Origin of the sequence: Streptomyces sp. NPDC006458 (genome assembly GCF_040612135.1) — a bacterium.
Classification (GTDB): Bacteria; Actinomycetota; Actinomycetes; order Streptomycetales; family Streptomycetaceae; genus Streptomyces.
Genome location: NZ_JBEXPR010000032.1, coordinates 1 through 55,987 on the forward strand (window position 1 = coordinate 1; position 55,987 = coordinate 55,987).

At 72.7% G+C, this 55,987-nt stretch carries 53 protein-coding genes, 3 pseudogenes and 1 riboswitch (1 of these 57 cut by a window edge); of the genes and pseudogenes, 26 read left to right on the top strand and 30 right to left on the bottom strand.

The window, feature by feature from the left end:
• The first annotated feature begins 221 nt into the window (after positions 1-221).
• A complete protein-coding gene (locus tag ABZZ79_RS32645; RefSeq protein WP_356694985.1) occupies positions 222-938 on the top strand; it encodes a DsbA family oxidoreductase in 717 nt (238 codons plus the stop codon).
• Between the two features lie 96 nt (positions 939-1,034).
• Positions 1,035-2,087 (top strand): aminotransferase class V-fold PLP-dependent enzyme, encoded by a 1,053-nt coding sequence (locus ABZZ79_RS32650; RefSeq protein ID WP_356694987.1) that lies wholly within the window; start codon positions 1,035-1,037, stop codon positions 2,085-2,087.
• Between the two features lie 65 nt (positions 2,088-2,152).
• On the opposite strand, the gene thpD is transcribed toward ABZZ79_RS32650, so the two are convergent.
• From thpD to ABZZ79_RS32675, 5 genes and pseudogenes are all read right to left on the bottom strand, one after another.
• Positions 2,153-3,040 carry an ectoine hydroxylase gene (gene thpD, locus ABZZ79_RS32655; RefSeq protein WP_356694989.1) on the bottom strand — a complete coding sequence of 296 codons (888 nt, stop codon included), beginning with the start codon at positions 3,038-3,040 and terminating at the stop codon, positions 2,153-2,155.
• 4 nt (positions 3,041-3,044) lie between these two features.
• On the bottom strand, positions 3,045-3,449 hold the full coding sequence (locus ABZZ79_RS32660) for an ectoine synthase (RefSeq protein WP_356694991.1): 405 nt from the start codon (positions 3,447-3,449) through the stop codon (positions 3,045-3,047).
• A gap of 21 nt (positions 3,450-3,470) precedes the next feature.
• Positions 3,471-4,757, bottom strand: coding sequence for a diaminobutyrate--2-oxoglutarate transaminase (gene ectB, locus ABZZ79_RS32665; RefSeq protein WP_356694993.1), 1,287 nt, complete (start codon positions 4,755-4,757; stop codon positions 3,471-3,473).
• 30 nt (positions 4,758-4,787) lie between these two features.
• Entirely contained in the window at positions 4,788-5,318 is a 531-nt protein-coding gene (gene ectA / locus ABZZ79_RS32670) for a diaminobutyrate acetyltransferase (protein ID WP_356694995.1), read from the bottom strand.
• Positions 5,319-5,666: 348 nt separating this feature from the next.
• Positions 5,667-6,230: pseudogene (locus ABZZ79_RS32675) on the bottom strand (hypothetical protein).
• Between the two features lie 223 nt (positions 6,231-6,453).
• On the opposite strand from ABZZ79_RS32675, the gene ABZZ79_RS32680 reads away from it, so the two are divergent.
• The 5 genes from ABZZ79_RS32680 (at position 6,454) to ABZZ79_RS32700 (ending at position 11,197) form a co-directional block, all read left to right on the top strand.
• A complete protein-coding gene (locus tag ABZZ79_RS32680; protein ID WP_356694997.1) occupies positions 6,454-7,299 on the top strand; it encodes a transporter substrate-binding domain-containing protein in 846 nt (281 codons plus the stop codon).
• Entirely contained in the window at positions 7,299-8,132 is an 834-nt protein-coding gene (locus ABZZ79_RS32685) for an amino acid ABC transporter permease (protein WP_356695142.1), read from the top strand. Before ABZZ79_RS32680 ends, ABZZ79_RS32685 begins: the two co-directional genes overlap by 1 nt.
• Positions 8,129-8,920 carry an amino acid ABC transporter ATP-binding protein gene (locus tag ABZZ79_RS32690; protein WP_356694999.1) on the top strand — a complete coding sequence of 264 codons (792 nt, stop codon included), beginning with the start codon at positions 8,129-8,131 and terminating at the stop codon, positions 8,918-8,920. The genes ABZZ79_RS32685 and ABZZ79_RS32690 overlap by 4 nt, the downstream gene beginning before the upstream one ends.
• A gap of 21 nt (positions 8,921-8,941) precedes the next feature.
• Positions 8,942-10,033 carry an amidohydrolase family protein gene (locus tag ABZZ79_RS32695; RefSeq protein ID WP_356695001.1) on the top strand — a complete coding sequence of 364 codons (1,092 nt, stop codon included), beginning with the start codon at positions 8,942-8,944 and terminating at the stop codon, positions 10,031-10,033.
• A 267-nt stretch (positions 10,034-10,300) separates the two neighbouring features.
• Positions 10,301-11,197 carry an SCO1860 family LAETG-anchored protein gene (locus ABZZ79_RS32700; protein WP_356695003.1) on the top strand — a complete coding sequence of 299 codons (897 nt, stop codon included), beginning with the start codon at positions 10,301-10,303 and terminating at the stop codon, positions 11,195-11,197.
• 293 nt (positions 11,198-11,490) lie between these two features.
• On the opposite strand, the gene cobC is transcribed toward ABZZ79_RS32700, so the two are convergent.
• The 6 genes from cobC to cobM are packed head-to-tail and all read right to left on the bottom strand — an operon-like array spanning position 11,491 to position 17,772.
• Entirely contained in the window at positions 11,491-12,549 is a 1,059-nt protein-coding gene (cobC, locus tag ABZZ79_RS32705; protein ID WP_356695005.1) for an Rv2231c family pyridoxal phosphate-dependent protein CobC, read from the bottom strand.
• Positions 12,539-13,462, bottom strand: a complete 924-nt coding sequence (locus ABZZ79_RS32710; protein ID WP_356695007.1) for a sirohydrochlorin chelatase — start codon at positions 13,460-13,462, stop codon at positions 12,539-12,541. Before ABZZ79_RS32710 ends, cobC begins: the two co-directional genes overlap by 11 nt.
• Complete coding sequence (locus ABZZ79_RS32715) at positions 13,459-14,049, bottom strand: precorrin-8X methylmutase (RefSeq protein ID WP_356695009.1); 591 nt, start codon at positions 14,047-14,049, stop codon at positions 13,459-13,461. The genes ABZZ79_RS32710 and ABZZ79_RS32715 overlap by 4 nt, the downstream gene beginning before the upstream one ends.
• Positions 14,046-15,728: a precorrin-3B C(17)-methyltransferase gene (gene cobJ / locus ABZZ79_RS32720; protein WP_356695011.1), complete on the bottom strand. Its 1,683-nt coding sequence runs from the start codon at positions 15,726-15,728 to the stop codon at positions 14,046-14,048. The genes ABZZ79_RS32715 and cobJ overlap by 4 nt, the downstream gene beginning before the upstream one ends.
• Positions 15,725-16,957, bottom strand: coding sequence for a precorrin-6y C5,15-methyltransferase (decarboxylating) subunit CbiE (gene cbiE / locus ABZZ79_RS32725; RefSeq protein WP_356695013.1), 1,233 nt, complete (start codon positions 16,955-16,957; stop codon positions 15,725-15,727). Before cbiE ends, cobJ begins: the two co-directional genes overlap by 4 nt.
• A complete protein-coding gene (gene cobM, locus ABZZ79_RS32730; RefSeq protein ID WP_356695015.1) occupies positions 16,954-17,772 on the bottom strand; it encodes a precorrin-4 C(11)-methyltransferase in 819 nt (272 codons plus the stop codon). The genes cbiE and cobM overlap by 4 nt, the downstream gene beginning before the upstream one ends.
• Positions 17,773-17,863: 91 nt before the next feature.
• Between cobM and ABZZ79_RS32735 the strand changes: the two genes are divergently transcribed.
• On the top strand, positions 17,864-18,592 hold the full coding sequence (locus ABZZ79_RS32735; protein ID WP_356695017.1) for a ZIP family metal transporter: 729 nt from the start codon (positions 17,864-17,866) through the stop codon (positions 18,590-18,592).
• A gap of 23 nt (positions 18,593-18,615) precedes the next feature.
• Here ABZZ79_RS32735 and cobI read toward each other — a convergent pair whose 3' ends face one another.
• From cobI to ABZZ79_RS32780, 9 genes are all read right to left on the bottom strand, one after another.
• The gene (gene cobI, locus ABZZ79_RS32740) at positions 18,616-19,365 is read right to left on the bottom strand and encodes a precorrin-2 C(20)-methyltransferase (RefSeq protein WP_356695019.1); all 750 of its coding nucleotides are present in this window, start codon (positions 19,363-19,365) and stop codon (positions 18,616-18,618) included.
• Positions 19,362-20,888, bottom strand: a complete 1,527-nt coding sequence (locus ABZZ79_RS32745) for a cobyrinate a,c-diamide synthase (RefSeq protein ID WP_356695021.1) — start codon at positions 20,886-20,888, stop codon at positions 19,362-19,364. The genes cobI and ABZZ79_RS32745 overlap by 4 nt, the downstream gene beginning before the upstream one ends.
• Positions 20,888-21,496, bottom strand: coding sequence for a cob(I)yrinic acid a,c-diamide adenosyltransferase (gene cobO, locus ABZZ79_RS32750; RefSeq protein ID WP_356695023.1), 609 nt, complete (start codon positions 21,494-21,496; stop codon positions 20,888-20,890). The genes ABZZ79_RS32745 and cobO overlap by 1 nt, the downstream gene beginning before the upstream one ends.
• Entirely contained in the window at positions 21,496-23,484 is a 1,989-nt protein-coding gene (locus tag ABZZ79_RS32755; protein ID WP_356695025.1) for a putative cobaltochelatase, read from the bottom strand. The genes cobO and ABZZ79_RS32755 overlap by 1 nt, the downstream gene beginning before the upstream one ends.
• Positions 23,485-23,653: 169 nt before the next feature.
• Positions 23,654-27,313 carry a cobaltochelatase subunit CobN gene (cobN, locus tag ABZZ79_RS32760; protein ID WP_356695027.1) on the bottom strand — a complete coding sequence of 1,220 codons (3,660 nt, stop codon included), beginning with the start codon at positions 27,311-27,313 and terminating at the stop codon, positions 23,654-23,656.
• Positions 27,310-28,857, bottom strand: a complete 1,548-nt coding sequence (locus ABZZ79_RS32765) for a cobyric acid synthase (RefSeq protein WP_356695029.1) — start codon at positions 28,855-28,857, stop codon at positions 27,310-27,312. The genes cobN and ABZZ79_RS32765 overlap by 4 nt, the downstream gene beginning before the upstream one ends.
• The gene (locus ABZZ79_RS32770) at positions 28,854-29,798 is read right to left on the bottom strand and encodes a cobalamin biosynthesis protein (RefSeq protein ID WP_356695031.1); all 945 of its coding nucleotides are present in this window, start codon (positions 29,796-29,798) and stop codon (positions 28,854-28,856) included. The genes ABZZ79_RS32765 and ABZZ79_RS32770 overlap by 4 nt, the downstream gene beginning before the upstream one ends.
• A gap of 100 nt (positions 29,799-29,898) precedes the next feature.
• Positions 29,899-30,041: riboswitch (cobalamin riboswitch) on the bottom strand.
• Positions 30,042-30,393: 352 nt separating this feature from the next.
• A complete protein-coding gene (locus ABZZ79_RS32775; RefSeq protein WP_356695033.1) occupies positions 30,394-30,615 on the bottom strand; it encodes a hypothetical protein in 222 nt (73 codons plus the stop codon).
• Positions 30,616-30,649: 34 nt separating this feature from the next.
• Positions 30,650-31,894 (bottom strand): inorganic phosphate transporter, encoded by a 1,245-nt coding sequence (locus ABZZ79_RS32780; protein ID WP_356695035.1) that lies wholly within the window; start codon positions 31,892-31,894, stop codon positions 30,650-30,652.
• Positions 31,895-32,157: 263 nt separating this feature from the next.
• On the opposite strand from ABZZ79_RS32780, the gene ABZZ79_RS32785 reads away from it, so the two are divergent.
• The 3 genes from ABZZ79_RS32785 to ABZZ79_RS32795 all read left to right on the top strand — a co-directional run bounded on the left by ABZZ79_RS32785 (position 32,158) and on the right by ABZZ79_RS32795 (position 35,672).
• Positions 32,158-32,883, top strand: coding sequence for a class II aldolase/adducin family protein (locus ABZZ79_RS32785; RefSeq protein WP_356695037.1), 726 nt, complete (start codon positions 32,158-32,160; stop codon positions 32,881-32,883).
• Between the two features lie 90 nt (positions 32,884-32,973).
• Positions 32,974-34,101, top strand: a complete 1,128-nt coding sequence (locus tag ABZZ79_RS32790; protein WP_356695039.1) for an alpha/beta fold hydrolase — start codon at positions 32,974-32,976, stop codon at positions 34,099-34,101.
• A gap of 179 nt (positions 34,102-34,280) precedes the next feature.
• Positions 34,281-35,672, top strand: coding sequence for a hypothetical protein (locus tag ABZZ79_RS32795; RefSeq protein ID WP_356695041.1), 1,392 nt, complete (start codon positions 34,281-34,283; stop codon positions 35,670-35,672).
• Between the two features lie 6 nt (positions 35,673-35,678).
• Here the strand turns inward: ABZZ79_RS32795 and ABZZ79_RS32800 are convergent, their stop codons facing one another.
• Together ABZZ79_RS32800 and ABZZ79_RS32805 are read right to left on the bottom strand one after the other, a co-directional pair.
• Positions 35,679-36,092: a VOC family protein gene (locus tag ABZZ79_RS32800; protein ID WP_356695144.1), complete on the bottom strand. Its 414-nt coding sequence runs from the start codon at positions 36,090-36,092 to the stop codon at positions 35,679-35,681.
• 201 nt (positions 36,093-36,293) lie between these two features.
• A pseudogene (locus ABZZ79_RS32805) lies at positions 36,294-36,470 on the bottom strand (neutral zinc metallopeptidase); the annotation flags it as partial.
• Between the two features lie 507 nt (positions 36,471-36,977).
• Here ABZZ79_RS32805 and ABZZ79_RS32810 point away from each other — a divergent pair.
• From ABZZ79_RS32810 to ABZZ79_RS32820, 3 genes are all read left to right on the top strand, one after another.
• Positions 36,978-38,576, top strand: coding sequence for an ABC-F family ATP-binding cassette domain-containing protein (locus ABZZ79_RS32810; protein ID WP_356695043.1), 1,599 nt, complete (start codon positions 36,978-36,980; stop codon positions 38,574-38,576).
• Between the two features lie 336 nt (positions 38,577-38,912).
• The gene (locus ABZZ79_RS32815; RefSeq protein ID WP_018567695.1) at positions 38,913-39,134 is read left to right on the top strand and encodes a helix-turn-helix domain-containing protein; all 222 of its coding nucleotides are present in this window, start codon (positions 38,913-38,915) and stop codon (positions 39,132-39,134) included.
• 133 nt (positions 39,135-39,267) lie between these two features.
• Positions 39,268-40,059 carry an enoyl-CoA hydratase/isomerase family protein gene (locus ABZZ79_RS32820; RefSeq protein WP_356695046.1) on the top strand — a complete coding sequence of 264 codons (792 nt, stop codon included), beginning with the start codon at positions 39,268-39,270 and terminating at the stop codon, positions 40,057-40,059.
• A gap of 235 nt (positions 40,060-40,294) precedes the next feature.
• Here the strand turns inward: ABZZ79_RS32820 and ABZZ79_RS32825 are convergent, their stop codons facing one another.
• The gene (locus tag ABZZ79_RS32825; RefSeq protein WP_356695048.1) at positions 40,295-41,029 is read right to left on the bottom strand and encodes a nucleopolyhedrovirus P10 family protein; all 735 of its coding nucleotides are present in this window, start codon (positions 41,027-41,029) and stop codon (positions 40,295-40,297) included.
• An 87-nt stretch (positions 41,030-41,116) separates the two neighbouring features.
• Here ABZZ79_RS32825 and ABZZ79_RS32830 point away from each other — a divergent pair, with 87 nt between their 5' ends.
• Genes ABZZ79_RS32830 through amaP form a run of 5 tightly spaced genes read left to right on the top strand, consistent with a single transcriptional unit; the run spans position 41,117 to position 43,471 of the window.
• Positions 41,117-41,602: an Asp23/Gls24 family envelope stress response protein gene (locus ABZZ79_RS32830; protein ID WP_356695050.1), complete on the top strand. Its 486-nt coding sequence runs from the start codon at positions 41,117-41,119 to the stop codon at positions 41,600-41,602.
• Between the two features lie 43 nt (positions 41,603-41,645).
• A complete protein-coding gene (locus ABZZ79_RS32835) occupies positions 41,646-41,831 on the top strand; it encodes a hypothetical protein (RefSeq protein WP_356695052.1) in 186 nt (61 codons plus the stop codon).
• Positions 41,828-42,238: an Asp23/Gls24 family envelope stress response protein gene (locus ABZZ79_RS32840; RefSeq protein WP_356695054.1), complete on the top strand. Its 411-nt coding sequence runs from the start codon at positions 41,828-41,830 to the stop codon at positions 42,236-42,238. The genes ABZZ79_RS32835 and ABZZ79_RS32840 overlap by 4 nt, the downstream gene beginning before the upstream one ends.
• Entirely contained in the window at positions 42,235-42,885 is a 651-nt protein-coding gene (locus ABZZ79_RS32845) for a DUF6286 domain-containing protein (protein WP_356695056.1), read from the top strand. The genes ABZZ79_RS32840 and ABZZ79_RS32845 overlap by 4 nt, the downstream gene beginning before the upstream one ends.
• 7 nt (positions 42,886-42,892) lie before the next feature.
• Positions 42,893-43,471: an alkaline shock response membrane anchor protein AmaP gene (gene amaP / locus ABZZ79_RS32850; protein WP_356695058.1), complete on the top strand. Its 579-nt coding sequence runs from the start codon at positions 42,893-42,895 to the stop codon at positions 43,469-43,471.
• A 34-nt stretch (positions 43,472-43,505) separates the two neighbouring features.
• On the opposite strand, the gene ABZZ79_RS32855 is transcribed toward amaP, so the two are convergent.
• From ABZZ79_RS32855 to ABZZ79_RS32875, 5 genes are all read right to left on the bottom strand, one after another.
• A complete protein-coding gene (locus ABZZ79_RS32855; protein WP_356695060.1) occupies positions 43,506-44,261 on the bottom strand; it encodes an SDR family oxidoreductase in 756 nt (251 codons plus the stop codon).
• A 4-nt stretch (positions 44,262-44,265) separates the two neighbouring features.
• Positions 44,266-46,050, bottom strand: coding sequence for a glycoside hydrolase family 15 protein (locus ABZZ79_RS32860; protein ID WP_356695062.1), 1,785 nt, complete (start codon positions 46,048-46,050; stop codon positions 44,266-44,268).
• Positions 46,051-46,193: 143 nt separating this feature from the next.
• Positions 46,194-46,982 carry an SURF1 family protein gene (locus tag ABZZ79_RS32865; RefSeq protein WP_356695064.1) on the bottom strand — a complete coding sequence of 263 codons (789 nt, stop codon included), beginning with the start codon at positions 46,980-46,982 and terminating at the stop codon, positions 46,194-46,196.
• A gap of 71 nt (positions 46,983-47,053) precedes the next feature.
• On the bottom strand, positions 47,054-47,287 hold the full coding sequence (locus ABZZ79_RS32870) for a hypothetical protein (RefSeq protein WP_307041597.1): 234 nt from the start codon (positions 47,285-47,287) through the stop codon (positions 47,054-47,056).
• Between the two features lie 79 nt (positions 47,288-47,366).
• Positions 47,367-48,371, bottom strand: coding sequence for a DEDDh family exonuclease (locus tag ABZZ79_RS32875; RefSeq protein ID WP_356695066.1), 1,005 nt, complete (start codon positions 48,369-48,371; stop codon positions 47,367-47,369).
• A gap of 20 nt (positions 48,372-48,391) precedes the next feature.
• Here ABZZ79_RS32875 and ABZZ79_RS32880 point away from each other — a divergent pair, with 20 nt between their 5' ends.
• The 4 genes and pseudogenes from ABZZ79_RS32880 (at position 48,392) to ABZZ79_RS32895 (ending at position 50,654) form a co-directional block, all read left to right on the top strand.
• Complete coding sequence (locus ABZZ79_RS32880) at positions 48,392-48,517, top strand: hypothetical protein (protein ID WP_356695068.1); 126 nt, start codon at positions 48,392-48,394, stop codon at positions 48,515-48,517.
• A complete protein-coding gene (locus ABZZ79_RS32885) occupies positions 48,514-49,224 on the top strand; it encodes a VIT family protein (protein WP_356695070.1) in 711 nt (236 codons plus the stop codon). Before ABZZ79_RS32880 ends, ABZZ79_RS32885 begins: the two co-directional genes overlap by 4 nt.
• Before the next feature lie 91 nt (positions 49,225-49,315).
• Positions 49,316-49,576, top strand: a pseudogene (locus ABZZ79_RS32890) (lysoplasmalogenase family protein); the annotation flags it as partial.
• A gap of 34 nt (positions 49,577-49,610) precedes the next feature.
• The gene (locus ABZZ79_RS32895) at positions 49,611-50,654 is read left to right on the top strand and encodes a zinc-dependent alcohol dehydrogenase family protein (protein ID WP_356695072.1); all 1,044 of its coding nucleotides are present in this window, start codon (positions 49,611-49,613) and stop codon (positions 50,652-50,654) included.
• 3 nt (positions 50,655-50,657) lie between these two features.
• On the opposite strand, the gene ABZZ79_RS32900 is transcribed toward ABZZ79_RS32895, so the two are convergent.
• Together ABZZ79_RS32900 and ABZZ79_RS32905 are read right to left on the bottom strand one after the other, a co-directional pair.
• Positions 50,658-51,668, bottom strand: a complete 1,011-nt coding sequence (locus ABZZ79_RS32900) for a CopD family protein (protein WP_356695074.1) — start codon at positions 51,666-51,668, stop codon at positions 50,658-50,660.
• A gap of 114 nt (positions 51,669-51,782) precedes the next feature.
• A complete protein-coding gene (locus ABZZ79_RS32905) occupies positions 51,783-53,309 on the bottom strand; it encodes a S8 family serine peptidase (RefSeq protein ID WP_356695076.1) in 1,527 nt (508 codons plus the stop codon).
• Between the two features lie 449 nt (positions 53,310-53,758).
• Between ABZZ79_RS32905 and ABZZ79_RS32910 the strand changes: the two genes are divergently transcribed.
• From ABZZ79_RS32910 to moaA, 3 genes are all read left to right on the top strand, one after another.
• Entirely contained in the window at positions 53,759-54,115 is a 357-nt protein-coding gene (locus ABZZ79_RS32910; RefSeq protein ID WP_356695078.1) for a DUF485 domain-containing protein, read from the top strand.
• A complete protein-coding gene (locus ABZZ79_RS32915; RefSeq protein ID WP_356695080.1) occupies positions 54,112-55,731 on the top strand; it encodes a cation acetate symporter in 1,620 nt (539 codons plus the stop codon). Before ABZZ79_RS32910 ends, ABZZ79_RS32915 begins: the two co-directional genes overlap by 4 nt.
• Positions 55,732-55,889: 158 nt before the next feature.
• Positions 55,890-55,987, top strand: partial view of a GTP 3',8-cyclase MoaA gene (gene moaA, locus ABZZ79_RS32920; protein WP_356695082.1) — the 5' end (the start) only. Its footprint extends 892 nt past the window's final position; only the first 98 of its 990 coding nucleotides appear in the window; its start codon is at positions 55,890-55,892; its stop codon lies off the right edge, out of view.

Here is a 55,987-nt window from a genome sequence, read left to right on the forward strand (position 1 = left end):
CACGGGGCCCGAGAAATCCCGTGTTAATCTGGCGGGACCACCCGCTAAGCCTAAATATTCCCTGGTGACCGATAGCGGCATTGGCCCCCCGGCCCTCCCGGGTCTCCCGGGTCTCCCGGCCCTCCCGCCCCCCCAGGGAATGGAACCGGCTGGTTGAAGGTTCACGTACTGCCCGCGGAGGCAGTCTCCGTATCCGTACGACCCGAAGGAAGCCGAGAAACATGCGCGTCGAGATCTGGAGCGACATCGCCTGCCCCTGGTGCTACGTGGGCAAGGCCCGCTTCGAGAAGGCGCTGGAGGCCTTCCCGCACCGGGAGCAGGTCGAGGTCGTGCACCGCTCCTTCGAGCTCGACCCCGACCGCGCCAAGGCCGACGCAGGCCCGGTGATCCCGATGCTCGCCCAGAAGTACGGCCTCAGCGAGGCCCAGGCCGAGGCCGCCGAGGACAACGTCGGCGCGCAGGCCGCCGCCGAGGGCCTGGAGTACCGCACCCGCGGCCGCGACCACGGCAACACCTTCGACATGCACCGCCTGCTGCACTTCGCCAAGGAGCAGGGCCGCCAGGACGAGCTGGTCCAGATCCTGTACCGGGCCAACTTCGCCGAGGAGCGGTCCGTCTTCACCGAGGGCGACGAGCGGCTGGTGGAGCTCGCCGTCGAGGCCGGGCTGGACGCCGGCTCCGCCCGCGAGGTGCTCGCCGACCCGGCCGCCTACGCCGACGAGGTCCGTGCCGACGAGCGCGAGGCCGCCCAGCTCGGCGCGAACGGCGTGCCCTTCTTCGTCCTCGACCGCCAGTACGGCGTCTCCGGCGCCCAGCCCGCCGAGGTGTTCACCCAGGCCCTCACCCAGGCCTGGGGCGAGCGCTCCCCGCTCACCCTGATCCAGGACGACACCGCCGAAGCCTGCGGGCCCGACGGATGCGCGGTGCCGCAGACCTGAAACCCGCAGGTCGGGGCCCATCCATAAGCGTCGCTTCGCGGAACCACGCAAAGAATCGCAATGGACTGACAGGTCTCCACGATCCAGAGTGGTCCCATGGAGACCTTCGAGAGCCTCGTCCGTGCCGAGTTCGCCCCGGAGAACACCTACCTCAACACCGCGAGCAACGGCCTGTTGCCGGCCCGCACCGTCACCGCCCTGCACGACGCGGTGCGCATGCGGGCCGAGGGCCTGCCGCTGGGCCCGCTGTACGAGGACGTGGAGGCCGTGCGCGCCTCGTTCGCCCGGCTGGCCGCGGTCCCCGTCGAGCGCGTCGCGACCGGCGCTTCGGTCGCCGAGTACGGCGGGCTGATCGCCGCCGCGCTGCCCGTCGGTGCCGAGGTGCTCACCGCGGAGGCCGACTTCGCCTCCCTGGTCAATCCGTTCCATATGCGCGGCGACCTCAAGGTGCGGGCCGTGCCGCTGGAGCGGCTCGCCGAGTCCGTCCGCCCGCAGACCGCGCTCGTCGCGGTCAGCGCCGCCCAGTCCGCCGACGGCCGCGTCGCCGACCTGGCCGCGGTGCGCGAGGCGGCCGTGGCGCACGGGGCGCGCACCTACGTCGACGCCTCCCAGTCCGTGGGCTGGCTGCCGCTGGACGCCGGTGCGCACGATTTCGTCGCCGCCGTCGGCTTCAAGTGGCTCCTCGGCCCGCACGGGGCCGCGTTCTGCACCGTGCCGGAGGACTTCGGCGGACTCACCCCGCTGCTCGCCGGCTGGGTGGCCGGTGAACTGCCCTGGGAGAGCTGCTACGGGCCCGTCATCGAACTCGCCCACTCCGCCAGGCGGTTCGACGTCAGCCCCGGCCTGTTCAGCTACGCCGGACTGCGCGCCTCCCTCGAACTGATCGAGGAACTCGGCGTCGACGCCGTCCACTCCCACGACCTCGCCCTGGCCGACCGGTTCCGGGCCGGTCTCACCGCCCTCGGCCACGAGCCGCTGCCCTCGCCCGGCTCGGCCATCGTCTCCGTCCCCGGCCTCGGCCACCGCCAGCCCGGCCTCGACGCGGCGGGCCTCCAGCTCTCGGACCGCGCGGGCAATCTGCGGGCGTCCTTCCACCTCTACAACACCGAAGCGGACGTGGACCGCCTGCTGGACGCGCTGTCCGGCTGACGCGGAAGGGGCCCCGCCGACCACGCCGGCCGGGGCCCCTTCCCTTCATACGACTCGTACGACGCTCAGCGCACGGGCATGAAGTCCCGGGCCCCGATGTACTCCGGCCGCCGCACAGGAGCGGCGAACGGCTCCACCGCCTTGTTCTCCACGCTGTTGAACACGATGAAGACGTTGCTGCGCGGGAACGGCGTGATGTTGTCGCCCGAGCCGTGCATGCAGTTGCAGTCGAACCAGGTCGCCGAACCGGCCCGGCCCGTGAACAGCTGGATGCCGTACGCGCCCGCCATCGCGGTCAGCGCCTCGTCGGACGGGGTCCCGGCGTCCTGCATCTGGAGGGACTTCTTGTAGTTGTCCTCGGGCGTGGCCCCGGCGCAGCCGAGAAACGTCCGGTGCGAGCCCGGCATGATCATCAGGCCGCCGTTGGTGGCGTGGTTCTCGGTCAGGGCGATCGAGACGGAAACGGTCCGCATGTTCGGCAGGCCGTCCTCGGCGTGCCAGGTCTCGAAGTCGGAGTGCCAGTAGAAGCCGCTGGCCCCGAAGCCGGGCTTGACGTTGATCCGCGACTGGTGGACGTAGACGTCGGAGTCGAGGATCTGCCGGGCCCGGCCGACCACCCGCTCGTCGCGCACCAGCGCCGCGAACACCTCGCTGATCCGGTGCACCTCGAAGACCGAGCGGATCTCCTTCGAGCGCGGCTCCACGATCGAGCGCGCGTCCGCGCGGATCGCCGGGTCGGCCACCAGTCGCTCCAGCTCCGCGTGGTAGACGGCGACCTCGTCGTCGGTGATGAGCTGCTCGCAGGTCAGGAAGCCGTCGCGCTCGTAGGCCTGGAGCTCGGCCGCCGCGACGGGGCCGGGCGTGTCGGGGCCGCCCCAGACCACGGGGTCCTGGCGTGGCACGGTCACCTCGGTGGTGCCGCGGGTGGGGTACAGGTCGGTGACGGTGGTCATGCGGTCACACCTCCTCGGGCTCGGTGAGCAGGGGGTAGACGCCGTTCTCGTCGTGGTCCTCCCGGCCGGTGACGGGCGGGTTGAACACGCAGATGCAGCGGAAGTCCTGAAGGACACGCAGCGAGTGCCGCTCGTGCCCGTCCAGCAGGTACATGGTCCCGGGAGTGATCGAGTACGTCGTCCCGGTCTCGTGGTCGGTGAGTTCGGCGGCGCCCTCCACGCACACGACGGCCTCGACGTGGTTGGCGTACCACATCGACGTCTCCGTCCCGGCGTACAGGACGGTCTCGTGCAGGGAGAACCCGACCCTTTCCCTGGCGAGGACGATGCGTTTGCTCTCCCAGGTCCCGGACGCGGCCTTCACATGGCGGTCGGTTCCCTCGATGTCCTTGAACGAACGGACGATCACGGTGGTGCGGTCCCTCCTGCGTCAGACGGTGATGGCGGGTGCGGTCTCCCGGACGGCGCGGGCGAGCACCCGAAGGCCCTCGTCCAGCTCGTCCGGGGTGATGGTCAGTGCGGGCAGCAGCTTCACGACCTCACTCTCGGGGCCGGAGGTCTCGATCAGCAGTCCCAGTTCGAAGGCCCGCCGGGCGACCCGCTCGGCGCGCGACCTGTCGCGGAACTCCAGGCCCCACACCAGGCCGCGACCGCGGTACTCGCGTACGTCGGCGAGGTTCTCCTCGGTGATCTCGATGAGGGCCTGCTCGATCTGCTCGCCGCGGGTGCGGGTCTGCTTCTCCATGGCGGCGCCGTCGGCCCAGTAGCTCTCCAGTGCCGCGGTGGCGGTGACGAAGGCCGGGTTGTTCCCGCGGAAGGTGCCGTTGTGCTCGCCCGGCTCCCACACGTCCAGTTCCGGCTTGAACAGGCACAGCGACATCGGCAGGCCGTAGCCGCTGATGGACTTGGACACGGTGACGATGTCCGGCACGATGCCGGCCTCCTCGAAGGAGAAGAAGGCCCCCGTGCGGCCGCAGCCCATCTGGATGTCGTCGACGATCAGCAGCATGTCCTGCCGCTCGCACAGCTCGGCCAGCGCTCGCAGCCACTGCGGGCGGGCGACGTTGATGCCGCCCTCCCCCTGCACGGTCTCCACGATCACGGCGGCGGGCTTGTTCAGCCCGGACCCCTGGTCCTCCAGCAGCCGCTCGAACCACAGGAAGTCGGGGACCGTGCCGTCGAAGTAGTTGTCGAACGGCATCGGCGTGCCGTGCACCAGTGGGACTCCGGCCCCGGCCCGCTTGAACGCGTTGCCGGTCACGGCCAGCGAGCCCAGCGACATGCCGTGGAAGGCGTTGGTGAACGACACGATCGCCTCGCGCCCCTTCACCTTGCGGGCCAGCTTCAGCGCGGACTCCACCGCGTTGGTGCCGGTCGGGCCCGGGAACATCACCTTGTACGGCAGGTCCCGCGGCCGCAGCACCAGGTCCTGGAAGGTCTGCAGGAACGCGCGTTTGGCCGTGGTGGACATGTCGAGGCCGTGGGTGACGCCGTCGCGCTCCAGATAGTCGAGCAGCGCCCGTTTCAGAACGGGGTTGTTGTGCCCGTAGTTCAGCGAGCCCGCGCCGGCGAAGAAGTCGAGGTACGCGTGGCCGTCCTCGTCGTACATACGGCTGCCGCGCGCACGGTCGAAGACGGTGGGCCAGCCGCGGCAGTAGCTGCGCACCTCGGACTCAAGGGTCTCGAAGACGCTGAGGTCGGGCTGGGTGATGGTCACGGCGATTCGCTCCTCAATGCGACGGAAGGGTCAACGGGAATGCGACGTAGCGGCCAACGGGCCGATGCGGTAAAGGACTTCGGGGTCGTGCGGGCCGTCCGGGAACTGCTCCCGGTCGAACAGCACCTCTCTCTCGACCCGGGCGCCGTGCCGCTCGGCGAACGAGGCGAACAGCCGCTCGGAGGCGGTGTTGCCCGGGGTGATGGTGGTCTCGACGCACAGGACGGTCCGCTCGTCCGCGATCCGCTCGACCAGGGCGTCGAGCAGTCGCGCGGCCAGTCCCCGGCCCCGGTGCCCGGCGTCGACGGCCACCTGCCACACGAGCAGCGTCCCGGGCCGGTCCGGCCGCAGATACCCGGTCACGAAGCCCACGGGCTCCCCGTCCTCGTCCCGTGCCACCGCCGACGTGGCGGCGAAGTCACGGCACCACAGCAGATAGCTGTACGACGAGTTCAGATCGAGGTTCCCGGATTCCTTGGCGAGCCGCCAGAGAGCGGCCCCGTCGGAAACGTCCGGGCGGTCGACAATCAGGTCTGCGAGGTCTGCGGGTGCGGCGGTCATGCGGATTGAATTTAGCGAGGCAAATTGAAAATTGCATCGCCGGACGCCCTTGGGTCGCGCCGGGGTTCGTGTTATCACGCGGGCGCGAGTGTTGGGGTCATTTGGGGCGATATGCGCCCGGTGAAAAGGCGCATACGGGACTCCATGTGGAGCGTGTCACACCCGTCACACGTTCACAGAATCTTGGCGTTTACGTCAATCGAAAGCGGGCAGGAGATTATGGGCGGCTAAGCTCGACGGAATTCTGTTGTTCATTTGGAATTCGACCGGAGGGGAATTCCGGAAAACGTGCCGAGAATCCCGCGCACCGTCCCGTGGCCACCGGGCCCTTGGTTACCGGGCCCTTGGTTACCGGGCCGCGCCCAGCGCCGCGAGGCTCCTGCGGGCGACCTCCACCGACGCGTCGGCCCCGGTGTGGTTGACCCGGATCATCTCCCCGGCCGGCGCGCCCCCGCCCGCCGCCAGCGGCACGCCCGGGTCGGCCGCCACCGCGCGGGCGACCAGTTCGGCGGCGTCGCGCCCGGCCGGCACCCGCAGAGTCGTCGCCACCGGCGCCGAGTCGCGGACCTCGTACATGTACGGCTCCAGGCCGACGGCGGACGCGCCCTCCCGCACCGCCGACGCCTGCCGCCCGGTGACGGGCCATCACCGTCTCCAGACCGTGCGCCTCGATCCGCTCCCAACACGCCTCCAGCGCGAGCATCTCCAACTGCGCGGGCGCGTGCGGCAGGGCCTTGCGGCCGGCGTCGAGCCGGCGCTCCTTCCAGTCCAGGAGGGAGAGAGCGGCAGCAGCGCCTCGCCCTGCATGATCACGACGTCCTGCCTGGTGCCCAGCAGCCGTGCCACCCGGTCCTCGATCGCGGCGAAGCGGGCGGTGGTCAGCGGGGCGAGGTCCAGGAGGGGGTGGGTCACGGCGGCGCTCTCTTCACTCACGGGACGGCTCGGCTGCGGCCGAACCCACGGCCCGGCCCGGCCCCGAGCCCAGTAGTCGCCGCAGACTCTCATCCGTGCCCGTCACGCCCCGCTCGCCGTCGACTTCTTAGGTCGGACGGCCATCAGACCATCGGATTGATTTGAGGAACCCAAACATCTCCTTATAATCGGGACGCACAGTTTCCTAACAGGAGGTCCACCCGTGAACACCGTCATGGGCCGCCGGGCCCGCGCCCTGGCCGCCATCACCGCGACGGCCGGGCTGGTCCTCGTGGCCGGCTGCTCCTCCGACGACGACGGCGGCAGCGGTGCGAAGACCGCCGCCGGTGGCGTCGAGCTCGTCAAGGCCGGTCAGCTCACCACCTGCACCCACCTGCCCTATCCGCCCTTCCAGTCGGAGATCGACGGCAAGGTGCAGGGCTTCGACGTCGCGCTGATCGACCTCGTCGCCGAGGACCTCGGCGTGCAGCAGGAGATCCTCGACACACCGTTCGAGAACTTCAAGACCGGTGCCTTCCTGAACTCCGGCGAGTGCGACCTGGCCGCGGCCGGCATGACGATCACCGACGAGCGCAAGAAGAACGTCGACTTCTCCGACCCGTACTTCGACGCCACCCAGGCGGTCCTCGTCGACAAGGAGAGCGGTATCTCCTCCTTCGCCGACATCAAGGACCAGAAGGTCGGCACCCAGGCGCAGACCACCGGCGAGGACTACGCCAAGAGCAAGGGCCTCGACCCGGTCTCCTTCGAGTCCTCCGACGCCGTCCTCAACGGCCTGCGCACCGGCCAGGTCAAGGCCGTGATCATCGACTACCCGGTCGTCCAGGGCTGGCTGAAGGACAAGGCCAACGCCGACGCCTTCCAGGTCGCCGAGCAGCTCAACACCGGTGAGCAGTACGGCTTCACGGTGCAGAAGGGCAACGCCAAGCTCCAGCAGGCCATCGACAAGGCCCTCGCGGACGCCAAGGCCGACGGCACGTACAAGAAGCTGTACGAGCAGTGGATCGGCCCCTACGACGAGTCCGCCGCCTCCCCGGCCGCTTCCTGATGGCCGACGCGGACGTACAGCTCCAGCCGAGGAAGAAGGGCCTGACCCGGCGGCAGAAGCAGCGGCTGTCACGCGGCACCCAGTACGTGGTGTTCGTGGCGGCCGTGCTCGCCGTCGTGCTCGCGGCCGACTGGGACCGGCTGAAGAACCAGTTCGCGCAGGGGGACATCGCCCGGGAGATGTTCCCGGACGTCATCACCACGGCCCTGAAGAACACGGTCCTGTACACACTGTCCGGCTTCGCCGTCGGCATCGTCCTCGGGCTGGTCGTCGCGCTGATGCGGCTGTCCCCGGTGCGGCCCTACCGCTGGGTCGCCGGCGTCTACATCGAGATCTTCCGTGGTCTGCCCGCCCTGCTGATCTTCGTCTTCATCGGCGTCGCCGTGCCGCTGGCCTTCCCGGGCACGGAGATCCCCGGCGGGACGTACGGCAAGGTCGCGCTCGCGCTCGGCCTGGTGGCGGGCGCCTACATGGCCGAGACCTTCCGCGCGGGCATCCAGGCCGTGCCCAAGGGGCAGATGGAGGCGGCCCGTTCGCTGGGCTTCTCGCCCGCCCGGGCCATGGTCTCGATCATCCTGCCGCAGGCCTTCCGGATCATCCTGCCGCCGCTGACGAACGAACTGGTCCTGCTGTTCAAGGACTCCTCGCTCGTGCTGTTCCTCGGCGTCACGCTGGAGGAGCGCGAACTGACCAAGTTCGGCCGCGACCTGGCCAGCACCACCGCCAACTCCACACCGATCCTCGTCGCCGGCCTGTGCTACCTGCTGGTCACGATCCCGCTCGGTTTCGTCGTACGCCACATGGAGGCGAAGGCACAGGAGGCCGTCAAGTGAGCCGACCCGAGATCGAGATCCGCGGCCTGCACAAGTCCTTCGGCGGCAACGAGGTGCTGCGCGGCATCGACCTGGAGATCGGCCAGGGCGAGGTCGTCTGTGTCATCGGCCCCTCCGGCTCCGGCAAGTCGACGCTGCTGCGCTGCGTGAACCTGCTGGAGGAGCCCTCCAAGGGGCAGGTGTTCGTCGGCGGCACCGAGGTCACCGACCCGGACGTCGACATCGACGCCGTGCGCCGCCGCATCGGCATGGTCTTCCAGCAGTTCAACCTCTTCCCCCATCTCACGGTGACCGAGAACCTCACGCTGCCGCAGCGCCGGGTCCTGCGGCGGGGCAAGGCGGAGGCCGCCCGGGTCGCCGCCGAGAACCTGGAGCGGGTCGGCCTCGCCGAGAAGGCGGACGCCTACCCGTCCTCCCTCTCCGGAGGCCAGCAGCAGCGCGTCGCCATCGCCCGCGCGCTGGCGATGGGCCCCGAGGTGATGCTGTTCGACGAGCCGACGTCGGCGCTGGACCCGGAGCTGGTCGGGGACGTGCTCGCGGTCATGCGGATGCTGGCCGACGAGGGCATGACCATGATGGTCGTCACCCATGAGATGACCTTCGCCCGCGAGGTCGCCGACCGGGTGGTCTTCATGGACGGCGGCGTGGTCGTCGAGGACGGCCGCCCCGACCAGGTCATCGCCCGCCCCCGCCACGAACGCACCCGGCACTTCCTCTCCCGCCTCCTGGACCCGGCCATGGCCGAGGTGGAGGAGGGTACGGGCGACCAGGTGGGCAAGAGCGACTGACGCCTCACTATCGTGCGGTACATGAGCGAACGCGCGGTGCTGCACGTGAAGGGCCGGATCCTGGTCGGCCCCGACGAGGTCCGGGACGAACTGTGGGTCGTCGACGGACGGATCTCCTACGACCGTCCCGTCGACGCCCGTGACGTGACCACGGTCGAGGGCTGGGCCCTGCCCGGCCTGGTCGACGCGCACTGCCATGTCGGCCTGGACGCGCACGGCGCGGTCCCGCAGGACGTGGCCGAGAAGCAGGCGCTGACCGACCGCGAGGCGGGCACGCTGCTGATCCGCGACGCGGGCTCGCCCTCCGACACCCGCTGGGTCGACGACCGTGAGGACCTGCCGAAGATCATCAGGGCGGGCCGGCACATCGCCCGCACCCGCCGCTACATCCGCAACTACGCCTGGGAGATCGAACCGGAGGACCTCGTCGCGTACGTCGCCCAGGAGGCCCGGCGCGGCGACGGCTGGGTCAAGCTGGTCGGCGACTGGATCGACCGCGACCTCGGCGACCTGTCCGCGTGCTGGCCGCGCGAGGCGGCCCGGGCGGGCATCGCGGAGGCCCACCGCCTGGGCGCCCGGGTGACCGCCCACTGCTTCGCCGAGGACTCGCTGAGGGATCTGGTCGAGGCGGGCATCGACTGCGTCGAGCACGCCACCGGCCTGACCGACGAGCTGATCCCCCTCTTCGCCTCCCGCGGGGTCGCCATCGTCCCGACCCTGGTCAACATCGCGACCTTCCCGGGCCTCGCCGACGGCGGCGAGAGCAGGTTCCCGCGCTGGTCGGCCCATATGCGCCGGCTCCACGAACGGCGCTACGACACCGTCCGCAACGCCTACGACGCCGGTATCCCCGTCTACGTCGGCACCGACGCCGGAGGCAGCCTCCCGCACGGCCTCGTGGCGGCCGAGGTCGCCGAACTGGTGACCGCCGGCCTGCCCCCGGTCGACGCCCTCGCCGCGACGACCTGGTCGGCCCGCACCTGGCTGGGCCGCCCCGGCCTCACCGAGGGTGCCCCGGCCGACCTCGTCGTCTACGACACGGACCCCCGCGCGGACGTCCGCGCACTGGCGGCCCCGCGCCGGATCGTCCTGAACGGCCGGGTCACGGCCTGATCCGGGCCCTCGCGCCGAGGCCGGCTGACCGTTACCGGCCCCGGCGGGCCCTCGTTGTGCACTCCCGCCCCCGCGCCTCCCCGTCGGCCTGCCGATTCGCCGCAGGGGGGCATGAGGGTGAGGGCCGGGAACACCCGTGCCGCATAAATCGAAAACGCGGGCGGAAACCCCGCGATGGAGTGAAGTGACGGAGGATCGCCGCCCGTTCACTCTCAGTGCGTAATTCTTGCGTGGTCCCAAGCACGTCTCCTCTGGGGGTCCCACGAAGTGAACGGCACCAATCTCCGCCTGCCCGCACGCAGACTCGCCGCCGCCGCGGCGGCCACGGCCCTGGTCGCGGGTCCCGTGGCCCTGGCCGGTGCGGGCCCCGCCCACGCGACCCCGGACCAGGGCCGCGCGAGCGCCGTCGTCCTGCGCACCGGGCTCGACGTGGCCCTGCTGAACAAGACCGTGAACGTCCCGCTCGCGGTCTCCCTCAACGAGGTCCAGGCCCCGCGAAGCGCCGAGAAGACCGCCCTGACCGCGCGACTGGACGGCGTCGACGGGGGCAAGCCCTTCAGCGTGCTCAGCGCGCGGGTCGCCGAGGCGAAGGCCACGGTCGTCGACGACAGGGCCGAGGCCAGCAGCCGTCTCGCCCACGCCAGGCTGCACGTCCCCGGCCTGCCGCTGCTCTCGGTGATCGAGGTCGAGGAGGTCACGTCGAGCGCGGTCTGCGAGACGGGCGGCACCCCGGCCGCCGAGGCGAACGTCCTCGGCGCGGTGACGGTCCTCGGCAAGCGGGTCACCCTCACCGCGGGCGGCACGACCGACGTCCAGGTGCCCGGGGTCGGCGAGGTGAAGCTCGACCTCTCGAAGCGGGAGACGACCTCCCGCACGGCCGCTGCCACCGCCCTCGAACTCACCGTCTCCATCAACCCGCTGAAGCTCAACGTCGCCGAGGTCGAAGGCGTCCTGACCCTCGCCGAGTCCACCTGCGAGACCCCGCCGGCCGCGCAGACCCCGCCGCCGTCCCCGGCCTCCGAGGTCGAGCCCCAGGGCGCGCCCGAGGAAGCCAACCTGGCGGAGACGGGAGGGAGTTCCACGACGCCCTATGTCGCGGGCGGCGCGGTGGCCCTGCTCGTGCTGGGCGGGGGAGCGGTCGTGCTGGCGAGGAGGAGAGGCTGAGGAGCTGAGGGGGCCCGAGCGGGCGCCGGAGGGCGATCCGGTGCCCACTGCTCGGCGGGCTGCCGGGTCGGTGCCTGCCGTTCGCCCGGCAGGAGACGGGCCCGTCGGTCTCTCACGCGGTGACCGGCTCGCCGGACGCCCGGCTGTCCGGCTGTCCGGTCGGTGTCCGGGCTCGGCCGACTGCACGCTCGCCGTTCGCCCGGCTGCCCTGTCGTCGCCCACCTCCCAGCCGACGGTCACGGGCGGCGGGAGGGTTCAAGGACGGGGGTCCAGGGGGCGGAGCGCCATGGGGTTCAGCCGAGGGCGGCCTTGAGCGCCGTGAGGAAGCCGGTGGTGGTCGCCCGGTCCCGGACGGCGACGCGGAGCCAGTCGGTATCGAGGCCGGGGAAGGTGTCCCCGCGGCGTACCGCGTAGCCGAGCTGACGCAGACGCGCTCGGATCCGCGCCGCGTCCGGCAGCCGGACCAGCACGAAGGGTCCCTCGGCGGGCCCAGCGACCCGCACGCCCGCCCCGGCGAACGCCTCCAGGCCCGCCACCAGATGGGCCCGGTCCGCCGCCACGCGGTGCGCCGCGTGGGCCGCCTCGGCGAGCGCCCGGGGCGCCATGCACGCCTCGGCCGCCGCGAGCGCCGGGGAGGACACCGGCCACAGGGGCTGAGCCCGCTCCAGTTCGCCGACGATCTCCGGCGAGGCCAGCACATAGCCGACCCGCAGCCCCGCCAGCCCCCAGGTCTTCGTCAGACTCCGCAGCACCACGAGCCCCGGTACATCGGTGCGCCCGGCGAGCGCCTCCCGCTCACCCGGCACGGCGTCCAGGAACGCCTCGTCGACCACCAGGGTCCGGCCGGGCCGGGCCAGCGCGGCGATCGCCGCGGCGGGATGCAGCACCGACGTGGGATTCGTCGGATTCCCGATCACCACCAGATCCGCGCCCTCCGGCACCAGCCCGGGATCCAGCCGGAACCCGTCGGCCTCCCGCAGCAGCACCCGGTCCACGGTGTGCCCGGCGTCCCGCAGCGCGGCCTCGGGCTCGGTGAACTGCGGATGCACCACCACCGGCTGCCGCACCTTCAGTGCCCGCGCGAGCAGCACGAACGCCTCCGCGGCACCGGCCGTGAGCAGCACCCGCTCCGGCGGGAGCCCGTGCCGCGCCGCCACCGCCGCCCGCGCCGCCCGACCGTCCGGGTAGGCCGCCAGCCCGGCCAGCGATCCGGCGATCACCTCCCGGAGCCAGACGGGCGGGGTGCCCGTACGGACGTTCACGGCGAGATCCACCAGCCCGCGCCCCTCGTCACGGACCTCCACGTCCCCGTGGTGGCGCAGATCGTGCCCGCCGCCGTCCTCAGTGCGCATGCGCGTGCCCACCGTGATGGTGGTGCCCGTGACCGTGCCCGTGCGGGTGGTGGCCGTCGTCGTCCGGGTGGAAGTGCGGCTGCTGGGGCATCCCCACCTTGTCCTCGAAGCCGGGCAGCGCGATCCGGTACACGCACGAGTCGCAGTTCATCCGCAGATCGCCCTCCAGGGCCTCCCGGTACCGCTCCATCACCAGATCCAGCAGCTCCGGCTCGGGCCCGATGACGTCGGCCGAACGCACCTCGGCCTCAGGGTGCTCCCCGGCCCAGGCCGCCGTCTGCTCGCGCACCCGGTCCGGCAGGATGCCCGTGAACAGGAAGTAGGGCAGCACGACGACCCGCCGGGCACCCAGCTTCACGCACCGGTCCAGCCCGCTCGGCACGTCCGGCGCCGCCAGCGACACGAACGCCGTCTCCACGCCCGCGAACCCGCGCCCCTCCCACAGCAGCCGGGCCGCCTTGTGCACCTCGGCGTTGGCGTCCGGGTCGGTCGAGCCGCGCCCCACCAGCAGTACGGTCACCTCGGCGCGGTCCCAGTCGCCGAGCACCTCCGCCAGCCGCCGCTCCAGCACGTTCAGCAGCGACGGGTGAGGGCCGAGCGGACGGCCATAGGTGTACGAGATCCCGGGGTGCCGCTCCTTCTCGCGGGCCAGCGCCGCCGGGATGTCGCCCTTGGCGTGCCCGGCGGACACCAGCATCAGCGGCACCGCCGCGAACCGCCGTACGCCCCGCTCGACCAGCTCGGTCACCGCCTCGCCCAGCGGCGGCGGCGACAGCTCGATGAAACCGCCCGCGACGGGCAGTTCGGGGTGGCGGCGGCCCAGCTCCCGCACGAAGTCGCGGAAGGCCTCCGCTCCGGCGTCGTCCCGGGTGCCGTGTCCGGCGATCAGCAGGGCGGGCGGCGGGGTGGTCACAGGGTCTCCTCGGTGTGCGGAACAGGGTGGTACAGAAGGGCGTTCAGCGCGGCCGACGCCACCGCCGAACCGCCCTTCTCGGACACGTTGCTGACAGCGGGCAGCCCGCTCTCGCGCAACGCGGCCTTGGACTCGACCGCGCCGACGAACCCGACGGGCAGTCCGATGACAAGGGCCGGGGCGGCGTCCAGCGTCAGCAGCTCCTCCAGCGCGGTCGGCGCGTTGCCGATCACCCAGAGGGCACCCGGGCCGACCTGCTCGTAGGCGAGCCGGATCGCGTGCGCCGAACGGGTCAGCTCCGGGCCGGCCACGGCGTCCCCGAGCCGGCAGACGGTCTCCCGGCGGGTGATGCCGGCCGCCACCATCTCGACGTCCACGACCACGGGAGCCCCGGAGTGCAGCGCCGTGTGCGCCTTCGCCAGCTCGCCCTCGTCCATGACGAGATCGTCCGCGTACTCCAGGTCGGCGGCCGAGTGGACGACCCGCTCCACCACCGCCCGGGTCAGCGGCGGGAAGTGCGAGGTGTCCAGCCGGGCGCGCAGCCGACGGTAGGACTCCACCTCGATCGGGTGGACGACGCGATTCACTTCGGCTCCTCCTGCCAGCGGTAGCCGCGCGGCGTCACCATGCGCCCCGCGATGTTCCTGGTCGCCGTGTTGCCCACGGTCACGACCGTCATCATGTCGACGGTCGCCGGGTCGAGCGTGCCGAGCGAGGTCACCCGGCTCGACTCGTCCGGCCGGGAGGCGTTGCGCACGACACCGACCGGCGTGGCGGGCGTGCGGTGCTCGGCGAGGATGCCCAGCGCCTTCGGCAGCTGCCAGTCACGGCCGCGCGAGCGCGGGTTGTAGAAGGTGACCACGATGTCGGCCTCGGCCGCCGCCCGCACCCGCCGCTCGATGACCTCCCACGGCGTGTGCAGGTCGGACAGACTGATCGACACATGGTCGTGGCCCAGCGGCGCGCCCAGGATCGCCCCGGCCGCGAGCGCCGCCGTCACGCCCGGCACCCCCACCACGTCGATGTCGTCGGAGGCCTCGGCGAGCGCCGGGGACGCCATGGCGTACACGCCCGCGTCACCGCTGCCGATCAGTGCGACCGCCTGCCCCTTGCGGGCCTCGGCCACCGCCGTGCGGGCCCGCTCCTCCTCGGCGCCGAGGCCCGACTCCAGGACCCGGGTGCCCGGCCGCAGCAGATCGCGGATCTGGTCGACGTACTGGTCGAGGCCGACCAGCACCGAGGCGCGGCGCAGCTCCGCCTCGGCGCGCGGGGTGAGCAGGTCCCGGGCGCCCGGCCCGAGCCCGACGACCGCGAGCCGGCCCCGCCCCGGCCGCCGTACGACGGCGCAGGTCGCCATCGCGGGCCGGGCCGTGGACTTCCGCTTGGGCACGAGCAGTTCGCCCCCGCCGATCAGCGCGGCCGCCTCCGCCACGGACGGCGTCCCCACGGCGGCCAGGGGCGCGTCCGAGGGGTTGGGCACCTCGACGCCCGCCAGTTCCTCGGCCGGGTACGTCACCACCGGCACCCCGAGCCGCGCGGCCGCCCCGACGATCCCCGGCTCCCGCGACTTGGCGTCGACGGTGGCCAGTCCGGCGACGCTGTGCACGGACAGCCCCGCCTCGGCCAGGGTCTCCTCGACCAGCCCCAGCACCTCCTCGACGGGTGCCCCCTTCGAGGCGCCGACCCCGACGACCAGCGTCGGCGGGCGCAACAGCACCTCCCCGGCCGCCGGTTCACCGGCACGGTCGCTCACGCGGACCCGCAGCGCCCCCTCGTCCGAGAGCGGCAGCGGCGGCAGCGGCCAGGCCACCTCCGCCTCCAGCGCGACCGGCTCCCCGTCCAGCAGCGCCCGCGTCACCCCGGCGACATCGCCCTCGAAGGGCAGACCGAGGGTGTCCAGACTCGGGATGCCGACCGCGTCCGTGGCCGTGGTCACCACCGGCTCGGCGGCCAGCGACTCGCCCACCTCACGGGCGAGTTCGTTGGCGCCGCCGCCGTGCCCGCCGAGCAGCGCCACGGCGAACCGCCCGCCCTCGTCGACACACACCACACCGGGGTCGCTCGCCTTGTCGCCCAGCAGCGGCGCCACCAGCCGGACCACGGCACCCGTGGCCAGGAAGCACACCAGCTGCTCGCACTCCGCGAACGCCCGCCGTACGGCGTCGGCGACGGGACCGTCGTACACCCGCGTCCGCTCCGGCCACGCCGCGGCCAGCCGGTCGCGCGCCGCCGCCCCCGCCGCGGTAGCGGAAATGAGGCCGATCACAGGGCAACTCCTTCACTACGGGCCGCGGGACGCACGCCCCACAGCAGAAAAACGGGATTGGCCGCCGCCAGCCGGGTCACCTCGCCCGGCAGCGGCGCCAGACGGGAGGACTGCAGCAGCACGCCGTCGCAGCCGAACCCGGCACCGGTGAGCGCCGCACGCACCGCAGGGACCCGGTCGAGCGCCGCCATGGCGACCACCACCGTGCGCCGCGCCCGGCGCGCGCACGCGGTCACGATCGCGGGCAGTTCGCGCCCGCCGCCGCCCACGAACACGGCGTCGGGATCGTCGAGATCCGACAGCACGGTCGGCGCCGCCCCGTGCACCACGTGCACATCGACCGCGTGCGCGGCCGCGTTGGCACGGACGCGCTCCACACCGTCCGGGGTCTTCTCCACCGCGATGACCGCGGCCCCGAGCCGCGCGCACTCCACGGCCACCGACCCCGAGCCCGCGCCGACGTCCCACACCAGGTCGCCGGGGCGCGGCCCCAGCCGGGCGAGCGCCAGCGCCCGCACCTCGAACTTGGTGATCATCGAGTCGCGGTGCTCGAACTCGCTCTCGTCCAGCGCCCATCCGGCGGGCGGCACCGGCAGCCCGGCATGGGCGCGCACCGGGCCGAGCGCCCGCCGCTCGTCCAGGCTGAGGACGACACTGACCGCGGGACCCCAGTCGCGGGCCGCGGCCTCGGCGGGCGTCACCCGCTCCAGCCGTTCCTCGGGCGAGCCCAGCGCGGTGGCGACCACCAGGACCCGGTCGCAGGACCGAAGCGCCGCACCCAGTTCGGCGGGCCCGGCCCCCGGCCCGGTCAGCACCGCCACCTTCGGGTACGCCCGGCACATCTGCACGGCCGTGCGCGGATCGCGCCCGTGCGCGCTGACCACCACGGCGTCCTCCCACGGCAGACCGGCCCGCGCGAACGCGGTCGCCACCGAGGACACCCCCGGCCGCACGTCCAGCAGCTCCCGCCCGAACCGCTCGGCCAGCGCCCGTACGATCCCGAAGAAGCCGGGGTCGCCCGAGGCGAGCACGACGACGGGCCGCTCCTTGGCGACGTACCCCTCGATCGTGTCGAGCGCGGGCGCCAGCGGACCCAGCACCATGTGCTCGGCGGTCCCGGGCAGCCGTACCGCCTCCAGATGCCGCCGCCCGCCCACGACGAGCTCGGCCCCGGTCAGGACGTCCTCGTCGACCGGCGCCCCGGTCCCCGTGCCGACGACCGTGATCATGTCGAGGCACCTCGTTCGCGCAGCGCCCTGCGGGCCTCCGGGTCGGCCTTGCGGTAGCCGTGGAAGTGGCCCGGGTGGTACAGGTGTGAGCGCGTGCCGTGCGCGTCCAGCGCCGGGCCCACCAGGAACAGGGTGTGCTTCCAGAGCTTGTGCTCCTTGACCGTCTCCTCCAGCGTGCCGATCGTGCAGCGCGCGATCAGCTCCTCCGGCCAGGTCGCCTGGTAGGCGACGACGACCGGGGTGTCCGTCGGGTAGCCGCCCTCCAGCAGCTCCCGCACCAGCTGCCCGCTGCGGGCCGCCGACAGGAAGATCGCCATCGTGGTGCCGTGCCGGGCGAACTCGCGGACCTCCTCGCCGGGCGGCATCGGCGTCTTGCCGCCGCCCAGCCGGGTCAGCACCACCGACTGCGCCACCTCCGGGATGGTCAGTTCGCGCTGGGCGAGCGCGGCCACCGCCGAGAAGGAGGACACGCCCGGCACGATCTCGGTGGCGATACCGATCTCGTGGCACCGGTCGAGCTGCTCCTGCGTGCCGCCCCACAGGGCGGGGTCGCCCGAGTGGATACGGGCCACAAGCAGGCCCTCCCGCCGGGCGCGCCGGTACACGTCGACGACGTCCTCCAGCGACATCTGGGCGGAGTCCAGGATCTGCGCGCCCTCGCGCGCGTGGTCGAGGACCTCCGCCTGCACCAGGCTCGCGGCCCAGATCACGACGTCGGCCTCGGCGATGGCGCGCGCGGCCCGGAACGTCAGCAGATCGGCGGCGCCGGGGCCGGCACCGACGAAGGTCACCTTGCCGGTGGGGGCATCGGCCATGGGAATCGGTCCTCTCCTACGGTCCTGCGGGTTACTGCGGTTGCTGATGGCGGATGTGCGTCGGCGCGGATCGATCCGATAGCAAAGGGCCATGGCGGTCCTTGTCGCGCTCGGCGCGTTCCTGATGACGCTGGCCGGCGGCTGGACGGCGGGCCGGGTCACCGACCGCCGTCACCTCGTTCTCGGCCTGGCCGGCGGCCTGATGCTGGGCGTGGTCGGCCTCGACCTGCTGCCCGAGTCCCTGCGGGCCGCGGGCGACGAGGCGTTCGGCGTACCCGTCGCCCTGCTGCTGTTCGTTGCGGGTTTCCTGTTCGCCCATTCGGTGGAACGTCTGCTGGCCACCCGCAAGGCCGCCCACGGCGGCGCCGAGAACGGACAGCGCACCCCCGAGGTGGGCCTGACGGCAGCCGCCGCGATGGTGCTGCACAGCGCGATGGACGGCGTGGCGATCGGCGCGGCCTTCCAGGTCGGCGGCGGCATGGGCGCGGCCGTCGCGCTGGCGGTGATCGCCCACGACTTCGCGGACGGCTTCAACACCTTCACCCTGACGACCCTGTACGGCAACGACCGCCGCCGGGCCGTCGCGATGCTCGTCGCGGACGCGGCGGCACCGATGGTGGGCGCGGCCGCCGCGTCGTTCTTCACCATCCCCGAGCCGGTCCTCGGCTGTTATCTCGGCTTCTTCGGCGGCGCGCTGCTCTATCTCGCCGCCGCCGAGATCCTGCCCGAGGCCCACCACGCGCACTCGGCCCGGTCGACGCTGCTGTGCACGGTCGCGGGCGCGGGGTTCATCTGGCTGGTGGTGGGCCTCGCCGAGTGACCCGGCGCCCGGGGGACGGGGTCTCACAGCTTGCCGCCCCGCCCGCCCGCGCGCCGCGCGGGCGCGATCAGCGTCGACAGATAGGGCAGCGGCTCGTCGCCGAGCCCGGCCGCCGGGCGGACGGTCTCCTCCGGCAGTCCCAGCGAGGCACCCCACACGGCGTCGTCGATCCGCCCGCTCTCCCGCAGCGCCTCGGCGACCTCGGCGGCCTGCCGCCCGAACTTGTACGCGACGACCGTGCCGGGCCCGGCGAGCGCCTCCTTCAGCACCCGCGACCCCGCGGTCACCGGCACCAGCGTCAGCGGCTCGGTGCCCTCGGTCAGCACGGCGCCGGAACGCGACGCGAGATCCTGCATGGCGGTGATACCGGGCACGGTCTCCACCACGACCCCGGGCACGAGAGCCTCGATGGTCTGCGCGAGGTAGGTGAACGTCGAGTACACGTTCGGGTCCCCGATGGTGGCGAAGGCGACGGTCCCGTGCGCCCGCAGCAGGTCGGCGACCGTGCCGCCCGCCGCGTCCCAGGCGGCTTCCCGGCGCGCCCGGTCGCTGCGCTCGTTCAGCGCGAAGACGACCCGGACGACCTTGTCCTCGGACACGTAGTGCAGCACGGTGGCCTCGGCGCGGCCGCGCTCGCCCCCGTCTTTCCCGTCGGGCCCAGCCATCACCGGCACGACGACCACATCGGCGGCCCGCAGCGCGTTGACCCCCTTGACCGTCACCAGCTCCGGGTCGCCCGGGCCCACCCCGACTCCGATCAACGTGCTGCTCATGACGTCCGGCACCTCTCCACGAACCGACGGGCGACACCGGGCTCGGCGGCCCAGTGCGTGTGCAGATAACTCGCGTGCACACCTTGTTGTACGAAACCTTCGACGCGCCGTTGAGGGGCGCGCACCCCCCATGCCGGAGCCGCCCCGGCGCCCGGCTCGACGACCGTGCGATGGAACTCGTGCCCCCGCATCCGGGTCCCGGCCCCCGCGAGCACACTGTCCGACACGGCGACGGCGTCCCGGTAGCCCAGAGTGAGCCGTTCGCTCATCCGGGCCGTGGCGTCGAGCACCCCGCACATGGGCCGCCCGTCCAGCTCCCGGCACAGATAGAGCAGCCCGGCACACTCGGCGGCCACCGGCGCCCCACCGAGAGCGAGTTCGGCGACGGCCTTGCGCAACGGCTCGTTGGCCGACAACTCGGCGGCGTACACCTCGGGAAACCCGCCCCCGATCACCAGCCCGCGCGTCCCCTCGGGAAGCCGCTCGTCCCGCAGCGGATCGAAGACGACCACTTCGGCACCGGCGGCGGCCAGCAACTCGCTGTGCTCGGCGTAGGAAAAGGTGAAAGCGGCCCCACCGGCAACGGCAACCCTCAGCCCGCCCAAGCCGAAGACGGCCCCACAGCCGCCGACGCCCCTCAGCCCGCCCACGCCGAAGTCGGCCCCACGGCCGCCGGTGCCCTCCAGCCCGTCCGGCGTTTGAGGACGAGGCCGTCCAGGCCGAAGCGGGGGTCCGGGGGCGGCAGCCCCCGGGGTCGGGACGGGAAGGGGCGGCGGGGGCGAGGAGACGACAGCCTCAGCCGCATCCCACGCCGCATCCGACAACACCCCGGCGGTGCGCGCCAGCGCGAAAAGCCCGTCCAGGTCGCACGAGTCAGCGACCTGAGAGCCCATCGCCGCCACGGCCTCCACGGCGGCAGCCCCCCGCTCGGCGACCGGCACCAGCCCCAGATGCCGGGACGGCGTATCCACCTGCGCAACCCGCCGCAGCACCCCGAACACCGGCACCCCGACCGACTCCAACGCCTCCCGCAGCAACGCCTCATGCCGATCGGAGGCGACCTTGTTGAGGATCACCCCCGCGACCCGCACCTCCGGATCCCAGGTCGTGAACCCGTGCACCAGCGCCGCCACGGACCGCGACTGCGACGACGCGTCCACGACGAGCACCACCGGCGCCCGCAGCAGCTTGGCGACCTGCGCGGTGGAGGCCAGCTCACCCTCCCCGGCGGCCCCGTCGTACAGCCCCATCACGCCTTCGACGACGGCGATGTCACATCCACGCGACCCGTGCAGGAACAGGGGAGCGACCAGCCCGGCCCCGCACAGGTACGCGTCGAGATTCCGCCCCACGCGCCCGGTCGCGAGCGCGTGGTACCCGGGGTCGATGTAGTCCGGCCCGACCTTGTGCGGGGACACGGCGAGCCCCCGCGCGGCGAACGCGGCCATCAGCCCCGTGGCAACGGTGGTCTTGCCGCTGCCGGAGGACGGCGCGGCGACGACCAGCCGAGGGACGGAGGACATCACCACTCGATGCCCTTCTGGCCCTTCTGCCCGACGTCCATCGGGTGCTTGACCTTGGACATGTCGGTCACGAGGTCGGCGAAGTCCACCAGCTTCTCCGGCGCGTTCCGCCCGGTGATCACCACATGCTGGCTGCCGGGACGGTTGCGCAGCACGTCGACGACCTCGTCCGTGTCGACCCAGCCCCAGTGCATCGGGTACGCGAACTCGTCGAGCACGTACAGCCGGTACGTCTCGGCGGCCAGGTCCCGCTTGACCTGCTCCCAGCCCTCCCGGGCCTTCTCCTCGTTGCTGAGGTTGTCACCCTGAAGATCGCGCTGCACCCACGACCAGCCCTCGCCCATCTTGTGCCAGTCGACGGTGCCGCCCTCGCCGGAGGCGCCGAGCACCCTCAGCGCGTTCTCCTCGCCGACCTTCCACTTCGCCGACTTGACGAACTGGAACACCCCGATCGGCCACCCCTGGTTCCAGGCCCGCAGCGCCAGCCCGAACGCGGCGGTCGACTTGCCCTTCCCGACGCCGGTGTGCACGACCACCAGCGGCCGGTTCCGCCGCTGACGCGTGGTCAGCCCGTCGTCCGGCACCACACTCGGCTGCCCCTGAGGCATTACGCGGCCCTCCTCTGTACGTCCTTCACCAGTCCGGCGATGCTGTCCGCCCGCAGCTCGTCCAGCGTCACGGCGGTCCCGCCCAGCTCACCCGCGAGCTTCCCGGCGAGCCCCAGCCGCACCGGCCCGGACTCGCAGTCCACGACCACCGAGGCGACCTGGCCGGCCGCGAACAGCCCGGCCGCCTTCGAGGCGAGCAGCAGCGGCTCCGGCCCGCCCGTGGCCCGCCCGTCGGTCACCACGACGACCAGCGGCCGCCGCGCCGCATCCCGCAGCCGCTCCACCCGCAGCACCTCGTGCGCCTTGAGCAGCCCGGCCGCCAGCGGCGTACGCCCGCCGGTCGGCAGCGATTCCAGCCGCGCGGCGGCGGCGTCCACGGACGAGGTCGGCGGCAGCGCCACCTCGGCGCCGGCACCCCGGAAGGTCACCAGCCCCACCTTGTCCCGCCGCTGGTAGGCGTCGAGCAGCAGCGACAGCACGGCACCCTTCACCGCGCCCATCCGCTGCCGCGCCGCCATCGACCCGGAGGCGTCGACCACGAACAGCACGAGGTTGCCCTCGCGCCCCTCACGGACCGCCTGCCGCAGATCGTCCCGCCGCACGACCAGCCCCGGCCCTGACCGCCCGCGCGCCCGCTGATGCGGGGCCGCCGCCTGCACGGTCGCCGCGAGATGCAGCTTCGTCAGCGTGCCGCGCGGCCGCCGGGCCCCGGTCGTGCGCCCGTGCTCGGTCCGCGCCCGCGAGCGCCGCCCGGCGGCACCCTGGCCGATCCCGGGCACGCTCAGCACCTTCGTCCGGAACGGCTCCGAGGCCCGTACCGGGGACTGCTCCGCGCTCCCGGAGGGCTGCGGCTCCCCGCCCTCACCGGCCTCGGGCCGTGCGGCCGTGTCCCCGCCCTGCGGACCGGAGTCGGGCGACGGCTGCCCGCCACCCCCGCCACCGGGACCGTCGGGGTCCGGATCGTCCTCGGGAGACTCACCCGAGAACTCCTCCAGCGTCTGGTCGAGCTTGTCCTCGTCCAGCCCAGGGGCATCGAAGGGTGCACGCCGCCTGCGATGAGGAAGGGCCAGCAGCGCGGCTTGACGCACATCCTCCGCCAGCACATCGCTCCGCCCGTCCCACGCGGCCAGCGCCGAAGCAGTGCGCGCCATCACGATGTCGGCCCGCATGCCGTCCACCTCGAAGGCGGCGCAGGTCGCCGCGATCTGCCGCAGCGCCGCGTCGCCGAGCCGCACCTGCGGCAGCAGCTCCCGTGCCGCGACGATCCGCCGGCGTACGGCGGCCTCCTCGCCCGCCCAGCGCGCCGCGAAGGCAGCCGGGTCGTCGTCGTACGCCAGCCGCCGCCGCACGACCTCCACCCGCTGCTCGGGCTCGCGCGAGGCCGCGACCTCGACGGTGAGCCCGAACCGGTCGAGGAGCTGCGGGCGCAGCTCGCCCTCCTCGGGGTTCATCGTGCCGACGAGCAGGAAGCGGGCCGCGTGCCGCACGGAGACGCCCTCGCGCTCCACGTACGAGGCGCCCATCGCGGCCGCGTCCAGCAAGAGGTCGACCAAGTGGTCGTGCAAGAGGTTGACTTCGTCGACGTACAGGATCCCGCGGTGGGACTGGGCCAAGAGGCCCGGCTCGAAGGCTTTCACGCCCTCAGCCAGGGCACGCTCGATGTCCAGCGCGCCGACGAGGCGGTCTTCGGAAGCGCCGACCGGCAGTTCGACCAGGCGAGCAGGACGGTCGGACCCGCTGCCCGCCTCGTGGGCTCCGTCCGGGCACTCGGGGTCGGGTGAGGCCGGGTCGCAAGAGAAACGGCAGCCGGGTACGACGGCTACCCCCGGCAGCAGCGTCGACAGCGCTCGCACAGCCGTGCTCTTGGCTGTGCCCTTCTCGCCGCGCACAAGGACTCCGCCGACCGCGGGGCTCACCGCGTTGAGGAGGAGTGCCAGGCGCAGGTCGTCCTGTCCGACGACGGCGCTGAACGGGTAGGGCGCGCTCACGCGGTGATCACTCCTTCGGATGCTTCGTGTCGAACGTGCATGTGCCGTGACGGCCCGGCTGTCACGCACAGAGCATGTTCCCCGCCGCTGCGGGGGTGTTCCGGCGCCGGTGTATCAGTGGCGGCGCATCGCAGCTTGCTCCCCGCTGAGGCGGGGGTTTCGGGGAGGTTCACGCCTCCCCCTCCAGATCTCCCTCAAGTTCCAGGTAGGTCGCCCGGAGCCGGTCCAGGGTCTCCTGGTCCGGCTCCGCCCACAGCCCCCGGTCCGCCGCCTCCAGCAGCCGCTCCGTGATGCCGCGCAGCGCCCAGGGGTTGGACTGCCGCATGAACTCCTGGTTCTCCGGGTCGAAGACGTACTCGGCGCTGAGCTTCTCGTACATCCAGTCGTCGACAACGCCCGCCGTGGCGTCGTACCCGAACAAGTAGTCCACCGTGGCCGCCATTTCGAAGGCACCCTTGTACCCGTGCCTCCTCATCGCGCTCATCCAGCGCGGGTTGACCACCCGGGCGCGGAACACGCGGTGGGTCTCCTCGCCCAGGGTGCGGGTCCTCACCTGGTCGGGGACGGCCGAATCGCCCACGTAGGCCTCGGGGTTGGCGCCCGTCAGATGGCGGACCATGGCGACCATGCCGCCGTGGTACTGGAAGTAGTCGTCCGCGTCGACGAGGTCGTGCTCGCGCGTGTCGACATTCTTCGCCGCCACCGCGATCCGCCGGAAAGCCGTCTCCATGTCGCCGCGCGCCGCCTGTCCGTTCAGCCCGCGGCCGTAGGCGTAGCCGCCCCAGACGGCGTACACCTCGGCGAGGTCCGCGTCCGAGCGCCAGTTGCGGGCGTCGATCAGCGGCAGCAGGCCCGCGCCGTAGGCGCCCGGCTTGGAGCCGAAGATCCGGGCCGTCGCCCGGCGGCGGTCGCCGTGCTCGGCCGTGTCCTCGTCGGCGTGGGCCTTCACGAAGTTCGCGTCGGCCGGCTCGTCCAGCTCGGCCACCGCCCGCACCGCGTCGTCGAGCAGCCCGACCACGTGCGGGAACGCGTCCCGGAAGAAGCCGGAGATACGGACCGTGACGTCGATGCGCGGACGGCCCAGTTCCGCCAGGCCGATCACCTCGAAGCCCGTCACCCGCCTCGACGCGTCGTCCCACACCGGACGGCAGCCCAGCAGCGCCAGGATCTCGGCGATGTCGTCGCCCTGGGTGCGCATCGCGGAGGTGCCCCAGACCGTCAGGCCGACGGACTTCGGGTACTCGCCGTTGTCGCTCACGTACCGCTGCACCAGCGAGTCCGCCAGCGACTGGCCGACCTCCCAGCTCAGCCGCGAGGGAATCGCCTTGGGGTCGACGGAGTAGAAGTTACGGCCGGTCGGCAGGACGTTGACCAGACCGCGCGTCGGGGAGCCGGACGGGCCCGCCGGGACGTAACCGCCGTCCAGGGCGCGCAGGATGTGCCCGATCTCGTCCGTCGTGCGCGCGAGCCGCGGCACGACCTCCGTGCTCGCGAACTCCAGCACCTCGACGACGGAAGGGAGTTCGGCGCCCAGCACCTCACGCGCCAGCTCCGGGCCGGCCGCGGCGGCCCAGTCCCGCGCCTCCATGCCCTCGGCGATCCGCCGGCACAGCTGCTCCAGCAGGTCGATGGCGTCGGACGCGGTCCGCGCCGGGCCTTCCACCAGGTCCGTCAGCTCCAACGGCACCTTCACCGGGGCGCCCGGCTCGGCCAGCAACTCCTTCTCGACCAGCCCGAAGTGGGCGGCCAGCGAGGCCCGCAGACCCGGCAGCGCGTTCGCCTTGCCGCCCCACACCTGCGAGGCTCGCAGCACGGCCAGCACGAGGTTCACCCGTGGCTCGCCGACCGGACCCCCGCCCAGGATGTGCAGGCCGTCGCGGATCTGCACGTCCTTGATCTCGCACAGATAGCCGTCGATGTGCATGACGAACTCGTCGAAGTCGTCCTCGTCCGGCTGATCGTCGACATGCAGGTCGTGATGCAGCTCGGCCGCCTTCACCAGCGTCCAGATCTGCGCCCGCACGGCCGGGGCCTTCGTCGGGTCCAGATCGCTGACCAGGGCGTACTCGTCGAGGAGCTGCTCCAGCTTGGCGAGGTCGCCGTAGGTGTCGGCGCGGGCCATCGGCGGCACCAGGTGGTCGACGACGGTGGCGTGTCCGCGCCGCTTGGCCTGGGTGCCCTCGCCCGGGTCGTTGACGATGAAGGGGTAGATCAGCGGGAGTTCGCCGAGGACGGCGTCCGGGGCACAGCCCCCGCTCAGGCCGAGGCCCTTGCCGGGCAGCCACTCCATCGTGCCGTGCTTGCCCATGTGCACGATCGCGTCGGCGCCGAAGCTGTTGTCCAGCCAGCGGTAGGCCGCCATGTAGTGGTGCGACGGCGGCATGTCGGGGTCGTGGTAGATCGCGATCGGGTTCTCGCCGAAGCCGCGCGGCGGCTGGATCATCACGACGACGTTCCCGAACCGGAGCGAGGCCAGCACGATGTCGTCCCCGTCGACGTACAGCGAGCCCGGCGGCTCGCCCCACGCCTGGAGCATGGCGTCCCGCAGCTCGGGGTCGAGCTGGTCGAACCACGCCTGGTAGTCGGCGAGCGGCACCCGCGCGGGCGCGGCCGACAGCTGCTCCTCGGTCAGCCACTCCACGTCGTGGCCACCGGCCTCGATGAGCCGGTGGATCAACTCGTCGCCGCCGGAGGGGTATTCGGTGACGCCGTAGCCGGCGTCCTTCAGGGCGTCCAGCACGCGCACCGCCGACGCGGGCGTGTCCAGGCCGACCGCGTTGCCGACGCGCGAGTGCTTCGTCGGGTAGGCGGTGAAGACCAGCGCGAGCTTCTTCTCGGCGTTCGGCTTGTGCCCCAGTCGCGCGTGCCGTACGGCGATCCCGGCCACGCGTCCGGCGCGCTCCGGGTCGGCGACGTACACCGGGACCTCGGCTCCGTTCTCGTCGACCTGCTCCTTGAAGGAGAACGGCACGGTGATCAGCCGCCCGTCGAACTCCGGGATCGCCACCTGCATCGCCGCGTCCATCGGGGACAGCGCGGCGTCCGACTCGTCCCACGCGGCGCGCGAGGAGGTCAGGCAGAGCCCTTGCAGCACGGGCACGTTCAGGTCGGCGAGAGCGCCGATGTCCCACGCCTCCTCGTCGCCACCCGCGGAGGCCTGCGAGGCGTGCGTGCCGCCCGCGGCGAGGACGGTGGCGACGAGTGCGTCGGCCTTGGCGAGGATCTCGTAGAGCTCCGGGTCCGCACCGCGCAGCGAACCGCAGTACACGGGGAGGGCGTTGGCGCCCCGCGCCTCGATCGCGTCGCAGAGGGTGTCCACGAAGGCGGTGTTGCCGCTCAGCTCGTGGGCGCGGTAGAAGAGCACGCCCACGGTCGGGCGGCCCTCGGCGTACGGACGCGTGCCGTGGACGCCGTACTCCGGCATCTGCTGCGGCGCGGCGAAACCCTCACCGGTCAGCAGCACGGTGTCGGACAGGAAGCGGGCCAGCTCGGTCAGGTTCGCCGAGCCGCCCTCGACCAGGTACTTCAGCGCCTCGGCGACCACACCGGCCGGCACGCTCGACTCGGCCATCAGCTCCGCGTCCGGCACGGCCTCGCCGCCCAGGAGCACGGTCGGGATGCCGGACGCCTTCAGCGCGGCGAGCCCGTCCTCCCAGGCCCGCTTGCCGCCGAGCAGCCGTACGACGGCGATCCGCGCGCCCTCGATCAGCCCCGGCAGCTCCTGCGCGACGTCGACCCGGGTCGGGTTGCCGATCCGGTAGGGCGCGCCCGAGGCGCGGGCCGCCAGCAGATCCGTGTCGGCGGTCGACAACAACAACACTGTGCTCATGCGGGCGCTCCCGGTGGAATGAAAGGCAGTCCTTGCGGCGCGCCGGACTCGATGAGCCGCCACAGCGCGTCCGTGTCCGCGTGCTGTTCGATGAGGTCGCCGAGCCGGTCGAGCTGCTCCTCGCGCAGCGCGGCGAAGGATGTGTCGGGCGCCGGGACGAAGCGGCGGCCCGCGGCGGCGGCGACCTCGCGCAGGAAGGCGCGCCGGAAGCCGTCCGACTCCAGGGCGCCGTGCCAGTGGGTGCCCCAGCTCTGGCCGACCCGGCAGCCGTCCAGGAAGGGTTCACCCCCGCCGATGGAGGCGACCCCGTGGTGGATCTCGTAGCCCTCGACGTGCTCGCCGAGCGCCTCGCCCGTGGGCCTGGTCAGGGTCTTCTCGCGGGCGAACCGCACCCGCACGGGCAGCACGCCGAGCCCCTCGACGTGCCCCTCGCGGCTCTCCACCTCGTCCTCGATGTGCTCGCCGAGGATCTGGAAGCCGCCACAGATGCCGAGGACGGGCCGGTGCTCGGCCGCCCGGCGGACTATGGCCTGCGCCAGCCCCCGCTCGCGCAGCCAGCGCAGCGCCCGGACCGTCCCGCGCGTGCCGGGTACGACGACCAGGTCGGCGTCCGCCAGTTCCTCCGGCCGGTCCACGAACCGCACCACGACGCCGGGTTCGGCGGCGAGCGCGTCCAGGTCCGTGAAGTTGGACATCAGCGGGATCGCGCACACGGCGACCCGCAGCACGTCCTCGCCGACGGGCGCGGCCACGTGCGACTCCCGGACGGCCCCTCGCAGGGAGACCCGCATCCCGTCCTCCTCGTCGATGCCGAGCCCGTGCCGGTACGGCAGCACGCCGTACGTCCGCCGCCCGGTCAGGCCGTGCAGCATGTCGAGGCCGGGCTCCAGCAGGGAGACGTCCCCGCGGAACTTGTTGACGAGGAACCCGGCGATCAGCTCCTGGTCCTCGGGCGAGAGCAGCGCCACCGTTCCGAAGAAGGAGGCGAAGACGCCGCCGCGGTCGATGTCGCCGACGACGAGGACGGGGAGGCGCGCGTTGCGTGCGATCCCCATGTTCACGATGTCGGTCCGGCGCAGATTGATCTCGGCCGGACTGCCCGCCCCCTCACAGATCACCGCGTCATACGTGCCCCGCAACTCGGCCAGACAGTCCAGCACGGTGCCGAGCAACTGCTCCTGCCGTCCGCCGTGCAGCCTTGTCCCGGGGGAGGACCCCTCAGAGCCCCCGAAGAACCCGCGCGCGCTGAGTTCGCCCACCGGCTTGCCGAGCAGCACGACCTGACTGCTCCGGTCGCCACCGGGCTTGAGCAGCACCGGGTTCATCAGCGCGGTCGGCTCGACGCGGCACGCCTGTGCCTGCATGGCCTGCGCCCGCCCGATCTCGGCGCCCTCGCGTGTCACGAAGGAGTTGAGGGACATGTTCTGCGCCTTGAAGGGCGCCACCTTCACGCCCTGGCGCACCAGCCACCGGCAGATCCCGGCGGTGACGACGCTCTTGCCCGCGTCGGAGGTGGTGCCCGCGACGAGGAGACCCCCGCTCATTTCTTCCGCCCCTTCACTACCAGGCGCGCGGCGACTCCCACGCCGAGCGCGAGCCAGCCGACCCGGCGGGAGAGCCGTACCGCCCGGTCGATGTCGGTCACGGCGACGGCCCGTCCCGTCGCCCCGTTGAGCACGGGCCGGTGCTCGACCCGGCCGCCGTAGGACAGGGTTCCGCCGAGCCGTACGCCGAGGGCGCCCGCGAAGGACGCCTCCACGGGACCGGCGTTGGGGCTCGGGTGCTTCGCCGCGTCGGCCCGCCAGGCGCGTACGGCACCGCGCGGGTCGGTTCCCGCGGCGGCGGCCAGTACGGCGGTCAGCCGCGCGCCGGGCCAGCCCAGGAGGTCGTCCAGCCGGGCGGAGGCCCAGCCGTAGCGCAGATGGCGCGGTGACTTGTGGCCGACCATCGCGTCGAGGGTGTTGACCGCGCGGAAGCCGAGCAGTCCCGGCACTCCGCCGAGGGCGCCCCACACCAGCGCGCCCACGACCGCGTCGGAGGTGTTCTCGGCGACCGACTCCACGACCGCGCGGGCGATCCCGTCGGCGTCCAGCGCCTGCGGGTCGCGGCCGCACAGGTGGGGCAGCCGGGCGCGGGCGGCCGTCACATCGCCCTGCTCCAGCGACCGGCCGATGGCCCGCGCTTCCCGGGCGAGCGAGGTACCGCCGACGACGGCCCAGGTGGCGGCGGCGGTCAGCGCGACGGAGGCGGCGGGGCAGGGGCGTACGGCACGGGTGGCCGCGGCGCCGAGGGCGACCGCGCCGCCCACGCACACGGCGGTGTGCAGGGCGCCCCAGCCGCGGTGGTCGCGCCAGAGCAGCCGTTCCACGGCACCGGCGGCACGGCCGAACGCGGCGACCGGGTGCCCGCGGCGGGGATCGCCGAGCAGGAGGTCACCGAGGAGGCCGGCGGCGGCGCCGTACGCGAAGTCGCGATCGGCACGCATCGGGCTCAGCCGGCCGTGGGGGCGGGTGGAGCAGGGGTGATGGACCGCGAACGGCAGCCGCGCATGGCGATATGTCCTCACTCAGGGTGTCCACGCCCTGGTTCGACGAGACCGGCGGTGAGAGTTCCTGGCTCCCGGGGATGACTACCCCGGTGACAGTGGCGGGACCGCGCCGGATTCGCACCGGCTTCCTCTTCTGCCGCCGTACATGGCTCGGGCAGTCCACCACGGCCCTCGAACACCCGTCAACTCACCGTTGACCTGCGAGGCTGGAGTGTGCCGAGGCCCACACCGCCACCATGGCCCGCGGCGCTCTGTGGGCCGACTCGCGCGGAAATGCCCTCTGCCCGGGCGGTATTCCGCGACCGGCTGATGTGACGCTCCGTCACCACCGTCCGTCGTGCGTGGGAAGGCCGACCGGTTGGTCGTTCGGCCAGTCGTTCGGCCAGTCGTTCGGCCAGTCGCTCGGCCGGTCGCTCGGCGGGAGAACCGGCCGGTGGAGGCCGGTAAAGGCGTTGTGGATGCGTGAGGGGGCCGTCGCGGACTCTTCTGTCCGTGACGGCCCCCTCACAGGGCCCGGCGTCGGTACCGGGCGTCAGGCCATGATCAGGTAGATGCCGTAGCCGACGGCCGCCGCGCACGCGGCGAAACAGGCGTACGCACCGGTCACGGCCAGTGCCGCGGACCCGCCCTGCTCCTGTGCCCGCTCCTGGCGGGAGAGGCCGACGACACCGAGGGTGAACAGGCCCACGAGGGCCACGGTGACCACGAGGCTGACGCCGAACACGGAGCCGAGGGCCGCCCAGTCGATCTTCATGCTGCTGTTTCCTTCGTACCGGGGTGGTCGGGGCTCAGGCCGATGCCTGCGAGGTGGCCGGTCCGACGGCGCCCGCAGGGGCGGGGACGACGACCGGCGCGTCGACGACGGCGGTGTTGGTGCCCGCCGGCGGCGGGGTGACCATGGCGATCGCGGTGGTGACCACGCCGGCCGGTTCCTCGGCGTCGTTGACGTTGGTGTGGTCGATGACCTCGCGGCGGGAGAGCTTCCAGATGGCGGCGCTGGAGCCGACCAGGAAGACGGCCACGAGCGCGGTGCCCCAGGCGCCGAAGCCGGTGACCCACTCGGCGAGCGCGCCGACCAGCGCGGCGGCCGGCAGGGTCAGGCCCCAGGCGACGAACATGCGGGTCGCGGTGGACCAGCGGACCACACCGCCCTTGCGGCCGAGGCCTGCGCCCATCACGGAGCCGGAGACCGAGTGCGTGGTGGAGAGCGAGAAGCCCAGGTGGGAGGAGGCCAGGATGACCGTCGCGGCGCTGGTCTGGGCGGCGAAGCCCTGCTGCGGCTGGAGGTCGGTCAGGCCCTTGCCCATGGTGCGGATGATGCGCCAGCCGCCGAGATAGGTGCCCAGGGCGATGGCCAGGCCCGCCGAGAGGATGACCCACAGGGGCGGGTCGGAGTCGGGGGCGAGGGAGCCGCCGGCGATCAGCGCGAGGGTGATGATGCCCATCGTCTTCTGGGCGTCGTTGGTGCCGTGGGCCAGCGAGACCAGGCCGGCGGAGGCGATCTGCCCCGCGCGGTAGCCCTTCGCCGAGGCCTTGCCGTCGGCCTTCCTGCCCAGGACGTAGGTCAGCCGTGCGGCGAACATCGCCGCCATGCCCGCGACCAGCGGGGCCGCGATCGCCGGGATGAGCACCTTGGTGACCAGCACGTCGCCGTGCACGGCGCCCGCGCCCGCCGAGGCGATGGTCGCACCGATCAGACCGCCCATCAGGGCGTGCGACGAGGACGACGGCAGACCGACGAGCCAGGTCAGCAGATTCCAGAGGATCGCGCCGACCAGGGCGGCGAAGATGACCTCGGGACGGATGCCTGATTCGTCGACCAGACCCTTGGAGATCGTGTTGGCGACCTCCACGGAGAGAAAAGCACCCACAAGGTTGAGGGCGGCGGACATGGCCACCGCGACCTTGGGCTTGAGCGCACCGGTCGAGATGGTGGTGGCCATCGCGTTGGCGGTGTCATGAAAACCGTTCGTGAAATCGAACGCGAGTGCGGTTACCACCACAATCGCGAGGATCAGTGAGAGGTTTTCCATTTACCCAGGCAATCGTTCGAAGGTCATTGGCCCGTCGAACGTACGTAACCCAGGTGAACGGCAGGTGAACTGGGTAGGGCTTCAGGATGTCCGCAAATGGGAGCAAGGGCTCCTGTATCGGGTGGCGTCGGAGGCCAACTCCGGAAACACCGGCCTCGGGCCCTGCGGGCGGACCGCCGCAGCCGGGTCACAGACCGCCGGAGAGATCCTGGTCACCCGCCGCGTGACACCCCTGCGTCCGGCCCGCCTGGCAGGATCGCGGCATGGCTGAGCAGCAGCGGGACACAGAGGGCGCCGGGGGAGCGGAACGGGCCGGGGCGGGGCCGCGGAGGAGGGCGGTGCTCCCCGAGGAGGCCGCGGCCTGGGCCGACCTCGTGACCACGGCCCGCCGCACCGTCGCCGACGGCCTCGTCGTCGGCACCTCGGGCAATGTCTCCGTCCGCGTCGGCGACACCGTGCTGGTCACGCCGTCGGGCGTGCCGTACGACCGGCTCACCCCGGACGACGTGACGGGAGTGGACCTCGCCGGCCGACAGGTGCTGGGGGACCTGGTCCCCACCAGTGAGCTCCCGATGCACCTCGCGGTCTACCGCACCACGGACGCCCGCGCGATCGTCCACACCCACGCCGTGCACGCCACGGCCGTCTCCACCCTCGTCCCCGAGCTGCCCCTGATCCACTACATGTCCGCCGCCCTCGGCGGTCCCGTCCGCGTCGCCCCGTACGCCGCCTACGGCACCGCCGAACTGGCCGAGAACATGCTCCACGCCCTCACCGGCCGCTCGGCCTGTCTCCTCCAGAACCACGGCACGATGGCCCGCGGCACCTCCCTCGACCAGGCATACGAGCGCACGGCCCAGCTCGAATGGATGTGCCGCCTCTGGCTCACGGCCTCCTCGGTCCCCGGCCTGACCCCGAGCCTGCTCACCCGGGAACAGGTGGCCGAGGTGGGAGACCGGCTGAAGGGCTACGGCCAGCCCAAGCCATGAGGCCCGGCCCGGACCCCCGCCACCTCCCGCGGGCGCCACGAACGCACCGGCCCACTGGCCGCCCGGCCGCCGCGCCACGACACTGAACCCGTGCGCACTGTCAAAGCGACGGCCGCTGCCGTCACCGTTGCCCTGGCAGCCGGCGTGGCCGGAGTCGCCGCCGGACGCCTCGCCAGCGACGCCGCGCTCAAGGCGCCGCCCGGCAGACCCCTGCCCACCGAGCCACGGCTCACCGTGCACGGCACGGCCGCCGGCCGCATCACCCTCACCCGGGACCTCGCCTCGCTGCGCCCCGGCACCTACGGTCTGTCCGGCGACGGCAGCCACGCGGTCGTCGGCCCGGTCATGAACGCGGCCGAGCACACCGCCGACACCGTGGTCCGCCGCCTCGAACGCGTCACACACGGCACCCTCGAATCCGGCGACCACGCCTGGCTCACCCCGAACGTGCACATCGGCGACCCCCCAAGCGCCCTCGGCCTGGACCACGCCGACATCGACGTCCCCGGCGAACTCGGCTCGCTGCCCGCCTGGTTCGTGCCCGGCGCCCGCGACACCTGGGTCATCGCCGTGCACGGCCTCGGCACCACCCGTGAACTCGCGCTGAACGTGCTCGACTTCCTGCACGGCCTCCGCTTCTCCGTGCTCGCCCTCGCCTACCGCGGCGACCTCGGCGCCCCCCGCTCCCTGGACGGCCTCAACCACCTCGGCGAGACCGAGTGGCGCGACGTGGACGCGGCCATCCGCTACGCCGTGCGCTACGGCGCCCAGCGCATCGTCCTGTACGGCTGGTCCACCGGCGCGGCCATGTGCCTCCACACGGCCGTGCGCTCCGCGGTCCGCGACAAGGTCACCGGGCTGGTGCTGGACTCCCCGGTGCTGGACTGGCAGACCACCCTGCGCGCGCTGGCCGCGGCCCGCCACACCCCCGCGCCCGTGCTGCCGCTGGCCGTGCGCGCCGCCCAGGGCCGCACCGGACTGCACGGCGACCCCGGACGCGGCCTCGCCGAGGCCGACGGCCTCGCCGTGCCCACCCTGATCTTCCACGGCCCCGGCGACGCCGTGGCCCCCTGGCACCTGTCCCGCCGCCTGGCCGACAACCGCCCCGGCCTGGTCTCCCTGACCACCGTCGCCGACGCCCCGCACAGCGCCATGTGGAACCCCGACCCCGACGCCTACCAGGAGGCCCTGCGCCGCTTCCTGACCCCGCTGATGTGACGCGCGCCGACCCCGCCGATGTGACGCGCGCCACTGGTTGCGGCCGTTCCGTTTAAGTCCGCACCACTGGCCTGTTCGCGCCTCCTCAACGCGCCCGGAACCCGGTGCGTTGGCCAGTCCCGTCGCCCGCCGTGACATTCCGTTTGGGATTTCGGACCGTCAACCGGAAGACTGCACCCGTGACGTCCCGTATCCCGCGCGACTCCAGGCTTCGACTCGTCCGCCCGCGACCCCTGGCCGCCACCCCACGAGCGACGGACCAGCGGCGCCCGCGCCGCCCCGCTCCGCGCCCCCCGGAGGGCACCCCGGCCCCGGCGGAGCTGGCCAAAATGGCACGCTCCCAGCTGGCCGACGCGGCCCGCGTGGCCCGCTGGGCCGACGCCGCCCTGCGCCCCGGCCGGGCCCGCGCCGCCGACGGCAGGGCCACCCTGTCCGACGCGACCGCCGCACAGGCCGCGGCCGAACTCGGGCTGACCCCCGCTCAGGTCCGCGCCGACTGGGACACCGCCCGGCTCGCCGGCCTCATCGAGGTGCACGGCGACAGCGCCCGCCCCGGCTGGCGGCTGCGCGCCTGGAACCGCGACGACAGCGCCGTCCTGCGCGGCTGGGTCGCCCTCTTCGACGCCTGGTCGCTCGCCCACCCGGAACCCGCCGGACCCGAGCCCGCCGCCGTCGCCGAGGTCGTCTCGGCCATGCCCCAGGTGCTCTCCTTCCTCCAGCTCTCCGCCGGGCCCGTCCCCGTCGCGCAGCTTCTGGACCTGCTGGACCAGCGGGTCACCGAACTGCGCACCGAACGCTGCGAGATCCCCTACGGCCCCCGGCCCGAGCCCGTCGAGCCGCCCGCCGACGCACCGCTCGCCCCCCTCCTGGACTGGGCCCTGCACGCCCTCGCCTCCGTCGGCGCCCTCACCTGCGGCGCCGGGCAGGCCACCCTCACCCCGCTCGGCAGCTGGGCGGTCTGGGTCAAGCTGGAGCAGATCTGCGTCGCCGCGCAGAGCCCCGCCGGCAACATCGAGGCCTCCGCCGAGGACATGCTCCGCGGCTGCGCCCAGCTGCGGCCCAACGCCGCCCGCGCCGAATACCGCGCCTGGCTCGCCGCCCGGCCCGTCGGCAGCGCCGTCACCCAGCTCATCGGCGCCGCCCGCGGTGAGGACGCCCTGCTGCGCGGCCTGGCCTTCGACGTCCTGCGCCTGGTCGGCGCGCCCGCCGAGCCCGACGTCCGCGCGACGCTCGACGAGCCGACGCTGCGCCCCTACGCCCTGCTGTGGCTGGCCGAGCACGACGGCACCGACCCGGAGGACGCCCACGAGGTCCTCACCCGGGACGAGGCCACCTGGCTGTGGGTCGACACCGCGGCGGCCGTCGCCGACCACGGTGAGGCCCCGATGCTGGTGCGTCATCTGGAGTCCGCCGTGCAGGCGACGGTCCCCGCCCTGCTCGACGAGGTGCGCGCGGTCGGCCACCCCCGCACCGTGCAGGTCCTGGTCGCGCTCGCCGCCGCCCACCCCGACCCGGCCCTGGCCAAGGCCGTGCGCCGCGCGGCCTTCCAGGTGCACACCGGGGGGAGCTGAGACGGCTCAGCCGCCTATCGCGGGCGTGTACGTGCCGAAGCTCCAGATGTTGCCCTCGGCGTCCCGGGCCATGTAGTCCCGCGAGCCGTAGTCCTGGTCCGTCGGGGGCATCAGGATCTCCACGCCGTGGTCCACGGCCCGCCGGTGGTGTGCGTCGATGTCGTCCACCACGACGTACACCCCGGTCGGGCCGGCGCTCTTCATCGCCGTGTCGAAGACGCCGCCGCGGCCCTTGGAGCCGACCATCACCGCGCCGTTGCCCTGGGTCAGCTCGGCGTGCATCACCGAGCCGTCCTCGCTCTCGTACACCGACAGCTCCGTGAACCCCAGGGCCTCCGTGAGCTGCCGGATCGCCGCCTTGGCGTCCGCGTACAGCACCGTCGGGTAGATGCTCGGAGCGCCGCCGCCCGTGCCTGCCATGTCGATCACCTCTCGTCGGAACCGAACCTTTGGGGCCGAACCGGAAGAATCACCTGTCGCCAGTCTGGCAGCCACCACTGACAACGCCCCCGCGAACGGGACCTCGCGGCCTTCGCCTGGCCGGAAGCCGTCCGCGGGCAGAGCGGCCCGCGCCCCGGACAACGCCCCTGACCCCGCCCGCCCCATCGACCCCACCCCTCGACGAGACGTGTCGCACCGCGCCCTGTCACCGCCGCGGCCCCCCTCGTGGAACCACTCCCGCCGCTGCCCCGCCGACCCGTGCGTCCAGGTCTCCGGTGTCACCCGCTCCTGGAACCGCTCCTGGATCCGCCCCTGGATCCGGTCGTCGCCTACAGCCGCCGCCGCGTCGAGGGGGTCGGCGTCCCGCCCGGTACGGCAGCTCTGCCGCGCCTGGGCCAGTCCGAGCCGGCCCGGCCGGTCCGGGCCCACTCCGACGAACAGCGCCGGCAGCAGCGGCGATCAGTCCGGCGAAACCGCCGCCCGGCGTCACGCGCCCTGGGATCCTGCGAAACCGCCGCCCGGCGTCACACCCCGCGGGATCCTGCGACCCCGCCGCCGCCCGGTGTCACGCGCCCCTCGGGATCCTGCGACCCCGCCGCCCGGTGTCACGCGCCCCTCGGGATCCTGCGACCCCGCACCTCCTGGACCTCGGAGGTGTCCGGCCGGGCGTCGTCGTCCAAGTGCATGGGCCGCCGTCCTGGGCGTCCAACCCACGTCCGTGAGGCCATCGTCACCCGGCGACGGCGGGAAATCCGGTTGCATGAGCCCGTTAGACTGAATCCCATGGCCATTCTCCTCGCGCATTAGACAGCGGGAACGTCCTCGTCCGTTTGTCCCGCCAACCTTCTGCCCTGGAGTCTGTCCGTGATCTCCGCCTCCGGTATCGAGCTGCGCGCCGGTGCGCGCGTCCTCATCGAGAACGCCACCTTCCGTGTCGCCAAGGGCGACCGCATCGGCCTGGTCGGCCGCAACGGCGCCGGCAAGACCACCCTCACCAAGTGCCTCGCGGGCGAGGGCCAGCCCGCCGGCGGCACCATCACCCGCTCCGGGGAGGTCGGCTATCTGCCGCAGGACCCCCGCACCGGCGACCTCGACGTGCTGGCCCGCGACCGTGTCCTGTCCGCGCGCGGCCTCGACGTCCTGATCCGCAAGATGCGCGAGAACGAGCAGCGCATCGCCAACGGCCAGGGCGCCACCCGCGAGAAGGCCCTCAAGCAGTACGAGCGCCAGGAGACGGAGTTCCTCACCAAGGGCGGGTATGCCGCCGAGGCCGAGGCCGCCACCATCGCCGCCGCGCTCAACCTGCCCGACCGCGTGCTCGGCCAGCCCCTGCACACGCTCTCCGGCGGTCAGCGCCGCCGTATCGAGCTGGCCCGCATCCTGTTCTCCGACGCGGACACCCTGCTGCTCGACGAGCCGACCAACCACCTCGACGCCGACTCGATCGTCTGGCTGCGGGACTACCTCAGGACCTACCGCGGCGGCTTCATCGTGATCTCCCACGACGTCGATCTGGTCGAGACGGTCGTCAACAAGGTGTTCTACCTGGACGCCAACCGCTCCCAGATCGACGTCTACAACATGGGCTGGAAGCTCTACCAGCAGCAGCGCGAGGCCGACGAGAAGCGCCGCAGGCGCGAGCGGCAGAACGCAGAGAAGAAAGCCGCCGCCCTCAACGCCCAGGCCGACAAGATGCGCGCCAAGGCCACCAAGACGGTCGCCGCGCAGAACATGGCCCGCCGCGCCGAGAAGCTGCTCTCCGGTCTCGAAGAGGTCCGGATGTCCGACAAGGTCGCCAAGCTCCGCTTCCCGGAGCCCTCACCCTGCGGCAAGACCCCGCTGACGGCCGAGGGCCTGTCGAAGTCGTATGGCTCGCTGGAGATCTTCACCGATGTCGACCTGGCCATCGACAAGGGCTCCCGCGTGGTCATCCTGGGCCTGAACGGCGCCGGCAAGACGACCCTGCTGCGCCTGCTCGGCGGGGTCGAGCAGCCCGACACCGGCCAGGTCGTCCCCGGCCACGGCCTCAAGCTCGGCTACTACGCCCAGGAGCACGAGACCCTCGACGCGGACCGCACGGTCCTTGAGAACATGCGCTCGGCCGCCCCCGACATGGACCTGGTCGAGGTCCGCAAGGTGCTGGGCTCCTTCCTGTTCTCCGGCGACGACGTCGACAAGCCGGCCGGTGTTCTCTCCGGCGGCGAGAAGACGCGGCTGGCCCTGGCCACCCTGGTGGTCTCCTCGGCGAACGTCCTGCTGCTGGACGAGCCCACCAACAACCTCGACCCGGCCAGCCGCGAGGAGATCCTCGGCGCGCTGCGCACCTACAAGGGCGCCGTCGTGCTGGTCACCCACGACGAGGGTGCCGTAGAGGCGCTCCAGCCGGAGCGGATCATCCTGCTGCCGGACGGCGTGGAGGATCTGTGGGGTTCCGACTACGCGGACCTCGTCGCCCTCGCTTGATCGAATGCGTGATCCACTGGGTATGGATCATTCGGCCCATCGGTGATCCACCATCTGTGTGAGATCTCCTCGTACCGAGGTGTGTCCTACAACGATTTTCCGGCCGAGTCCTTGGTCACCAAGGGCTCGGCCGCTTCGCGTCACTGACCTGGTACTTCGCGGAAGAACCCGTTCGGCGGTACCGCGCGTGAGGTCGCGGAACCCCTCATTCCGTATGTGGGGACGCACTCCTGTCGTCACAACCCTTCCGTACGGACCTTGCCGAATGGGTGGCCATGAAGCCCGGGAGGGGTGATCATGAGGGGACCAGAGCGCACTTCCCATGAGGAGGCACGGGTGGCCGAGACTCTGAAGAAGGGCAGCCGGGTGACCGGCGCCGCGCGCGACAAGCTCGCGGCAGACCTGAAGAAGAAGTACGACGCAGGTGCGAGCATCCGGGCGTTGGCCGAGGAGACCGGCCGCTCGTATGGCTTCGTGCACCGCATGCTCAGCGAGTCGGGCGTCACGCTCCGTGGGCGTGGCGGGGCGACCCGGGGCAAGAAGGCCGCTTCGGCCTGACCACTCGGGCGGCCCCACGGCGTGATGGTGGCCACCCGGTCGGTCAGACGGTCGACCGGGTGGTTACTGTGCAGTCGCTTATGGATGCCGGTGTACGGCATCTTTCGTTGACCGCACCCATCGGAGGCGCCCCATGGCTTCGCTCGACCCGGTTCTCGACAAGGACGGCGTGCGGCTCACCGTCGACGAGGCGATCGCCACGGTGACCCTGACCAACCCGGCCAAGCGCAACGCGCAGAGCCCCGCCATGTGGCGGACGCTCGCGCAGGCCGGGCGGTCGCTGCCGGGCTCCGTCCGGGTCGTGGTGCTGCGCGGCGAGGGCAAGTCCTTTTCCGCCGGCCTCGACCGGCAGATGTTCACGCCCGAGGGCATCGAGGGCGAACCGTCCTTCATCGACCTCGCGCGCGGCGACGACGCCGAACTGGACGCGGCCATCGCCGAGTTCCAGGAGGGCTTCACCTGGTGGCGGCAGAGCGACATCGTGTCCATCGCCGCCGTCCAGGGCCACGCCATCGGGGCCGGGTTCCAGCTCGCCCTCGCCTGTGACCTGCGCGTCGTCGCCGACGACGTGCAGTTCGCGATGCGCGAGACCAGCCTGGGGCTCGTGCCCGACCTCACGGGCACGCACCCGCTGGTGTCGCTCGTCGGCTACGCCCGTGCGCTGGAGATCTGCGCGACGGGTCGCTTCGTGCTGGCCGAGGAAGCCGTCAGCACCGGCCTGGCGAACCTTGCCGTGCCGCTGGACCAGCTCGACGCCACGGTGAACGACCTCGCCGCGGCCCTGCTCGCCGCGCCGCGTGACGCCGTGGTCGAGACCAAGGCGTTGCTGCGGGGGGCGCAGGACCGCACGTACGACGCCCAGCGGGCTGCCGAGCGGCAGTCGCAGGCGCGGCGGTTGCGGGATCTGGCGGGACTCGGCGACTGACCTCCGGTGGTTGGGCGGATCGGCTCGGGGGCGTGCTGTGGTGGGGAGTCGGGTGCGGGCCGGTCGTGGTCTGCCGCGCCGTTCCCCGCGCATCCTGGGTGCCCGGTACGGGTCGTGTGTGGCTCGTCGCGCCGTTCGCCGCGGCCCTGGGGCGATGAATCTGTCCAGGTCGGTTGACCCTCGACCCTGCGGCCGTTCGCCGCGCCCTGGGGCGGTGTTCCCCTGGGTGGTTCGGTCAGTCCGTCGCTGTCACCAGGACTGCGACCGTCGGGGCGTCCGGGAGGGCGTTGGTGATGGCCGTGCGGACCTCCTGGGCGACTCTCAGGGCCTGGTGGTCCGGGAGGACGGCCAGCTCCACTCGGACGTGGCGGCGCGGTAGCGACGGCGTCGCGGCCTCGCGTTGCTCGATGTGTACGGCCCGGCCCAGGCCGCCGAGGGTGCCGGTGAGACGGGAGACGCCCGGGACGGCGAGCGCGGCGGTGGCCACGCGGGTCTCGTCGTCACCCGTCTGCGCCAGTTGAGGGGAGTTCTCCTCGGGCGCCTCACCGGCGTCGGTGCTCTCCGGCTCCGGCGCCTCCTCCCACAGGCCCGTGACGTGCAGATCCACCTCCGTCACGGTCAGCCCCACGCTGTCCGTCGCCGCCGTCGCCAGCGCCGCACGCAGCCGGGAGGCCGTCGTGGGCAGCGGCTCGGCGGCATGGGCCGCGAAGTCGGCCGACAGTCGCAGCGGGCCGGGCGGCAGCGCGCTCGGCGGGGGCGGCACGGCGGGCGTCCCGCCGGCGTCCGGACCGGTCAGCGCGATCCGCAGCGCGCCCACCCGTACCCCGGAAACCCCCTTCGAGGCCCTGCGCAGCACCTTCTCCGCCGCGCTCTCAGCGATCCATGCCCCGTCGCGCGCCTGGCCGAGCGGTAGGAGTCGGCCCAGGCCCACCTGTTCACGCACTGCTCGTGTCCAACGATCCGCCGTCATTCCTCCAGCCTGCCGCATAAATGGCGCGAACTGGGGCAACGCGGCATAACGTGGGCGAAGAACGACGACCGGAAAGGACGTACGGCGATGACCGACACCACCGACCGGAACCGGACGCAGACTTCCGAAGGCGAGCAGGAGCCCGCCGTACAGACCCGTAAGGCCCCCCGGCGCGGTGGCGGCGACCCCGCCGGGCGGGGACGGACCACGATCGCCGACGGGGTGGTGGAGAAGATCGCCGGGCTCGCCGCACGCGATGTCGTCGGCGTCCACGCGATGGGCAGCGGCATCAGCCGCACCTTCGGCGCCGTGCGCGACCGTGTCCCCGGCAGCTCCAAGTCGGTGACCCGCGGCGTGAAGGCCGAGGTGGGCGAGGTACAGACCGCGCTCGACCTGGAGATCGTCGTCGACTACGGCGTGTCCATCTCCGACGTCGCCCGCGACGTGCGCGAGAACGTCGTGGCGGCCGTCGAGCGGATGGCCGGCCTGGAGGTCGTCGAGGTCAACATCGCGGTCAGCGACGTGAAACTGCCGGACGAAGAGGACGAGGAGCCGGAGCCCCGGATCCAGTGACGCACGGTCGGCCGGAGGGCCGAGCCGCTGAGGGGAGCGCACCATGAGCATGGCCCTGGTCGGCATGATCGTGGGAATGACGCTGGGCTTCGCCGGGTACTTCGGCGGCTTCGGCGCCTTCCTGCTCGTCGCCGCCCTGGGAGCGGTCGGCTTCGGCCTCGGCCGCTTCCTGGAAGGCGACTTCGAGCTCGGAGATTTCTTCCGTCCGCGTGACGAACGCAGGCGGTGACGCCCGTGAACGAAGGGATCGGCGAGCTCGGCAGGCCGCTCGGCGCGGTGCCGCCGGGCGAGCGCGGGGCGACCCGGATCGCCGACCGGGTCGTGGCGAAGGTCGCAGCCCAGGCGGCGCGCGAGGCGCTCGGCGCGCTTCCGCCGCAGGCCGCGGCCCCGCACGCCAACGTGGTCGTACGCCAGGCCCGCACCTCCACCGATGAGGAGCGGGACGCCGCGAAGATCCGCGTCCACCTGGAACTCGACTACCCCACCGACATCGGGGCCCGCTGCCGCGCGGTGCGTCGCCGGGTCGCCGAACGGGTAGGCGCGTTGGTGGGAATGGACGTACCCGAGGTCGCCGTCCAGATCGAGCGGCTGCACCTCGCGCCCGGACACGGCGTTGCCAAGAGGAGGACGCGATGAGCGAACCTCAGCACGGCGAGGGGACCACCGGACCCGCACCGGTCCTGGAGAAGCCGCCCGCCGACCCTGACCAGCCGACCGTCCCGCAGCCCGACCGGAGCCGGGCCGCCCACCGCTTCTGGTCGCCCCGGCGCGTCCCGGCCGCCGTCGCCGCCCTGCTCCTGCTGGTCGTCGCGGGCTTCTTCCTCTACGACATCGCCGCCGTGCGCGCGGGCCGCTCCGCCATGCAGTGGCGCGACGAACTGGCCGGTCAGCTCGCCGAACGGCCACTGGACGACACCTGGGTCCTGGTCGGCGCGGGCGTCACCGCGGCGCTGGGCCTGTGGCTGCTGGTCCTGGCCGTCACGCCCGGTCTGCGCGAACTGCTGCCCATGCGCCGCTCCGGTGCCGACGTCCGCGCCGCGCTGGACCGGGCCGCCGCCGCGATGGTGCTGCGCGACCGTGCTATGCAGGTCTCGGGCGTGCAGTCGGTCCGGGTCCGGGCGGGCCGCCGCCGCGCCGAAGTCCGCGCGGTCTCGCACTTCCGCCCGCTGGACGAGGTACGACAGGACCTGGACGCCGTACTCGACGAGGCGGTGCGGGCGCTGGGCCTGGCCCGGCCGCTCGCGCTGTCGGTGCGGGTGCGGCGGCCCGGACGGAAGGGGTGAGGGACGAGTGCGGGGAAAGGTCAACCGCGTCCTGCTGGGCCTCATCGGCCTGGTACTGCTGGTGCTCGGCGGCTCGGTCCTCGCCGTGGGCCTCGGTGCCCCGGCGCCCTCGTGGTGGATCCACGACTCACGCCACGACGTGCTGCTCGACGACGCCGAGCGCACCCGCTGGCGCGACGATGCCTGGTGGTGGCCCGTCGTCCTGGCCGTCCTCACGATCGTCGTGGTGCTCGCCCTGTGGTGGCTGATCGCGGTACTGCGCCGCCGCCGACTCGCCGAGGTCCTCGTCGACAGCGGCGACGGCGCGGGCGCCCTGCTGCGCGGCCGGGCCCTGCAGTCCGTCCTGACGGCGGAGGCGGCGAACCTGGACGGCGTGGCCAAGGCTCATGTCCATCTGACCGGCGGCCGAACGGCCCCGCGCACCCGGATCCGCCTGCTGCTGGAACCCCACGTGGTCCCGTCGGTGGCCCTGGACCGTCTGACCGCCGAGGCCCTGACACACGCCAAGGACTCGGCGGTTCTGGACAGCCTCCCCGCGGATGTCCGGATGAGGTCGGTCAAGCACCGGGCGGAAAGGGTCAGCTGAGCGCGCCTCAGCCGCACCGGGCGGCGGTGGCACGTCAGAACCCGTGCCGCATCCCGCCGTCGACGGGCACCATGATCCCGGTCAGGTAGGAGGCCGCGGGAGACAGCAGGAACGCGGCGGTCCGGCCGAACTCCTCGGGTCTGCCGTAGCGCCTGAGCGGAATCCGCGACTCGTTGGCGGCGCGGGTGGCCTCGGGATCGGCCGACAGCGCGTCCAGTTCCCGCACCCGGTCGGTGTCGATCCGCGCCGGCAGCAGCCCGACGACCCGGATGCCGCGCGGCCCCAACTCGTCCGACAGCGACTTCGCGAACCCGGCGAGGCCGGGCCGCAGCCCGTTGGAGATGGTCAGCCCCGGAATCGGCTCGTGCACCGACCCGGACAGCACGAACCCGATGACGCCCCCGGCCTCCAGCTCGGCCGCGGCCGCCCGCGCGAGCCGTACCGCCCCGAGGAACACCGACTCGAACGCGGCCTGCCACTGCTCGTCCGTGTTGTCCGCGACGAACCCCGGCGGCGGTCCGCCCACGCTGACGAGCACTCCGTCGAAGCCTCCGAAGTGCTCCCGCGCCGCACCGATCAGCCGCGCCGCGGCCCCGGCGTCGGTGTTGTCGACGGCCACCGCGACGGCGTCCGGTCCCAGCTCTGCCGCCGCGGCGCGGGCCCGCTCCTCGTCGCGCCCGGTGATGACGACCTTCGCCCCGTCGGCGACCAGCTCACGCGCGACCGCGTTGCCGAGTCCGCGCGTGGCACCGGTGACGACGTACACCCGGTCCTTCAGTCCAAGATCCATGCCCCTATCCTGCCCCGTCGCCCCCGAACAGGGCGAGAGCGGCGTTCACCAGCCCGATGTGGCTGAAGGCCTGGGGGAAGTTGCCCAGATGGCGGCCGCTCGCCGGGTCGTACTCCTCCGCCAGCAGGCCCACGTCGTTGGTGAGACCGGCCAGGCGCTCGAACAGCTCGCGGGCCTCGTCGCGGCGACCTGTCAGATGCAGTGCCTGCGCCAGCCAGAACGAGCAGGCCAGGAAGGTGCCCTCGGCGCCGGGCAGCCCGTCGACACCGCAGTCCTGCGTGCTGTACCGGCGCAGCAACCCGTCGTGGCCCAGCTCGTCGCGCACCGCGTCGACCGTGCCGACCACGCGCGGATCCTCCGGCGGCAGGAACCCGACGTACGGGATGAGCAGCAGAGCGGCGTCCAGCTCGCGCGAGCCGTAGTACTGGGTGAAGGTGTTGCGCTCGGGGTCGTAGCCCTGGGCGCACACCTCGCGGTGCACCTCGTCGCGCATCGCGCGCCAGCCCTCCAGGTCGCCGGACAGCTCCGGGTTCTCCTCCAGGGCGCGCACCGCGCGGTCGGCGGCCACCCACACCATCACCTTGGAGTGCACGAAGTGGCGTCGGCCGCCGCGCACTTCCCACAGGCCCTCGTCCGGCTGCCGCCAGTTCGCGCGCAGCCATTCCATGAGGGCGCACTGCAGGGCCCAGGCGTGCGGTTCGGTCGACAGGCCCGCGCGCCGGGCCAGTGCCATCGAGTCCATGACCTCGCCGTACACGTCGAGCTGGAGCTGCCGCACGGCCCCGTTGCCGATGCGTACGGGTGCGGAGTTCTCGTAGCCGGTCAGCCAGGGGACTTCCATCTCGGGCAGCCGTCGTTCGCCCGCCACCCCGTACATGATCTGGAGGTCCGCCGGGGCGCCCGCGACCGCGCGCAGCAGCCAGTCGCGCCAGGCCACGGCCTCCTCGCGGTAGCCGGCGGCCAGCAGCGCGCCGAGGGTGAGGGTGGAGTCGCGCAGCCAGCAGAAGCGGTAGTCCCAGTTGCGCACGCCGCCCAGTTCCTCCGGCAGGGAGGTGGTGGGTGCGGCGACGACCCCGCCCGTCGGCCGGTAGGTGAGGGCCTTGAGGGTGACGAGGGAGCGCAGGACCGCCTCGCGGTGCGGGCCGTCGTAGCGGCAGCGGCCCGCCCAGGCCTGCCAGTCGGCGACGCTGGTCTCCAGCGTTTCGAAGGGGTCGACCAGGGGCGGGCGCGGCTCGTGCGAAGGGTGCCAGGTCAGCACGAAGGCGACCCTCTGACCCGCGGTGACGGTGAACTCCGCGTGAGTCGCGAAGTCCTCGCCCCAGGTGTGCACCGGGGGTTCGCTGCGCAGCCACGCCGCGTCCGGGCCGGCGACGGCGACCCGGTGGCCACCGACGTTGCGCATCCAGGGCACGACCGAGCCGTAGTCGAAGCGGATACGCAGGGTGCTGCGCACGGTGACCCGGCCGCGCAGGCCCTCGACGATCCGGACGACATCGGGGGCGCGGTCGCGCTGCGGCATCAGGTCGGTGACCCGCACGGCCCCCTCGTCGGTCTCCCAGTCGGTGTCGAGCACCAGGGTGCCGGGCCGGTAGGCGCGGCGGGTACAGAGGTCGGCGTCCCTGGGGGCGATGCGCCAGTGGCCGTTGTCGTCGTCGCCGAGCAGCCGGGCGAAGCAGGCGCCCGAGTCGAAGCGGGGCAGACAGAGCCAGTCGACGGAGCCGTCGCGGCCGACGAGCGCGGCGGTCTGCTCGTCGCCGATCAGCGCGTAGTCCTCGATGCGGTGCTGCACGGAGTGCGGGTTCCCGGGTGGCCGGGGAGGCAATCAGGGGAGCGGCCGGGCGGGTGACGGAGGGGTGTCACGCCGGGGCACGGCGCCACCTCCCGGCGGGGGATCGAAGCCTCCGCCCGTTCCGCCGGGCGTCCCGGCGAGGGCTACACCGTCGCCGGTTCGGCCGCCACGTTCCTCTCGGTCGCCGCGGCCCGCCGCTCCTTCAGCTCGCGGCGCACCAGGACGACCCAGCCGATGGGCACGCCCGCGCTGAACAGCCACCACTGGACGGCGTACGCCATGTGCGGGCCGATGGCGTCGTGCTCGGGCGCGGGGATCGGTTCGGGGGAGTCGCCGCGCGGCTCGGGCGAGGTCAGCTCGACGTACCCGCCGAGGACGGGATCGCCGAGACGGCGTTCGGACTGCTCGCTGCTGATCAGCATGACCTGGCGGTCGGGCAGGCCCTGGACGTCCTTGATGCCGCTGCCCGCGGTCGTCTCGTCGGGCATCAGCCGCCCGGTGACGGTGATCTCGCCCTTCGGCGGGACCGGAATCCTCGGGAACTCCGTCTGGGCACCGTCCGCCGGGATCCAGCCCCGGTTCACCAGCAGGACCTTGCCGTCGTCGAGGACGAAGGGCGTCAGGACGTGGAAGCCGACCTTCTCGTCCACGTTCGTACGACGGCGTACGACGACCTCGCGCGTGGTGTCGAAGCGGCCGGTGGCCGTGACCCGGCGGTAGCGGTCGGCGTCGGTCACCTCGGAGCCCGGCTCCGTCAGCGACTCGGCGGGCACGGGCTTCGCGGCGAGCGAGTCGGCGATCACCTTGTTCAGCGCCACCCGGTGTTCATGGCGGTGCAGCTGCCAGAAGCCCAGCTCGATCATCGTCGGGACGAGCGCGACGGCGACGAGGGTGAGAATCACCCACTGCCGGGACATCAGGAAGCGGAACACCCCACGACCGTACATCGCGGGCCGCGGGGTGCTGCCAGAGGGGTCCGTTCCGGGGGTCGGCCTGGGTCGGGTCAGACCCGGTCGACGATGCCCACCCTCCCCTCCGCGCGGGCGCAGTGGGCGCCGCAGTACCAGTGACCCTCGACCTCGACGCCCTGGCCGATGATCTGGACCCGGCAGTGCTCGCAGATGGGGGCCATGCGGTGGATCGCACAGGAGAAGCAGTCGAAGACGTGCACCGCGCCCTGCGCGTGCACCTCGAAGGTCATTCCGTAGTCATTGCCGCATACTTCGCATCTCGCCATGCGCCACAGGGTGAGCGCTCGCGCGGGCGCGGGCGAGCGGGCGGCGGGCGAGTCGCCCGGCAATCACCCGTCCGTACGGCTACCGGCCCGACGGTCCTTCCGTCGCCGGCTCCACGTCCCGCAGCAGTTGGCCGAAGGCCGCCTCGTCGACCACCGGTGTGCCGTACTGCCGGGCCTTGGCGACCTTCGAGGTGCCGGCGTCGGGGTCGTTGGTCACCAGCAGGCTGGTGAGCCGGGAGACGCTCGTGGAGACATGCAGCCCCGCCTCGACGGCGCGGTCCTCCAGCAGGTCGCGTTCGACCGACGTGTCCCCCGAGAAGGCGACCCGCATGCCCTGTTTGAGTTGCTTGCCCTCTTCGTAGCGGCCGGGGTTGGGATAGGGGCAGGCCGGCCGCTTGCGCGAGGGGCGCCAACTGGTGGGCCGGTAGCCGCCGTAGCCGCCCGGCTGCTGCCCGATGCGCGGCGTGGGCCGGTCCGTCCACTCCGTCAGCGGGCGGCACTCCTGGAGCGGCAGCCGTACCAGGCCCGCCGCCGCGGCCCGCAGACTCGGCCGGAACGCCTCGGCCAGCACGCGCGCGTCGTCCAGCGCGTGGTGCGCGCGCTGCTGCACGACGCCGAAGTGCGCGGCCAGCGACTCCAGCTTGTGGTTGGGCAGCGGCAGCCCCAGCTCCTTGGACAGGGCGATGGTGCACAGCCGTTGACGCACCGGCGCCTCACTCCTCGCGCGCGCGTACTCCCGGGCGATCATCTGCCAGTCGAAGACGGCGTTGTGCGCGACGAGCACCCGGTCCGCCAGCCGCGCCGCGAACTCCTCGGCGATGTCGGTGAACAGGGGCGCGCCCTCCAGAACCTCGCTCGTCAGACCGTGGATCCACACCGGGCCCGGATCGCGCTCCGGATTGACCAGCGTGTACCAGTGGTCCTCGACCTCGCCGCGCGCGTCCAACCGGTAGACGGCCGCGGAGATTATCCGGTCGTCGCGGGCCAGGCCGGTGGTCTCCACGTCAACGACCGCGTATCCCTGGGGATACGCGGCCGGCCACGATGTGGGGGAGGACGCTGCGGTCGTAAGGTCTTCGAGCATGGTCACTGAGGATACGGCCCATGACTGACAACGCCGTCTCCCAGGTGGCCCGCCACCACGGCCTGTTCGAACCCCACGGGCGGGGCCGCGTCCACGCGGGTCGGTACGCCGCCCGCGCCGACCCGGCTGCCATCCTCCGGGTGTGACGCAACCAACGCACGACGAGCCCCACGGCGGCTCCCTGGGGCAGCGGCTCAACTGGCTGCGCGCGGCGGTGCTCGGCGCCAACGACGGCATCGTCTCCACGGCCGGTCTCGTCGTCGGCGTGGCCGGCGCCACCGACAGCCGCGCCGCGCTGCTCACCGCGGGCCTGTCCGGACTGCTCGCTGGCTCGATGTCGATGGCGGCGGGCGAGTACGTCTCCGTCTCCACCCAGCGCGACTCCGAGAAGGCGGCCCTCGTCGCGGAGAAGCGCGAGCTGCGCGAACAGCCCGAGGCCGAGCTCCAGGAACTGACCGATCTGCTGCACGCGCGCGGACTGTCCCGTGACGTGGCCCGGGAGGCCGCCGTGCAGCTGACCGAACGTGACGCCCTGCGCGCCCACGCGCGCGTGGAGCTCGGCATCGACCCGGACGATCTGACCAACCCCTGGCACGCGGCCTGGGCGAGCTTCCTCGCCTTCACGGCCGGTGCGCTGCTGCCGCTGCTCGCGATCGTCCTGCCGCCCGTCGACTGGCGGCTGACCGTCACCGTCCTGTCGGTCCTCGCCGCCCTGTGCTGCACCGGCTGGAGCAGCGCCCGCCTCGGCGCGGCGGCCCCGGGGCGAGCGGTGGCGCGCAACGTCGGGGGAGGGGCGCTGGCGATGGCCGTCACCTACGCGGCCGGGGCACTGCTCGGCGCGGCGGGCGTATGAGCCGGGCACCGGCCGGTGAGCCGGGCACCGGCCCGGCCGACCGGCCCGGCCGACCGGCCGGGAGGGCCGGGGCGGGAGGGGGCGTTGGCTGGGAAACAGCGCCATGCTGACCGCGATGGCCTGCACGGCGGCCCTCCGGGTCGGCGGTGCCGTGGGCGTCGGCGGGGGGCTGTTCATGCTGTCGGACACCCTCATCGCGACCGGTCTCGCCGACTGGCCGCAGCCGCCGTACGCGGACCTGTGGATCATGCTCACCTACATCGCGGCCCAGTACCTGCTGGCCGGCGGGACCCTCGGCGCGCACGTGCCAGCGCGGACGGCGTACGGTGAAGTGCGCTCCACCACCCCGTGAGCGAACCCCGCAGCCGAGCAGAAAGACCTTCGCCATGCGCGCGACCACCATCCACGCCCCGTACGACATGCGCGTGGAGGACGTACCCGAGCCCGTGGTGCGGCAGCCCACCGACGCCGTCGTGCGCGTCCTGCGCGCCTGCATCTGCGGCAGCGACCTGTGGGCCTACCGCGGTGAGGCGGCCCGGCAGCCGGGGCAGCGGATCGGGCACGAGTTCCTCGGCGTGGTCGAGGAGACCGGCTCCGAGGTGACCGGTGTGCGCCGCGGCGACCTGGTCGTCGCGCCCTTCATGTGGTCCGACGGCACCTGTGACTACTGCCGCGAGGGCCTGACCACCTCCTGTGTGCACGGCGGCTTCTGGGGCTCGGTCGGTTTCGACGGCGGCCAGGGCGAGGCCGTGCGCGTTCCCCACGCCGACGGCACCCTCGTCCAACTGCCCAAGGAGGCCGCCTCCGACGAGCATCTGCTGTCCGCGCTGCTGACCCTGTCGGACGTCATGGGCACCGGCCACCACGCCGCCCTCGGCGCGTGTGCCCGCCCCGGCGCCACCGTGGCGGTCGTCGGCGACGGCGCGGTCGGGCTGTGCGCGGTGCTCGCCGCCAAGCGGCTCGGCGCCGAGCGGATCATCGCCCTCGGCCGCCACCAGGCCCGCACCGACATCGCGCGCCGCTTCGGTGCCACGGACGTCGTCGCCGAGCGCGGCGAGGCCGCCGTGGAGGCGGTGCGCGAACTCACCCGCGGCCAGGGCGCGCACGCCGTCGTCGAGGCCGTCGGCACCGAGCAGTCGATGAGCACGGCGGTGAGCATCACCCGCGACGGCGGCGCCATCGGCTTCGTCGGCGTGCCGCACGGCAGCGGCACCGGCCTGGACCTCGGCGTCATGTTCGACCGGAACATCGCCCTGCGCGGCGGTGTCGCCCCGGTCCGCGCCTACATCCCCGAGCTGCTGCCCGACGTCCTGTCGGGCACCGTCGACCCCTCGCCCGTCTTCGACATGACGGTGGGTCTGGAGGGCGTCCCCGACGGCTACAAGGCGATGGACGAGCGCACCGCCCTCAAGGTCCTGGTCACCGCCTGACCCTCACCAGCGGATCGGCACCGGCAGCGCCGTGAGCAGCCCCGACACCGCGACCACCACGCCCAGCGCGACGACCTCCACGCGCGCGGGGGAGCAGGCGGTCAGCGGGTCGGCCGCCCGGCGCAGCCGGAACCGCGCCCACAGCGCGAGGGCGGCGACGGCGGCCACCAGCAGCACCTTGGCCAGCAGGGTGCGCCCGTAGGCCGTCGTCGTCAGCTGCTCCAGAACCGTTTCCGCGGGCATCCGGCGCAGCGCGCTGCACAGCCCGGTCGCGGTCACACCGGCCAGCAGCAGCACGGCCACGCGCGCGTACAGACCCAGCAGCGCGGCGCCCGCCGTCTCGCGTACGCCCCACAGCCGCAGCAGCCGCAGGGCGTACGTCAGCCCGCCCACCCACATTGCGGCGCACGTCAGATGGACGAGCGTCAGGGCCGAGCCGACCAGCGGAGCGTGCTCGGTGGCCGGGTGCGCGCGCAGCGCCTCCGCGAGCACCACCGCGGCCAGCGGCCACACCTGCCGCCGCGGTCGCCGGGACAGGGCGCACAGCCCGGCCACCGCGAACGCGTTGACCTCCAGCAGCGCCAGCTTGCCGTCCCGTGACGCGTACAGTCCGCCCACGTCGATGTCCGCCGGGCTGCTCGGCACCAGGTTGCCGGTCGCCACCAACGAGGCAAGCCCCAGGGCGGCCACGAACCCGGCCGCCGCCGCGAGGGGTCCCGCACCGGGGGGCCGTACCGCCGGGGCACCGGGCACCCGGCGCGCCAGCCGGTTCACGAGCAGCTCGCCCAAGGGCACGGCCAGCGCGGCGAACAGCACGGTGCGCAGCAGCCCTATGCCCCCGACGCCGGGCGCGGCGGCCTCGCCGGTGCCGCGCAGCGCCGTGGCGGGACCCAGCATCGGGACCAGCGCACCCAGCGTCACCAGGACGAGCACGGCGACCGCACGGCCCGTACCGGCGTGCCGCTCGGGGCCGTTCGTGTCCGCCGTTTCGCCGGGGGGCCGTGTCAATGTCACCTCAGGATCTTCACCAGCCGTCGCGGGCCGGGCAAGTCAAGGGGAACATCCGGCGCAACGGCGCGGGGCCGGACGGAGAAACCCGCCCGGCCCCGCGAGGGAGAAACCGTTCCCTTACTTCGTCACCGCGTCCAGCGCGTTGACGATGCCGAAGCCGTAGAAGCCGTTGTACTGCGGCCCGCCGACGCAGGTGGCGTCCTGCGTGCCGTTGCCGTCCTGGTCGTAGGACTCGGGGCAGCCCGGGTTGTCGGCCTGCGCCTTGAGCATGGCCTGGAGGGCGAACGGGGTCGCCCACGGGTGCTTGGACTTCAGCAGCGCGGCGACGGCCGACGCGTGCGGCGAGGCCATCGAGGTGCCCTGGAGGAAGCCGTACTCGCCGTTCGGCATGGTGGAAAGGATGCGCCCGTTCTGCGACGGGGTGTCCGGGATCTGATACTTTCGGTCACCGCCCGGCGCGGCCACGTCCACGACACCCTTGCCGTACGAGGAGTAGTACGACTTGAGGTTCCGCACGCCGGTCGCGCTGACCGTGACCACGCCCGGCAGCTGGGTCGGCACGTCGTAGCAGGTGTGCGGGTCGATGGTGCGCTCGACCGCGGTGGAGTCGTCGGGGCTGGAGGCGTCCAGGATCGCGTCGGCGTCCAGGTCGTGGTTGGAGTTGCCCGCCGAGGCCAGGCTCAGCGTGCCCTCCTTCATGGCGTACGTCTGGGCCCGGTTGACCGCGTCGACGATGGCCTTCTGGTCCGGGTCGTCCATGCAGTTGTACAGCCACGGGTCGACGTAGTAGCTGTTGTTGGTGATCTCCACGCCGTGGTCGGCGGCGAACACGAACGCGCAGACCACGCTCTCCGGGTAGAAGAGGCCGTTGGTGCGGTCGGTGACGTTGATGGCCGACACCTTCACACCCGGCGCGACACCGGCGACGCCGACGCCGTTGCGCGCGGCGGCGATCTCACCGGCCACGTGGGTGCCGTGGTAGTCCTGCGGGGTGTACGGGCGCCACGAGCCCTCGCTGGTGTCCGCGACACCGCCGTCGCAGTTGGCCGACTGCGAGCGGGAGAAGTTCGGGGCGATGTCGGGGTGGGTGTCGTCGACGCCGGTGTCGATGACCGCGACCGTGACCTTCGAGCTGCCCGGGTTGATGGCGGCCGCCTTGTCGGCGCCTATCGCGCGCAGGTCCCACTGGTCGGCCTCAAGAGGCTCGCTGCCCGGCGTCGCCGCGGCCTCGACCTTCTCGGCCTCCTCGGCGGTCAGGTAGTCGACAGCGCCCTCGTCGGTGGTGCCCGCGGGCGTCAGCGGCGCCGTACGGGTGGCGCCCGCCGACTGCACGCCGTGGGCGGTGCGTATCTGCTTGCCGAAGTCCGGGTTCGACGAGTGGACGACGATCACGCCGATCTTGTCGTACGCGATCACGACGGAGCCGCCCGCCGCGGCGATCGCCTTCTTCACCGACTCGATGGTGCCGCGGTCCGACTTGGTGTTGACGACATAGGACAGCTTCGGGCCGTCCTGCGCCTGGACCGCGGACTCCGCGGCCGGAGCCGCCGAGGCGGCGGCGGGCAGGAAGCCGAGCGAGGCGGTCAGCGACAACACGACGGGCACGGCCAGAGCGAGTCGGCGTCTGGAAGGCAGATGAGCCATGGGGTCTCCACATCATCCTGAAACGGAACCGGCCCGAGGCACAGGTCGCTCTCGGGCAGGTACATGACGGGGGTGGTGCAAGCCCGAAGCTATCCCCCCAACTCCGCGGCCATCAACGTTCTTGGGCTTATCACTTGGCGCACGAGGGTTTTCCCTCGGCCCCCTTCGCGGTACGCGCGCGCAGGTCTTCCGGACGGCCGCGGAAAACCGACTTCGGAAACACGGACCCCGAGTTGAACCGCACCGTGCGCGGCACCGTGACGTTGGGCAGGGTGCACGAGGACGATCGTGCCCCCTGCCGGATCGCCGCCGGGAGCACAACTGTCACCATCCGGCACGGTGATCCACGTCACTGTGAGGTCAGAGCCGTCATGTCCGTCGTACCCGACCCGTCCCCCGACCGCCCCCCGTCCCCCGTCACCACCGCATCCACATCGCGAGGAGGCTCCGTGGCCACCGAGACCCCGCCCGGCGCGAAGACAGACCGCCGACTCCCCTCCGCCGAGGAGTTCGTCCAGGTGCAGCAGAGCGCGGAGTTCGGTGAACTGCGCCGCTCCTACCGCTCCTTCGCCTTCCCGCTCACCATCGCCTTCATCGCCTGGTACCTGCTGTACGTCCTGCTGTCGAACTACGCGGGCGACTTCATGGGCACCAAGCTCTTCGGCAACGTCAACGTGGCCCTCCTGCTCGGCCTCGCCCAGTTCATCACCACGTTCCTCATCGCCTGGTGGTACTCGCGGCACGCCGCCGAGAAGCTCGACCCCAAGGCCGAGGCCATCAAGTCCCGGATGGAGGGCGGCGCATGAGCCCCGCGATCACCCTGGCCGCCAACGAGGCCAGCGAGCACCGGCCGCTGATCATCACCCTGTTCGGCCTGTTCGTGGTGGCCACCCTGGTCATCACCATCTGGGCGGGCCGGCAGACCAAGGACGCCGCCGACTTCTACGCCGGCGGCCGCCAGTTCAGCGCCTTCCAGAACGGCCTCGCCGTGTCCGGCGACTACATGTCCGCCGCGTCCTTCCTCGGCATCGCCGGCGCCATCGCCCTCTTCGGCTACGACGGCTTCCTCTACTCCATCGGCTTCCTGGTCGCCTGGCTGGTGGCCCTGCTGCTGGTCGCCGAACCGCTGCGCAACTCCGGCCGCTACACCATGGGCGACGTCCTGGCGTACCGCATGCGCCAGCGCCCGGTCCGCACCGCGGCGGGCACCTCCACCATCGTCGTCTCGATCTTCTACCTGCTGGCCCAGATGGCCGGCGCCGGCGTCCTCGTCTCGCTGCTGCTCGGCATCACCTCCGACGCGGGCAAGGTCGCCATCGTCGCCCTCGTCGGCCTCCTGATGATCGTCTACGTCTCCATCGGCGGCATGAAGGGCACCACCTGGGTGCAGATGGTCAAGGCCGTGCTGCTCATCAGCGGCACCATCCTGATCACCTTCCTGGTGCTGCTGAAGTTCGACTTCAACATCTCCGACCTGCTCGGCACCGCCGCCGAGAACAGCGGCAAGGGCTCCGCCTTCCTGGAGCCCGGACTCCAGTACGGCGCCACCGGCACCTCCAAGCTGGACTTCATCTCCCTGGGCATCGCCCTGGTGCTCGGCACCGCCGGACTGCCGCACATCCTGATCCGCTTCTACACGGTGCCCAACGCCAAGGCCGCCCGGAAGTCCGTGAACTGGGCCATCGGCATCATCGGCGGCTTCTACCTGATGACCATCGCCCTCGGCTTCGGCGCCGCCGCGCTGATCGACCAGGACGAGATCATCGCCTCCAACCCGTCCGGCAACACCGCCGCACCGCTGCTCGCCCTGCACCTCGGCGGCGTCGACTCGGCCTGGGGCGCGGTGCTGCTCGCCACCATCTCCGCGGTGGCCTTCGCGACGATCCTCGCCGTGGTCGCGGGCCTCACCCTGGCCTCGTCCTCGTCGTTCGCCCACGACATCTACGCGAACGTCATCAAGAAGGGCACCGCCACCGAGAAGCAGGAGGTCCGGGCCGCCCGCCTGGCCACCATCGGCATCGGCGCCGTCTCCATCCTCCTCGGCGCCCTCGCCCGCGACCTCAACGTGGCCGGCCTGGTCGCGCTCGCCTTCGCGGTCGCCGCCTCGGCGAACCTGCCGACCATCCTCTACAGCCTGTTCTGGAAGAGGTTCACCACCCAGGGCGCCCTGTGGTCGATCTACGGCGGCCTGATCGTCGCCGTCGGCCTCGTACTGTTCTCGCCCGTCGTCTCCGGCGACCCGAAGGCGATGTTCCCGGACGTCGACTTCCACTGGTTCCCGCTGAAGAACCCGGGCATCATCTCCATCCCGTTCGGCTTCCTGATGGGCTGGCTCGGCACCGTCCTGTCCAAGGAGGAGCCGGACACCGACAAGTACGCCGAGCTTGAGGTCAGGTCCCTGACCGGCACCGGAGCGCACTGAGCGCACCCCTCGCCGCGGCCGCGTCGTAGAGTCCTACGACGCGGCCGCGTCTTACCTGGCGGATTACCTGGTGGATCAGGGCGGTGTCGACGCCGGTGCCGTCACGTAGGCTCGCAGGTGACGGAAGACATGCGATCGGCGGTACGGGAGGGGGCCACGTGCTCATCGACACCTTCGGCCGGGTGGCCACCGACCTCAGGGTCTCGCTCACCGACCGGTGCAACCTCCGCTGCACGTACTGCATGCCCGAGGAGGG

Excerpts from the sequence above, each read along its gene's own strand:
- ABZZ79_RS32780 (WP_356695035.1), bottom strand. The coding sequence starts at position 31,894 with ATGGAAAACCTCTCACTGATCCTCGCGATTGTGGTGGTAACCGCACTC.
- ABZZ79_RS32685 (WP_356695142.1), top strand. The coding sequence starts at position 7,299 with ATGGCCGACGCGGACGTACAGCTCCAGCCGAGGAAGAAGGGCCTGACC.
- ABZZ79_RS32915 (WP_356695080.1), top strand. The coding sequence starts at position 54,112 with ATGAGCCCCGCGATCACCCTGGCCGCCAACGAGGCCAGCGAGCACCGG.
- ABZZ79_RS32770 (WP_356695031.1), bottom strand. The coding sequence starts at position 29,798 with ATGCGTGCCGATCGCGACTTCGCGTACGGCGCCGCCGCCGGCCTCCTC.
- ABZZ79_RS32825 (WP_356695048.1), bottom strand. The coding sequence starts at position 41,029 with ATGACGGCGGATCGTTGGACACGAGCAGTGCGTGAACAGGTGGGCCTG.
- cobC (WP_356695005.1), bottom strand. The coding sequence starts at position 12,549 with ATGCGCACTGAGGACGGCGGCGGGCACGATCTGCGCCACCACGGGGAC.
- ABZZ79_RS32845 (WP_356695056.1), top strand. The coding sequence starts at position 42,235 with ATGAGCGAACCTCAGCACGGCGAGGGGACCACCGGACCCGCACCGGTC.
- cobN (WP_356695027.1), bottom strand. The coding sequence starts at position 27,313 with ATGAGCACAGTGTTGTTGTTGTCGACCGCCGACACGGATCTGCTGGCG.
- ABZZ79_RS32855 (WP_356695060.1), bottom strand. The coding sequence starts at position 44,261 with ATGGATCTTGGACTGAAGGACCGGGTGTACGTCGTCACCGGTGCCACG.
- ABZZ79_RS32745 (WP_356695021.1), bottom strand. The coding sequence starts at position 20,888 with ATGTCCTCCGTCCCTCGGCTGGTCGTCGCCGCGCCGTCCTCCGGCAGC.
- ectA (WP_356694995.1), bottom strand. The coding sequence starts at position 5,318 with ATGACCGCCGCACCCGCAGACCTCGCAGACCTGATTGTCGACCGCCCG.
- thpD (WP_356694989.1), bottom strand. The coding sequence starts at position 3,040 with ATGACCACCGTCACCGACCTGTACCCCACCCGCGGCACCACCGAGGTG.
- ABZZ79_RS32650 (WP_356694987.1), top strand. The coding sequence starts at position 1,035 with ATGGAGACCTTCGAGAGCCTCGTCCGTGCCGAGTTCGCCCCGGAGAAC.
- ABZZ79_RS32875 (WP_356695066.1), bottom strand. The coding sequence starts at position 48,371 with ATGCTCGAAGACCTTACGACCGCAGCGTCCTCCCCCACATCGTGGCCG.
- ABZZ79_RS32895 (WP_356695072.1), top strand. The coding sequence starts at position 49,611 with ATGCGCGCGACCACCATCCACGCCCCGTACGACATGCGCGTGGAGGAC.
- ABZZ79_RS32820 (WP_356695046.1), top strand. The coding sequence starts at position 39,268 with ATGGCTTCGCTCGACCCGGTTCTCGACAAGGACGGCGTGCGGCTCACC.
- ABZZ79_RS32765 (WP_356695029.1), bottom strand. The coding sequence starts at position 28,857 with ATGAGCGGGGGTCTCCTCGTCGCGGGCACCACCTCCGACGCGGGCAAG.
- ABZZ79_RS32735 (WP_356695017.1), top strand. The coding sequence starts at position 17,864 with ATGGCGGTCCTTGTCGCGCTCGGCGCGTTCCTGATGACGCTGGCCGGC.
- ABZZ79_RS32785 (WP_356695037.1), top strand. The coding sequence starts at position 32,158 with ATGGCTGAGCAGCAGCGGGACACAGAGGGCGCCGGGGGAGCGGAACGG.
- ABZZ79_RS32870 (WP_307041597.1), bottom strand. The coding sequence starts at position 47,287 with ATGGCGAGATGCGAAGTATGCGGCAATGACTACGGAATGACCTTCGAG.
- cobO (WP_356695023.1), bottom strand. The coding sequence starts at position 21,496 with ATGCCTCAGGGGCAGCCGAGTGTGGTGCCGGACGACGGGCTGACCACG.
- ABZZ79_RS32645 (WP_356694985.1), top strand. The coding sequence starts at position 222 with ATGCGCGTCGAGATCTGGAGCGACATCGCCTGCCCCTGGTGCTACGTG.
- ABZZ79_RS32800 (WP_356695144.1), bottom strand. The coding sequence starts at position 36,092 with ATGGCAGGCACGGGCGGCGGCGCTCCGAGCATCTACCCGACGGTGCTG.
- cbiE (WP_356695013.1), bottom strand. The coding sequence starts at position 16,957 with ATGATCACGGTCGTCGGCACGGGGACCGGGGCGCCGGTCGACGAGGAC.
- cobI (WP_356695019.1), bottom strand. The coding sequence starts at position 19,365 with ATGAGCAGCACGTTGATCGGAGTCGGGGTGGGCCCGGGCGACCCGGAG.
- ABZZ79_RS32830 (WP_356695050.1), top strand. The coding sequence starts at position 41,117 with ATGACCGACACCACCGACCGGAACCGGACGCAGACTTCCGAAGGCGAG.
- ABZZ79_RS32880 (WP_356695068.1), top strand. The coding sequence starts at position 48,392 with ATGACTGACAACGCCGTCTCCCAGGTGGCCCGCCACCACGGCCTGTTC.
- ABZZ79_RS32695 (WP_356695001.1), top strand. The coding sequence starts at position 8,942 with ATGAGCGAACGCGCGGTGCTGCACGTGAAGGGCCGGATCCTGGTCGGC.
- ABZZ79_RS32905 (WP_356695076.1), bottom strand. The coding sequence starts at position 53,309 with ATGGCTCATCTGCCTTCCAGACGCCGACTCGCTCTGGCCGTGCCCGTC.
- ABZZ79_RS32835 (WP_356695052.1), top strand. The coding sequence starts at position 41,646 with ATGAGCATGGCCCTGGTCGGCATGATCGTGGGAATGACGCTGGGCTTC.
- ABZZ79_RS32775 (WP_356695033.1), bottom strand. The coding sequence starts at position 30,615 with ATGAAGATCGACTGGGCGGCCCTCGGCTCCGTGTTCGGCGTCAGCCTC.
- cobM (WP_356695015.1), bottom strand. The coding sequence starts at position 17,772 with ATGGCCGATGCCCCCACCGGCAAGGTGACCTTCGTCGGTGCCGGCCCC.